51 protein-coding genes (2 of these 51 cut by a window edge) are annotated in these 57129 nt (G+C 66.5%); 21 read left to right on the top strand and 30 right to left on the bottom strand.

Features of this window, described 5'->3' with window-relative positions:
• The 5 genes from CEY05_RS20000 to CEY05_RS20020 all read right to left on the bottom strand — a co-directional run.
• Positions 1–514 carry the 5' portion of an MFS transporter gene (locus CEY05_RS20000; RefSeq protein WP_255407779.1) on the bottom strand. It extends 932 nt beyond the left edge of the window, so 514 of the gene's 1446 nt are visible here — the first part of the coding sequence; the start codon lies at positions 512–514; its stop codon lies off the left edge, out of view.
• A gap of 59 nt (positions 515–573) precedes the next feature.
• The gene (locus tag CEY05_RS20005; RefSeq protein WP_088597564.1) at positions 574–1200 is read right to left on the bottom strand and encodes a phosphatase PAP2 family protein; all 627 of its coding nucleotides are present in this window, start codon (positions 1198–1200) and stop codon (positions 574–576) included.
• 124 nt (positions 1201–1324) lie between these two features.
• A complete protein-coding gene (locus CEY05_RS20010; protein ID WP_088597563.1) occupies positions 1325–2080 on the bottom strand; it encodes a lytic transglycosylase domain-containing protein in 756 nt (251 codons plus the stop codon).
• Positions 2081–2238: 158 nt separating this feature from the next.
• Positions 2239–3684: a DUF1501 domain-containing protein gene (locus tag CEY05_RS20015; protein ID WP_369825976.1), complete on the bottom strand. Its 1446-nt coding sequence runs from the start codon at positions 3682–3684 to the stop codon at positions 2239–2241.
• On the bottom strand, positions 3684–5258 hold the full coding sequence (locus tag CEY05_RS20020; protein WP_088597742.1) for a DUF1800 family protein: 1575 nt from the start codon (positions 5256–5258) through the stop codon (positions 3684–3686). Before CEY05_RS20020 ends, CEY05_RS20015 begins: the two co-directional genes overlap by 1 nt.
• A 501-nt stretch (positions 5259–5759) precedes the next feature.
• On the opposite strand from CEY05_RS20020, the gene CEY05_RS20025 reads away from it, so the two are divergent.
• On the top strand, positions 5760–6239 hold the full coding sequence (locus CEY05_RS20025; RefSeq protein WP_088597561.1) for a hemerythrin domain-containing protein: 480 nt from the start codon (positions 5760–5762) through the stop codon (positions 6237–6239).
• A 20-nt stretch (positions 6240–6259) separates the two neighbouring features.
• Complete coding sequence (locus CEY05_RS20030) at positions 6260–6472, top strand: hypothetical protein (RefSeq protein ID WP_088597560.1); 213 nt, start codon at positions 6260–6262, stop codon at positions 6470–6472.
• Positions 6473–6555: 83 nt separating this feature from the next.
• Here the strand turns inward: CEY05_RS20030 and CEY05_RS20035 are convergent, their stop codons facing one another.
• The 4 genes from CEY05_RS20035 to CEY05_RS20050 all read right to left on the bottom strand — a co-directional run bounded on the left by CEY05_RS20035 (position 6556) and on the right by CEY05_RS20050 (position 11427).
• Positions 6556–7218, bottom strand: coding sequence for a DUF4142 domain-containing protein (locus CEY05_RS20035; RefSeq protein ID WP_088597559.1), 663 nt, complete (start codon positions 7216–7218; stop codon positions 6556–6558).
• Between the two features lie 130 nt (positions 7219–7348).
• Entirely contained in the window at positions 7349–8623 is a 1275-nt protein-coding gene (locus tag CEY05_RS20040) for an ATP-binding protein (RefSeq protein ID WP_158219360.1), read from the bottom strand.
• 108 nt (positions 8624–8731) lie between these two features.
• Entirely contained in the window at positions 8732–10516 is a 1785-nt protein-coding gene (locus CEY05_RS20045) for a chloride channel protein (protein WP_088597557.1), read from the bottom strand.
• Entirely contained in the window at positions 10513–11427 is a 915-nt protein-coding gene (locus CEY05_RS20050; RefSeq protein ID WP_088597556.1) for a LysR family transcriptional regulator, read from the bottom strand. Before CEY05_RS20050 ends, CEY05_RS20045 begins: the two co-directional genes overlap by 4 nt.
• A 145-nt stretch (positions 11428–11572) precedes the next feature.
• Between CEY05_RS20050 and CEY05_RS20055 the strand changes: the two genes are divergently transcribed.
• Complete coding sequence (locus CEY05_RS20055; protein ID WP_088597555.1) at positions 11573–11956, top strand: 2Fe-2S iron-sulfur cluster-binding protein; 384 nt, start codon at positions 11573–11575, stop codon at positions 11954–11956.
• 57 nt (positions 11957–12013) lie between these two features.
• Here the strand turns inward: CEY05_RS20055 and CEY05_RS20060 are convergent, their stop codons facing one another.
• Positions 12014–12937, bottom strand: coding sequence for a LysR family transcriptional regulator (locus CEY05_RS20060; RefSeq protein WP_088597554.1), 924 nt, complete (start codon positions 12935–12937; stop codon positions 12014–12016).
• 96 nt (positions 12938–13033) lie between these two features.
• On the opposite strand from CEY05_RS20060, the gene CEY05_RS20065 reads away from it, so the two are divergent.
• Positions 13034–15178 (top strand): FUSC family protein, encoded by a 2145-nt coding sequence (locus CEY05_RS20065; protein WP_143220524.1) that lies wholly within the window; start codon positions 13034–13036, stop codon positions 15176–15178.
• A 92-nt stretch (positions 15179–15270) separates the two neighbouring features.
• On the opposite strand, the gene CEY05_RS20070 is transcribed toward CEY05_RS20065, so the two are convergent.
• Both CEY05_RS20070 and CEY05_RS20075 read right to left on the bottom strand, forming a co-directional pair.
• Entirely contained in the window at positions 15271–15804 is a 534-nt protein-coding gene (locus CEY05_RS20070; protein ID WP_088597552.1) for a hypothetical protein, read from the bottom strand.
• 361 nt (positions 15805–16165) lie between these two features.
• Positions 16166–17338, bottom strand: coding sequence for an aminotransferase class V-fold PLP-dependent enzyme (locus tag CEY05_RS20075; protein ID WP_158219361.1), 1173 nt, complete (start codon positions 17336–17338; stop codon positions 16166–16168).
• A gap of 290 nt (positions 17339–17628) precedes the next feature.
• On the opposite strand from CEY05_RS20075, the gene CEY05_RS20080 reads away from it, so the two are divergent.
• The 3 genes from CEY05_RS20080 (at position 17629) to CEY05_RS20090 (ending at position 22483) form a co-directional block, all read left to right on the top strand.
• Positions 17629–19668 (top strand): NYN domain-containing protein, encoded by a 2040-nt coding sequence (locus tag CEY05_RS20080; RefSeq protein WP_369825977.1) that lies wholly within the window; start codon positions 17629–17631, stop codon positions 19666–19668.
• A gap of 79 nt (positions 19669–19747) precedes the next feature.
• Positions 19748–21724 (top strand): DUF945 family protein, encoded by a 1977-nt coding sequence (locus CEY05_RS20085; protein WP_158219362.1) that lies wholly within the window; start codon positions 19748–19750, stop codon positions 21722–21724.
• 195 nt (positions 21725–21919) lie between these two features.
• Positions 21920–22483: a Dps family protein gene (locus CEY05_RS20090; RefSeq protein WP_088597549.1), complete on the top strand. Its 564-nt coding sequence runs from the start codon at positions 21920–21922 to the stop codon at positions 22481–22483.
• A 162-nt stretch (positions 22484–22645) separates the two neighbouring features.
• On the opposite strand, the gene CEY05_RS20095 is transcribed toward CEY05_RS20090, so the two are convergent.
• The 3 genes from CEY05_RS20095 to CEY05_RS20105 all read right to left on the bottom strand — a co-directional run bounded on the left by CEY05_RS20095 (position 22646) and on the right by CEY05_RS20105 (position 25986).
• The gene (locus tag CEY05_RS20095; protein ID WP_088597548.1) at positions 22646–23923 is read right to left on the bottom strand and encodes an RNA polymerase sigma factor; all 1278 of its coding nucleotides are present in this window, start codon (positions 23921–23923) and stop codon (positions 22646–22648) included.
• A 167-nt stretch (positions 23924–24090) separates the two neighbouring features.
• Positions 24091–24447 (bottom strand): YciI family protein, encoded by a 357-nt coding sequence (locus CEY05_RS20100; protein ID WP_088597547.1) that lies wholly within the window; start codon positions 24445–24447, stop codon positions 24091–24093.
• A 192-nt stretch (positions 24448–24639) separates the two neighbouring features.
• Positions 24640–25986, bottom strand: coding sequence for a methyl-accepting chemotaxis protein (locus CEY05_RS20105; RefSeq protein WP_088597546.1), 1347 nt, complete (start codon positions 25984–25986; stop codon positions 24640–24642).
• Between the two features lie 434 nt (positions 25987–26420).
• Between CEY05_RS20105 and CEY05_RS20110 the strand changes: the two genes are divergently transcribed.
• Complete coding sequence (locus tag CEY05_RS20110; RefSeq protein ID WP_088597545.1) at positions 26421–26807, top strand: hypothetical protein; 387 nt, start codon at positions 26421–26423, stop codon at positions 26805–26807.
• A 127-nt stretch (positions 26808–26934) separates the two neighbouring features.
• On the opposite strand, the gene CEY05_RS20115 is transcribed toward CEY05_RS20110, so the two are convergent.
• Positions 26935–27831 carry a LysR family transcriptional regulator gene (locus tag CEY05_RS20115; RefSeq protein ID WP_088597544.1) on the bottom strand — a complete coding sequence of 299 codons (897 nt, stop codon included), beginning with the start codon at positions 27829–27831 and terminating at the stop codon, positions 26935–26937.
• A 195-nt stretch (positions 27832–28026) separates the two neighbouring features.
• Between CEY05_RS20115 and wrbA the strand changes: the two genes are divergently transcribed.
• Positions 28027–28626 (top strand): NAD(P)H:quinone oxidoreductase, encoded by a 600-nt coding sequence (gene wrbA / locus CEY05_RS20120; protein WP_088597543.1) that lies wholly within the window; start codon positions 28027–28029, stop codon positions 28624–28626.
• Positions 28627–28735: 109 nt separating this feature from the next.
• Here wrbA and CEY05_RS20125 read toward each other — a convergent pair whose 3' ends face one another.
• Positions 28736–29647: a ketopantoate reductase family protein gene (locus CEY05_RS20125; RefSeq protein ID WP_088597542.1), complete on the bottom strand. Its 912-nt coding sequence runs from the start codon at positions 29645–29647 to the stop codon at positions 28736–28738.
• Positions 29648–29719: 72 nt separating this feature from the next.
• Between CEY05_RS20125 and CEY05_RS20130 the strand changes: the two genes are divergently transcribed.
• The 10 genes from CEY05_RS20130 (at position 29720) to CEY05_RS20175 (ending at position 42021) form a co-directional block, all read left to right on the top strand.
• On the top strand, positions 29720–31045 hold the full coding sequence (locus tag CEY05_RS20130; RefSeq protein ID WP_088597541.1) for a DUF445 domain-containing protein: 1326 nt from the start codon (positions 29720–29722) through the stop codon (positions 31043–31045).
• 191 nt (positions 31046–31236) lie between these two features.
• Positions 31237–31800 (top strand): LemA family protein, encoded by a 564-nt coding sequence (locus tag CEY05_RS20135; RefSeq protein WP_088597540.1) that lies wholly within the window; start codon positions 31237–31239, stop codon positions 31798–31800.
• A complete protein-coding gene (locus tag CEY05_RS20140) occupies positions 31787–34039 on the top strand; it encodes a DUF2207 domain-containing protein (protein WP_088597539.1) in 2253 nt (750 codons plus the stop codon). Before CEY05_RS20135 ends, CEY05_RS20140 begins: the two co-directional genes overlap by 14 nt.
• Positions 34040–34221: 182 nt before the next feature.
• Positions 34222–35148 carry a PhzF family phenazine biosynthesis protein gene (locus tag CEY05_RS20145; protein ID WP_088597538.1) on the top strand — a complete coding sequence of 309 codons (927 nt, stop codon included), beginning with the start codon at positions 34222–34224 and terminating at the stop codon, positions 35146–35148.
• Positions 35149–35244: 96 nt separating this feature from the next.
• Positions 35245–35796, top strand: coding sequence for a sigma-70 family RNA polymerase sigma factor (locus CEY05_RS20150; protein WP_233161613.1), 552 nt, complete (start codon positions 35245–35247; stop codon positions 35794–35796).
• Complete coding sequence (locus CEY05_RS20155; RefSeq protein WP_158219363.1) at positions 35789–36883, top strand: FecR domain-containing protein; 1095 nt, start codon at positions 35789–35791, stop codon at positions 36881–36883. Before CEY05_RS20150 ends, CEY05_RS20155 begins: the two co-directional genes overlap by 8 nt.
• Before the next feature lie 99 nt (positions 36884–36982).
• Entirely contained in the window at positions 36983–39511 is a 2529-nt protein-coding gene (locus tag CEY05_RS20160) for a TonB-dependent siderophore receptor (RefSeq protein ID WP_143220526.1), read from the top strand.
• 26 nt (positions 39512–39537) lie between these two features.
• The gene (locus tag CEY05_RS20165) at positions 39538–40521 is read left to right on the top strand and encodes an alpha/beta hydrolase (RefSeq protein ID WP_233161614.1); all 984 of its coding nucleotides are present in this window, start codon (positions 39538–39540) and stop codon (positions 40519–40521) included.
• 89 nt (positions 40522–40610) lie between these two features.
• A complete protein-coding gene (locus CEY05_RS20170) occupies positions 40611–41120 on the top strand; it encodes a hypothetical protein (protein ID WP_088597534.1) in 510 nt (169 codons plus the stop codon).
• 22 nt (positions 41121–41142) lie between these two features.
• Positions 41143–42021, top strand: a complete 879-nt coding sequence (locus CEY05_RS20175; RefSeq protein ID WP_088607536.1) for a hypothetical protein — start codon at positions 41143–41145, stop codon at positions 42019–42021.
• A 37-nt stretch (positions 42022–42058) separates the two neighbouring features.
• Here CEY05_RS20175 and CEY05_RS20180 read toward each other — a convergent pair whose 3' ends face one another.
• The 11 genes from CEY05_RS20180 to CEY05_RS20230 form a co-directional block, all read right to left on the bottom strand.
• Positions 42059–43045, bottom strand: a complete 987-nt coding sequence (locus tag CEY05_RS20180; RefSeq protein WP_088597532.1) for a cupin domain-containing protein — start codon at positions 43043–43045, stop codon at positions 42059–42061.
• Positions 43029–43844 (bottom strand): ABC transporter permease, encoded by an 816-nt coding sequence (locus tag CEY05_RS20185; protein WP_088597531.1) that lies wholly within the window; start codon positions 43842–43844, stop codon positions 43029–43031. Before CEY05_RS20185 ends, CEY05_RS20180 begins: the two co-directional genes overlap by 17 nt.
• A gap of 2 nt (positions 43845–43846) precedes the next feature.
• The gene (locus CEY05_RS20190; RefSeq protein ID WP_088597530.1) at positions 43847–44653 is read right to left on the bottom strand and encodes an ABC transporter permease; all 807 of its coding nucleotides are present in this window, start codon (positions 44651–44653) and stop codon (positions 43847–43849) included.
• Positions 44650–45684: an ABC transporter substrate-binding protein gene (locus tag CEY05_RS20195; protein ID WP_198952841.1), complete on the bottom strand. Its 1035-nt coding sequence runs from the start codon at positions 45682–45684 to the stop codon at positions 44650–44652. Before CEY05_RS20195 ends, CEY05_RS20190 begins: the two co-directional genes overlap by 4 nt.
• A gap of 92 nt (positions 45685–45776) precedes the next feature.
• Positions 45777–46619, bottom strand: a complete 843-nt coding sequence (locus tag CEY05_RS20200) for a TauD/TfdA family dioxygenase (protein ID WP_088597528.1) — start codon at positions 46617–46619, stop codon at positions 45777–45779.
• A gap of 41 nt (positions 46620–46660) precedes the next feature.
• A complete protein-coding gene (locus CEY05_RS20205; protein WP_088597527.1) occupies positions 46661–47437 on the bottom strand; it encodes a class II aldolase/adducin family protein in 777 nt (258 codons plus the stop codon).
• The gene (locus CEY05_RS20210) at positions 47434–48408 is read right to left on the bottom strand and encodes an ABC transporter ATP-binding protein (RefSeq protein WP_233161615.1); all 975 of its coding nucleotides are present in this window, start codon (positions 48406–48408) and stop codon (positions 47434–47436) included. The genes CEY05_RS20205 and CEY05_RS20210 overlap by 4 nt, the downstream gene beginning before the upstream one ends.
• 74 nt (positions 48409–48482) lie before the next feature.
• Positions 48483–49820, bottom strand: coding sequence for a M20 family metallo-hydrolase (locus CEY05_RS20215; protein WP_088597526.1), 1338 nt, complete (start codon positions 49818–49820; stop codon positions 48483–48485).
• 100 nt (positions 49821–49920) lie between these two features.
• Positions 49921–50802, bottom strand: coding sequence for an alpha/beta fold hydrolase (locus tag CEY05_RS20220; protein WP_088597525.1), 882 nt, complete (start codon positions 50800–50802; stop codon positions 49921–49923).
• A gap of 60 nt (positions 50803–50862) precedes the next feature.
• Positions 50863–51996, bottom strand: coding sequence for a pyridoxal phosphate-dependent aminotransferase (locus tag CEY05_RS20225; protein WP_088597524.1), 1134 nt, complete (start codon positions 51994–51996; stop codon positions 50863–50865).
• 14 nt (positions 51997–52010) lie between these two features.
• The gene (locus tag CEY05_RS20230; RefSeq protein ID WP_088597523.1) at positions 52011–52796 is read right to left on the bottom strand and encodes an SDR family oxidoreductase; all 786 of its coding nucleotides are present in this window, start codon (positions 52794–52796) and stop codon (positions 52011–52013) included.
• A 335-nt stretch (positions 52797–53131) separates the two neighbouring features.
• Here CEY05_RS20230 and CEY05_RS20235 point away from each other — a divergent pair, with 335 nt between their 5' ends.
• Positions 53132–53845, top strand: coding sequence for a GntR family transcriptional regulator (locus tag CEY05_RS20235; RefSeq protein ID WP_088597522.1), 714 nt, complete (start codon positions 53132–53134; stop codon positions 53843–53845).
• A gap of 39 nt (positions 53846–53884) precedes the next feature.
• Here CEY05_RS20235 and CEY05_RS20240 read toward each other — a convergent pair whose 3' ends face one another.
• Together CEY05_RS20240 and CEY05_RS20245 are read right to left on the bottom strand one after the other, a co-directional pair.
• Positions 53885–55225 carry an amidase gene (locus CEY05_RS20240; protein ID WP_198952842.1) on the bottom strand — a complete coding sequence of 447 codons (1341 nt, stop codon included), beginning with the start codon at positions 55223–55225 and terminating at the stop codon, positions 53885–53887.
• 393 nt (positions 55226–55618) lie between these two features.
• Positions 55619–56299 (bottom strand): lipopolysaccharide kinase InaA family protein, encoded by a 681-nt coding sequence (locus CEY05_RS20245; protein WP_088597521.1) that lies wholly within the window; start codon positions 56297–56299, stop codon positions 55619–55621.
• Positions 56300–56753: 454 nt separating this feature from the next.
• On the opposite strand from CEY05_RS20245, the gene CEY05_RS20250 reads away from it, so the two are divergent.
• Positions 56754–57129: the 5' end (the start) of an SGNH/GDSL hydrolase family protein gene (locus CEY05_RS20250; RefSeq protein WP_233161616.1), read on the top strand. The gene runs 404 nt beyond the window's last position; the window shows 376 of its 780 coding nt (coding positions 1–376); it begins with the start codon at positions 56754–56756; its stop codon lies beyond the right edge, outside the window.

Here is a 57129-nt window from a genome sequence, read left to right on the forward strand (position 1 = left end):
CGCCCAGCAAGGGCCCGACCACGGGCCCCAGCAGCGAGGGGATGGTCAGGTAGTTGACCGCGCGCACGAAGTCGGCGCGTGCCACCGAACGGAAGATGATGATGCGGCCCACCGGCACCATCATGGCGCCGCCCACGCCCTGCACGAAACGCGCCAGCACGAAGGTGAACAGCGACGTGGAGGCCGCGCACAGCAGCGAGCCTGCGATGAACACGCCGATGGCGGTACGGAACACGGTACGCGAACCGAAGCGATCGGCCACCCAGCCGCAGATGGGGATGAACACCCCCAGGCCCACGACGTAGCTGGTGACCGCCAGCTTCAGGGTGATCGGGTCCTGGCCCAGGTCGCGCGCCAGTTCAGGCAGGGAGGTGACCAGCACCGTCGCGTCGACGTTCTCCATGAAAAGCGCGCAGGCGACGATCAGGGGAACGATGAAAGCGCCCAGGGCGAGTGGCATGGCTACAGTGGCAAGCGGCGGGGGGTTGAGGCGTAGGGTCGAGGTATGACCCAGGCCGTGATTATGACACCGTGCGGCGTCACCCCACCGATTTCAGTAAAGCGTCAGCGGCATCACCACGTCAGCGGTTTCCAGTTCAAGGCCGCGCGCGAGTAAGGCTGTTCGGAACCTGACAGTTTCAGCGCCATGACCACCACCAGATCATGCGTGCGCGCTTTCGGCACGACCACATAACTGGCCGCGGTGGACACCACGAAGCCCAGCGCCACCGCGCCCACCCGCAGGCCGCTGCGATGGTCCGGCCATTTCAGCAGCACCACGCTGGATGCGATGCCGCCGATCAGCAGGCCCAGGATGACTTCCGACGGCGAATGCGCATGCAGGTACAGGCGCGAGATGCCGATCAAGATGGCCAGCAGCGCGCCGACGGCCGTGCCCCAGCGGGCTCCGCGTTCCGAATGCACATTACCCAGGGCGTAACCCAGCACGGGATAAATGGCCGCGCTGACCATGGAATGGCCGCTGAAGCCCGTGAAGTCTATGGCTTCCCAGCCATAGCCCCAGCCCAGGAAGGCAAGCTTGGACACCAGCACGACCAGCGCCGCGATGGCGAAGGCGCAGGCCCACTTGATGACCGTGACACGCTCCGAGGCGACCAGGAACAGCGTCGCCAATACGGCAGCCGGCACCAGCAGACGCGATTCGCCGATGGCCGATAGAAAAACCCAAAAGGAAGACATGCCCTGCCCTGCAAAAAAGATTCAGCCGTCAGACCGAGCGGCACAACGGAAGTTCACATGCGGTCGAACCACACTCCGATCGTTCTTTGACGCTGGCAGGCTGCCCTTGTCCTGCCCAGCTTCGCTAATGCCCGTTCTTGTACCGCGCATACAGCGCGATGACGTCGCGCACATACTGGCGCGTTTCCGCATAGGGCGGCACGTCATCGTACTTGGCCACCGCCCCGGGTCCTGCATTGTAGGCGGCCAAGGCCAGGTCCAGGCGCCCGGGATAACGGTCCAGCAAACTGCGCAGGTGACGCGAGCCGGCGTTGACGTTGGTGGCCGGGTCCACCAGTGCCGCCTCGATGTCCTCCTGCTTCACCAGACTGGCCGCCGTGCCTGGCATCAACTGCATCAGGCCCAGTGCGCCACGCGGTGAGCGGGCGTCCTTGCGAAAGCCCGACTCCACGGCGATGACAGCGCCCAGCAAGGCACTGTCCACACCCGCATCGGCGGCGGCCTTGGAAATGATGCCGCGATAGCTTTCCATCCCCGGATGCGCCAGCAGATCGCGGATACGGGCATTCTCGCTTGCGCCCAGGTTCAGTCCCAAGTCCAGGCCCGGATCCCCCTCGGCCACGGGCGGCATTGCCAGCGCGACCGGTGCGAAGTCCGCTATCCGCAAGGGTGCCGCCCGCGCCTTCGCGCGGTTCTGGGCGCGCTGGTAGTACTTGGCATAGCCCTTGGGCACCACCATGGAGCGCGCGTTGCCGAAGGGATCCCGGTAGCGGTAGACGTCGCCCGCCACCGCGCTATCCGGCCACAGCGCCAATACCGCCGCGGTCAACAGCCCCGCCATGATCACTCGTCTTGCCAGGGATGGCCACAGTGTCATCATCGTCGTCGCATTCCATGGCCCGACGCACACACGCGGTCCCCGGGCAACGCGTCGCGCCGCCTGTATCCGCCCCCGGAAAACGCATCATGACCCAGCCCCGCTGCGCTTGTCTCTCAGGCCGATGGGGGAGCTTTGCCATCCCTCAAGGGGATAGATGACTACGCTTTGCTCGGATCCTGCATGAACCCCAGGTCGCGGCCGTCGAAGCGGCGCAGGTTCGGGAATACGTCGTCGAGCGTCCCGGCGCCGGCGCCGAACCAGGTTGCCAGCGTGGCGCCGAACTGATCCACCGCCACGTCCGGCAACATGCGGCCATGGTCGACGAAACCCGGCCCGTCCAATGCCAATTCGGGATGCTTGCCGTAGAACCGGCCACCGCGCACCGCCCCGCCCAGCACCAGGTGATGGCCCCCCCAACCGTGATCGGAACCATTGCCGTTGGACACCAGCGTGCGGCCGAACTCCGAGGCGCTGAAGGTGGTCACCTGGCCAGCCACGCCCATGGCGTCCAGCGCCTGCTGGAACTCGGCCATGGCGCCGCCCAGTTCGCGCAACAGGCCGGGATGCACGTCGTTCAGGCCATCGTGGTTGTCGTAGCCATTCTGCGTCACGAAGAACACCTGGCGGCGCATGCCCAAGGTGTCGCGCGCGGCGATCATGCGCGCCACGATCTTCAACTGCGCCGCCAATGGCGTGGCGAAAGCGCCGCCCACGCTATCGCGCGCCAAGGCGGTACGCAGGCGCGCGTCGGCGCGGATGGAACGCGCCACCAGGGCCGCATGCTGACGCTCGAACAGATGCTCGCCGGACTGCGTGATCAGCAGGCGCATGAGATCGGTGCACGTCGTCGAACCGTAGGTGTCCCGTTGCAGTAGTTCGATGGGGGTGGAGCCCGCCGGACTGACGCGGTAGGCGCTGACATGGCGTCCCGCCAGCAGCAGCGCGCTACCGCCCGCCGTCACGCCCGTGAAGGTGGCATTGGCATTGGCCGCGATGAAGAGGTCCGCCAGGCGGCCGCCCCAGCCGGACGTCGCGCCTTCCGGCGCCAATGCCTGCCAGTAGGCCTGCTGGTCGTTGTGCGAGAACAGCTTGGGCGGCAACGGCACGCGGGCGCCGACGTAGTCGCGCTTGGTGGTGGGCTGGGCCAGCGGGCCGACGTTCAACTGCACCGCCAACTGGCCCCGTTCGAACCACGGCAGCAGTGGCGCCAGACCAGGTGCCAAGGCGTAGGCCTGGTCGCCCGGCAAGGCATCCTTGGGCTTGAGCACGGTGGCGGCCAGCTTGTCACGCGCCAGCGCGATGTCGGCGCGGGCCTGGAAATAGCGGGCGTGGCGCGTGGCGTCGTAAGGGACGATGGTGTTGTAGGGGTCGTTGCCGCCGTACAGGAAGATGCAGACCAGGGCTTTGTAGTCGTCGACGGGCGCGGCCGCAGTGGCGGCGCCCGACTGCCCCGCCGTGGCCTGGCCCGCGGCTACCGCCGGCTGCGCCACCGCCGCGGCCGCCCCCACCGCGGCCATCTGCAGCGCCAATGGGGCGGCGGTGCCGCTCATGCCGAGCAGGGAAGCCCGCCGCAGGAACTCACGTCGCGTGGTTTTGCTGTTCATCATTTCTGCACCAGGTATTCCGGTGTCGCCGCGACCAGCATGATGGCGGCGCGTACGCGGTCCAGCTTGCGGGGCGCCGGGATCTCCGCCACCGCATCGGCGATGACGCGCGCGGTGGCCGGGTTGAACGCATCGCCCGCCAGCAGCAGGGTCACCCGCCGCAACAGCGCCTGCGTATCGTCGGCCAGCGCCACCTCGGCCGCGTAATCGGTCTGCACATCCTCCCAACCACGATCGACGTAGATCGCCAGGAAGTTCAGGTAGCCCGCCACGCTGGTCTCGTCCGTGATCTGGAATTCCGGCGCCACCAGCCCCAGCTGCGCGATGGCGGTATTGGGCGGCGTGAAGCGCGGGCGGAAGAAGTTGAACACCGACGGCGCCCGCAAAGGACTCTGTCCCAGGCGGATGGTGCTGTCGGTCGTATCCGGCATGGACCATTGCCCATTGCGCGAGGTGGCGCCGAAAGCCCGCGCCCACGCGGCGAAGCGCACGATGGGTTCCCGCACCTTGCCCCAGGTGGGCGCGTTCAGCTCGGGCGCGCGCGCTTCCGGATCCAGCAACACGGCCCGCAGTACCGCGCCCAGGTCGCCGCGCCGGCCCTTGCCGTTGTCGGCGAAGGCCGCCGCGACGCGGCCCACGTAAGCGGGGCTGGGATTGCTGGTGACCAGCCGCTGTATCAGCTGCGTGCCGATGAAGGGGCCGACGTTGGGATGGGCGCACAAGGTATCCAGGGCAATGCGCAAGGACTCCATCCCGCCGGTGCCCGGTGGAATCACCGTTCCCAGGAAACGCTTCTCCGACATCGAATGGTTGGCCGGATTCAAGGCCATGGGACGGCGCTGGCACTCCGGTTCCGTTTCCTGTCCCGCCAGGTCCCAGCCGGTGAACACTTTGGCCAGGCCCCGCACGTCGTCGTTGGTATAGGTCTCCACCGCCTTGCCGTCGCGCAGCTTCAGGCTGCCGTCGGGGTTGAGCTCGTACAGGCCGATGGTGAACAGCTGCATCACCTCGCGCGCGTAGTTTTCATCGGGCGAACGGCCGGTCTTGACGTCTTCCTTGCGGCTGCCACGATAGGTGAGCATGCAGCCCATGGCCAGGCTGCGCGTGACGCCTTCCAGCATGTCGCGGAAATTGCCCAGGCTGTGCGTGGACAACGTATCCATGAAGGACGCCGCGCCGAACATGGGCCAGGAAGCCGAAATGGACAGCACGTTGATGACGAAGATTTCGGAGAACGCGAAGGCGGCGCGGGTGCGCAACTGGTCGGGCGCCGCGATGAACTTGCGCCACAGCGTGGCTTCCAGGGGCGCATTGATGCCGTTGCCCTTATAGGCTTCGGTGTTCTTGCCCATCGCCACCAGCCAGTCGAAATGGGACTGCGAATGCGGCGCGGCCAGCTGCTCATCCACCCAGCGGGCGTAGCCCATGGCCACCACCCGGTCGATCTCGGCGGGCGTAGGTCCGAACGTAGCCTGCGCCAGGAAGCGCGAGGCCTGCCCGGCGGTTGGAGCGGGGCCAGGGCCTGGCGCAGGACCTGGGGCGTTAAGCGAAGGAGCGGTGGCGGTGGCTGGCATGCGGACCACCATAGCCATGCCATCGCGGGCTTACAACCGCTGCGTTTGGGGGAGAAGCGCGGTGAAGGATTAGGGCTTTGGACCTTTCCTCATCCCTATGCAGGAGGAAAATCCGCGGCGCACCCTTGTAATCCTGTCTTGCCTTCGCGGAGAGGGCGCCATTTTTTGCTGTGCGGCAACGTCAGCATTGAAAAAATCTGCTCATCCCCAGAAACATGCGATGGTTTCCCGCATGGTCATCATCCGAAAAAGGCCGCGCCTCATCCTTCGGGATGGTGGCGCCAGAGGGCCGTTTTTTGCAAAACTTCCCTCACCCAGCGGCTGACTATGCCCTGAAGCAGCCCTGGGGACTAGCCTTGGAAAAAGGCCTTCAGACTGGCACGGGCGGCGCACCACAACGGTGCCGCCGTTCGTTCCTTCCCCTTTATTTCGGCCAGGCACGCGACTTGCTCAAGTGCTGCGCCGCGCCATTGCGGCTACCCCGCGGATTAGGAGAATGTTATGGACAAGGCTGAAATCCCTCTCGCCCAACGCGACGCGCTGGGACTGATGCTGGATGATCATTTCAAGATCAAGCACCTTTTCAAGGCTTTCAGCCGTGAAAAGGACGCCGAGACCCGCGAGGCCATCGCCCATGAGGCGTGCCTGACGCTGACGGTCATCGCGCAAATCGAAGAAGAGCTTTTTTACCCCTACGTCCGGGCGCGTAACGAAGCGGCTTTCGGCTACCTGATCGACAAGGCCATGGTCGAGCACTCGTGCATCCGCAGCCTGATCGCGCAGATCCAGGGCATGACCTCGGATGACAGCATGTTCCACGCCAAGGTCGCGGTGCTGGGCGAATTGACCAGCCACCACGTCAACGGCGAAGAGGGCGAGCTGTATCCCAAGCTGATCGTGATGAATGAAGACTTGCGCGACATTGGCGCGCAAATGCAGCAACGCAAGGACGAAATAACCATCGAAGCGCACATTGCCTGAGATGGTGGGACTGAGGCACGATGAAAATACTGACTAAGGAAACCCAGCAATCGCGCGCCACGTTATGGCTGGCGCCGGTTACCCAAGGCGGGTTCCGATGGGAAGTGGAGGTCGTCGACACGGGTAAGACGACCGTGCCTCACGTTATCCAATCCGAGCACGTGTTTCGCACGCCGACGGACGCCGCGCTGGATGGCATCCGGGCGCTGGAATCGATGGAAGTCGTCCAGTAGGCGGGCAACGTGCCCAGGAAAACGCACCGCGACGCGGTGCGTTTTTTTATTGGGCGGCGCCGTCCAAACCGTGCGCGTGGGCCCTATTTGCCGGGTACCACGCTGGCGGGCGCCGCCGGGGAAGCGGGCGAGACAGGGGCGGGCGGCGCGGCCGGTTTCTGCGGATGATCGCCCAGCCAGCCGGCGGGATTGCTGTTGCGCACTGTCGTGCGTAGCTCCCTGCCCTTGTCCAGGTGCCCTTGCAAGGCCGGCAGGTTCTTCGCGGCGAAAGCCTTGACGTCCGCATCGCGGGCATTCCTCGCCGCGTCCGTGAACAGTTTGACGGCATCGCGGTGGGCGCTGACCGCCACTTTTTCCACATAGGCCCGGTCGAATCGATTGCGCTGGGAGTTCTGCAACTGGCGCAGCAGGGACTGCTGTGCCCGCGACGGCTCCGTGGGTAGTTGCGCGCCCTTGCTGTCGGCCAGGGCCTGCAGGTCGCGCGCCACCGCCGTGTGGTCGGTGATCATCATCTGGGCGAAACGCTTGACGTCGTCATTGCCGGACTGGTCCAGGGCAAGCTTGCTGGCTGCCATTTCGAACAGGCCGGCCTGCCCCGCCTGCAACAGAAAGCGCTGGTCGCGCCGGCTCAAGTCGGCCGCCTGGCTGTTGCAGGCGGCGCTGGCCGACAACACCAGGGTGGCGCACAGGGCGATGTTCCTGAGAAAAGTCGCGCTGGTCTGTCCGGTCCGTATGGAAATACTCATGACTGTCTCCTGACGATCATTGAGACGATCGCCGCTGCGATCGCTACCGATGCTCCCCCCGGAGGCGGGCGCAAAGCCATTTCCCCTGCCCTGGCTGACCACACGCAGTGGCCACGCTCAGTGGCCACATTCAGTGCCGGCTTTCCAGCATCTCCGCCACCTTGGCCGTCAACTCGCCGACTTCGAACGGCTTCATCAATATGGACATGCCGTGATCCAGCGCTTCACCACCGCCCACCACGGCATTGGCCGCATAGCCGGTCATGAACAGCACTTTCTGCGCCGGCTGCAATTCACGCGCGGCGTCGGCCAGCTGGCGGCCGTTCAAACCCGGCAGGCCGACGTCGGTCAACAGCAGATCGGGCATGACACCGCCGCGCAGCACCGTGATGGCGGCAATGGCATCGCCGGCCGCGATGGTGCGATAGCCCGCATCGGCCAATATCTGGGTCACCAGTTCGCGCACCATGTCGTCATCATCGACCACCAGCACCAGCGGATTGGCGCCGGAGGACGCCACGATCTGTCCTTCACCCTGGATGGCCTGCGGCAACTTCATCACCTGCGGCAGCAGGATACGCAGGCGCGTGCCCTCGCCATCGCCGCTACGCAAGGCGATGCTGCCATCGGACTGCTTGACGTAGCCGTAGATCATGGACAGCCCCAGGCCCGTTCCCTGGCCGATGGGCTTGGTCGTGAAGAAAGGATCGAAAGCGCGTTCGCTGACATCCGGCGTCATGCCGATGCCGGTGTCAGTGACGGTCAGGCAGGTATAGGCGCCGGGCAGCAGGTTTTCCTCCGCGGCGCTTTCTTCGGTCAGGATCTCTTGCGTGAGCGCCACCGTCAGCGTGCCGCCATCGGCCATGGCATCGCGCGCATTGGCGGTCATGCCCAGCAAGGCGCTTTCCAGCTGGCGCGCATCGCATAGCGTGGGCGCCAGATCGGTGGCCACTTCCAGGTTCAAGACGATGTCAGGGCCCACGGCCGCCCGCAACGTCGTCTCCATGGACCGCAACAGCGAGGCGACATCGACAGGTTTGGGATCCAGCGATTGGCGTTGCGCGAAAGCCAGCAGGCGATGCGTCAGCCCCGCGGCGCGGCGGCCGGCCGCCAGGCTGGCGTCGATGAGACGGCCCGCCTTGTCGGCCTCGCCGGTCGCCAGGCGCCGCTGCGCCAGTTGCAGGGAACCCAGCAACCCTTGCAGGATGTTGTTGAAGTCGTGCGCGAGGCCACCGGTCAAATGGCTCAGCGCGTCCAGTTTGCGCTGCCGGAACAGAGCGTCGAGCAGGGGTTGCTCGGGACGCTCGGACGCCTGCCCTGCAGCGGGGAGGTCGGGTTGATCGGTGTCGAAAGCGATGGAAGGCGGCCCCGGCACCAGCGTGTTTTGATCGGAAGGACCTGACATGGACATGCGATAAAACGTAGGCGATGGGCGCCATGCTCGCACTGCCACAGTGAAGACGACGTATCGCTCTGTTACTAGACGTTAACCGAAAGTTATATAAGCACAAATTCAGGCAAATAATTGCCGCGCCTGCTTCAACAGCTCGCTTTTGTTGAGCACGCCCACCAGACGCCGGGACTGCGCATCCGCCAGCACCGGGGTACGTTCGGCCGGCGATTCCACGACGGTCTGCCAGATGTCGAACAGGCGCTGGTCGGCATAGACCACGGGCAAATCGGCCACGTAGGTGGAAGTGCCGATAGCCGCTTCAGCCTCGGCCTGGTTCGCATTCACGCGCGCCACCACGTCCTGCAGCCACACCGCGCCCTTGAAATGCAGGTCGTCATCGACCACGAAGACGAAGCGGTTCTTGCCGGCCACGCCCACGGCCACCGCTTCGCGCAGCGGCGTGTCCTGCCCGACCGGATTGGGCAAGGGCCGCATGACCATGCCGGCGGTGGCATCCGCCAGGCGGGAACGGCGGTCGGAACGGGCCCGGTGGCGCGCGGTCACGGAGTACGCGCCGCTGTCGCCCAGCGCCATGGAGATGGCATAGGCCACCACCGTGGCCAGCATCAGGGGAAAGACGAAGGTCGATTCCTGCGTCATTTCGAAGACCATCAAGGTCGACATGAGCGGCGCCTGGGTGGTCGCCGCCAGGCCGGCGGCCATGCCGGCCACGCCCAGCAGCACGGTGCTGTCCGCCACGCCCAGCCATTGCGCCGCCAGCGGCGCGCACGCGGATCCGGCCAGCGCGCCTATCATCAGCGACGGCGTGAACATGCCGCCGATGGCGCCTGACCCGACCGTGGCCGCCGTGGCGAGTATCTTCAGCGCCAGCAAGATCAGCAAAGGCGAGGACAGGGCCTGCCCATCCAGCAGGCTGACCACAGGGGCGAAGCCGTTGCCCGTGACGTCCGGCGCCACCAGGGTGATCAGTCCCACGACCAGGCCGCCCAGGGCCATGCGCACCACCAGGGACCCGTGCAGGCGCGCGAACCCCGTGCGGGCCAGGCGCACCACCCGCAGGAAGATGGCGCCCGCCGCGCCCGCCGCCACGCCAACCAGCATGATGGCAAGCATGCCCGGGCCGGTGACATCGAAGGCGAAGGGTGGCAGGGCATAAAGCGGCGTGAAGTGGCCCATCACGCTGACCACCCACGTCGCCGCGGCCGCCGCGGTGAACAGAAAGCCCACGCGGCGCAATTCCAGGCCGCCGTAGGCGATCTCGGCGACGAAGATCGCCGCCGCCAGCGGGGTGTGATAGACCGCGGCCAGGCCGCCCGTGGCGGCCAGCGCCACTGCCAGGCGGAAGTCCTCGCCACGCAGCACGGAGAGACGCGTGTTGCCGCGGCCCGGGCCGGCACGGAAGGGATAGCACAGCCAGGACGCGGCCGTGGCCGACAACTGGACCATGGCGCCTTCCTTACCGATGGAGCCGCCCGACACGATGGAGAAAAACGAGGAGACGCAGCGCAGCAGGGACGGAATCACGGGAATGCGATCCGTCTTCCCGTCTATGGTTTCCAGGTATTCCGACACCGTGCCATCTGCCTGCTCGCGGCGCAGGGCCTGGGCCAGGATCAGTGCCGCGATCGCCGCGCCTATGACCGGACAGGCGACACGCACATACCAGGGCAGCGTCGCGAACACATGCGAGATATCGCCTTCGCGGCCGAACAGCCAGGTGGTGGCATGGTCCAGGCTGGTACGAAAGGACTGCGCCGCCAGCGCGCCCAGGGCGCCCATCGCGGCCGCCACCAGCAGCCCGCGCAAATAGCCCAGCGCGACGCGTTCGGTGGCGGCCACGCCGGCAAGATCGCTATCCGTGCGAAAGAAACGGGGGATTTTCATGGGGTCGCCCCATCGACGTTCCTGTTGGCGCGCTGCAGGGCCTCGCGCATGGCTTTCATCTGCGGCGACCACGCGGCGTTGCGTCGCGCCAGCACGGCGACTTCGCGGCGCAAGGGCAATTGCGGCCCGGCCGCCAGGGCCACCACGCCGCTGGCATCCTCCAGCAGGGCCGCGGGCGCCACCGTCAACCAGTCGCCGCCGGCCACCAGCTTCAATGCGCCGGCCGAGACGAAGTCGACTTCCAGCACGGGCGTGGGCGGCGTCAGGCCGTCGTTGGCATAGGCCGCGTCCAGGTGCTGGCGCAAGAGCGACGTGCGCTTGGGCAGGATCCAGCGTTGCTGCGCCAGCACTTCCAGGCTGACCGGCGCCCGCTTCAGCAGCGGATGGCCGCGCCTGGCGACGATGCGCAGATCATCGCGGCCGACCGCCTGCTGGCGCAAGGCAGCGGGCACGGCGCGCTCCATCGGCGCGACGACGACATCCAGCGCGCCCTGCTCCAGCAGATCATGCAACTCGTCGGCCACGCCCAGCGTCAACGTCACGCGCAGGCCCGGACGTTCGGGCAGCAGCACTTCCAGCGCGGGCAGCACGGCCGTGTCCATGGTGGCCGCGGTGGCGCCCACGCGCAGCAGGCCGACGTCGCCCGCGGACAAGGCCTGGGCATGCCGGATGGCGTCTTCGTACTGGTCCACCACCTTGCGCGCATGCTCGGCGAAAGCCAGGCCGGCGGCGGTCGGCCGCACGGCGCGCGCGCTGCGGTCGAACAGGGCCAGGCCGGTCTCGTCTTCCAGGCGCTTGAGCGATTTCGACAGCGCCGGCTGCGTCACCGCGCAGGCCGATGCAGCCCGGCCCAGATGGCCGTGCGCCACCACCGCGAGGAAATAGGAAAGATCACGCAGGGACGGATTCATGAATGATCGTCATATTGGAGATAACTTTCAGGAATGAAAGTGTACCGCAGGCGGAGCGCGGCCGGGCATTGCTGACCGCCAGCCGGCCGTCATTCCGTGTGCGGCACGGGCATGGCGGGGCCGGCGTCCGCCTAGAATGGCAGCCATGACTGCAAGCTCGCCTACGCCGGATGGAATCGCGCCGCCGCTCCCCACGGGCGCCGTCACCTATGCCATCGAGCTGGAAACCAGCGGGTGGAACTATGCGGCACGGGCGGACGAGACGCTGTTGCAAGCGGCGTTGCGCGCGGGCATCCGCCTGGCGAGTTCATGCCGCAATGGCACCTGCCGCGCCTGCATATGCCATCTGGAAGCCGGCGCCATCACGTATGTCGTGGAGCGCCCGGGCCTGAGCCGGGATGAAATCGAAGAGGGTTGGATCCTGCCTTGCGTGGCCCAGGCCCGCGCGGATCTGCGGCTGGCCGGCGACAGCGCCGAACGCGTCGTGGCAGATCCGCCGCGCCCGCTGCCCCTGGGACCGCGACGCTAAGCTTGCTGGCGGCAGCCGGTGGCGGCTTGCATCGACCCTGCGTCCGTTGCAGGCGCCTCATCCAGCCGTGGACGCAATACCGGCGACGTTCCAGGAAGCGAAGACGTCCACCAGATAGTCGAGGAACACGCGGACCTTGCGTTCCTGGGTGGCGCGCTGCGGAAACAAGGCATGCAGCTCGACGTCGGGCCAGCGCGTCCAGCCGGGCAGCACGCTTTCCAGCGCGCCGCTGGCCAGGTGGCGTCCGACCAGCATCTGCGAGGCCAGTACGATGCCGGCGCCATTGAGCGCCTGGCGGATCAGGGTGGCCGATTCGTTGGCCACCAGCACCGGCCGCAAGGTCAGATCGCTGATTTCGCCGCTGCCGATATGCCTTAACCGCCATTGCGCCAGGGGTGCATCGCCACCGCTGCTAAGCAGGTCGTGGCGGCGCAAGTCGCGCGGGTCCGCCGGCCGCCCGGTGCGCTCCAGGTAGGCGGGGCTGGCCACCAGCACGGCACGCGACAGGCCCAACTGGCGGGCGGCGTAAGTGGTGTCCGGCAAGGGGCCTATGCGTATCGCGATGTCGTAGCCATGCTCGACCAGGTCGAGGGCCTCGTTGTGATACGTCAACACCAGTTGCACGCGCGGATGGCTGGCGCGAAACGCGGCCAGCGTCGGCTCAAGCACCAGCAAGCCCAGGGCATAAGGTACCAGCACGCGCAGCGTGCCCTCGGCTTCCGTGCGCAGGCTGGCAACGGAGGCGCGCGCATCGGCCAACATCTGTTCGGCCTGCAGGCAGCGGGCATAGAACTCGCGTCCCGCGTCGGTGCTGCGCACTTTGCGTGTGGTGCGGTAGAGCAGTTGTACGCCAAGGCCTTCCTCCAGCGCCTTGACCTGTCGGCTGACGCTGGTCAAGGGCATGTCCAGCAAGGCCGCCGCGCCGGAGAAGCTGCCTGCCTCGACGACACGCAGGAAAACTTGTACGTGTTCGAACTTCATGCGCGTGCGCCGTCCGCTTTATACCGTTTAGAGCAAGAGAAATTCCCGATTTCGGCAGTTTATTCCATTCCACCACCCCTTTAGACTGCCTTGATCATGGCCAGTCCTACCAGCACCTCCCCCCCCGCGCCGCGCCGCCTGCTCGCCCTGCCGTCCTTCATCGACGGGCCCGCGCTGGGCTTTGCCATCCGCACCACGGTGGCGTCGTTGCTGGCGTTCTACCTGGCGCTGCAGATGCAGATGGACAATCCCAAGTGGGCGGCCATGACGGTCTGGATCGTGGCCCAGGGTTCGCGCGGGATGAGCCTGTCCAAGGGACGCTACCGCGCCATCGGCACCCTGGCCGGTGCGGCGGTGGCGCTGGCGCTGGTGGGCACGATGGCGCAAGCGCCCTGGCTGTTCCTGGCGTGCCTGGCGGTGTGGCTGGGCCTCTGCACTGCCCTGGCCACGGGGCTGCGCAACTTCAGTTCGTATGGCGCGGTGCTGGCGGGCTACACCGCCGTCATCATTGCCATGGACAGCGTGGGGCAGCCCGGGGAAGTCTTCGATATCGCGGTGGCGCGCGTCTGCTACATCCTGCTGGGCGTGATCGTGGAGGGCGTGCTGGCGGCGGTATGGGAGCCGGACCGAGGCCTGGCCGACATCCGCCGCCGGCTCGATGACTACCTGCGCAAGGCCGCGGAGCTGACCCGCCGCATGATGAGCGGCGAAGCGCCAGGCCATGCGCCGCAGCGCCTGTTCGTGGCCGGCCTGGACATGGACACCGCGGTGCAATTCGCCGCCGCCGGTTCGCTGGAGGTGCGTCGCCGGATGGGCCACGTGCGTGCCGCCACGGTGGCCACCATGGCACAGCTGGTCGCCGCCCACGCGCTGGCCGAGGACCGGCGTGCCGACGGCCAGGCCGGCGCGCCGCCTGAGCTATTGCAACTGGTGGGCGATATCGCCGCGCAGCCGGCCGGGCGGGCGGCGGCCGCGCGCGAGCAGGCGCGCCTGGCCGTCGCGGTGCAGGCGCAGCGGATGGCGGACTGGGATGGCGGCGCGGACTGGCGCGGCCGTCTGGCGGACGCCAAGCGCCTGGCACTTCTGCGCGCGCTGGAAACGGCCACGCAGGCACGCGAAGCCGTGTGGCAGGCCCATCCCGCCCGTACCCGCGAACGTTATGCCACGCATCTGGACAGCGCCGCCGCCGTGCGCAACGGCATCCGCGCCGCGCTTGCGATGATGTTGGCCGCCGGCTTCTGGATCGGCACGGCGTGGCCGTCGGGCCCGGGCTTCGTCACCATCACGGGGGTGGTGTGCGCGTTGTTCTCCACCCGGCCCAATCCGGTCGCCGGCGGCATCGGCTTCCTGCAGGGCACGGCGCTGGCGGCCGTGGTGGCCATTCTGTGGGTGCTGCTGGTGATGCCGCTGGCGCATGACTACGCCAGTTTCGCCCTGCCCCTGGCGCTGGTACTGGTGGGCGCGGGGCTGGCGATGCGGCGGCCCGCGACGGCGGCCATCGGCGCGTCGTTTTCCATTTTCCTGTGGGATCTGCTGTCACCGGGCAATGGCACCTACGCCTATGTACCGGGGCAGTTGAACGGGGCGATCACGCTGATGGTGGGTATTGCCTGCGGCGTGGTGGCCTTTACGCTGCTGTTTCCGACCGACCGCCGCGCTGCCCTGGCGCGCCTGCATGCCGCGATCCGCCGGGATCTTGCCGGTTTGGGGCAAGGGGCGGGGCAGATGCTTGAGCCGCTGCGCCGGGCGCCCTCCCCGGCGCGGCTGCATAGCAAGACGGCCGATCGTATCCGCCAGCAGATGGCACAGGGCATACAGGTGCCGCCTGCGCAAATGGCGCGGGACCTGGATGGCATTCTGGGAGCATTGGCGATCGGCGATGCCGTTATCCGCTTGCGCCATCAGGGCGGCGAGGGCAGCGGGCATCCGACGGCGCTGACGGCACGCGAACGCGACACGCTGCTGCGGCGTCTGCGGAGGCAGGACTTCAGGGGTGTCGCGCGCCTGGCCACGCGGCTGGCCGACCGCCTGGCACGGCGGGTGGCGATGGCAACGCCACCGGCCCGGGATTCCCAGGAAATGGCTGGAACTGCAGAAACCGTAATGGAAAAGGCCGCCATCAAGGCGGCCAATGTGCGAACAGCTCAGCTGAGGACGATACTGCTGCTGCGCGAGATCGCGGCCACCATCGCCATGCACCATGACTTCCTGGCGGGCACGCCATTTCAAGCGGTGGCGTGAGCCGTTGATGCCTGAAGGCGGCCACGGCCAGCCGGAAACACGGGGCGTGGACGTGGGCCGAGCCAAACATGGCCCGGCAGGACAGCCGTCGATCAGCTGACCGAGTAGCCCCGGCCCGTCATGCACGCGGACATGGCACGGTTATACGAGTCGACCTGGACGTTGTTGGAATATTGGGTAACCGCGCCGGGGTTGAAGCCGCTCTGGTTCATCGCCCAATTCTGGCACTCGCCGCGATCCCGGTTCTGCTGCGCCTCCGACTGCCCGCGCGCGGGATAGGCGATCAGGTCGCCAGTCGAACGGGCGGCTGGGGGCGCGTATTCAGACTGCGCAACGGGAGGCGCGGCATACACCGGCGGGGCTGCGTAGACGGGAGGTGCGGCGTAGACCGGCGCGCTATAAACCGGCGCCGAATAGACGGGGGCAGCATAGGTGGGCTGGTTGGCGGCGATCAGGGCGCCGGCCGCGACCAGGCCCAAGGCACCGGCCACCCACCAACCGTCGGAACCACCACCGTGGTAGCCGTGGTAACCGCCGCCATAATAGCCGCGAGCCAGGACGGGGCTGCTTGCCGACGCCAGCATCAAGGTGGCAACGGCCAAAGTCGTAAGCGTGAGCTTTTTCATAGTCATACTCCGGACATCCGAGAAACGGATGCACTAGCCTTCACTGTACCGAGTTATCGCCGCCCGAAGGGCGAAAAAAGATGGAAGGTTAAAGCAGATGGTTTCAGTCCATTTCTCCCAGGCCGGAAAGCCACGCTTAAACCACGATCAGTCGCAAATTTGGCAGCATCGCAGCCTTTTTTTCAGCGCACGTTCAGCGAGTGGTCATGACATGCCTTGAGTCCTGATCGCCCCCCGGCCCTGCCGGGGCCGGGGCCGGAGGCGGGGGGGACGGGCGGAACGGACGCCGCGCGGCGCCTCGTGCCGTCGCGTACAGAGACGAGGCAGGATGAGTGCCGGGCGATGGTCCCGGCAATCTTCGCTAGGCCGGCATATCGCGCACGGTGCGCAACAGGGTCTCGATTTCGGCATCCGTGTTGTAGAAATGCGCGGCCACCCGGACGTGGCCTTCGCGGGCGGCGGTAACGACGCCGGCGCGCAGCAGCGCCTGGCGACACGTTGCGGCGTCGTGGCGCGGATGACGGAATACGACGATGCCGGAAGCGAAGTCGCCCCGATCCGCCCCGCCCTGCACGTGGCAGCCGGCGTCCAGCAGGCCACGGGCCAGATGTCCGGCATGGCGCAATACCGCGCCTTCGACGCGCGCCGGCCCGGCGGCGCGCAGCAAGGCCAGGCTGGCGCGTGCCCCCACGATGCCGTGGAAACCCAGGATCCCGGTCTCGAAACGCGCAGCGCCCGCGCGTGGCTCGTAACGGTGATCGAAGTAGGAGTCGCGCGGCGTCAGGCTGCGCGGCCCGGCGGCGGACAGGCTGAGCCGTTCGGCCAGGCGGTCGCCGACGTAAAGCCACGCCACCCCTTGCGGCGCAAGCATCCACTTGTACGCGTGCACCACCAGCGCATCGATGGGCAGGTCGGCCACATTCATCCGCAAGGCGCCCACCCCCTGCACCCCATCGACCACCAGCAGAATGCCGCGCTGGCGGCAAGCCGCGCCCAGCCGCGCCAGATCCACACGGCAACCGCTGCTGAATTGCACCCAGGACACGCACATCACGCGAGTAGCGGCGCCGCAAGCGGCCAGCAAAGCGTCCACATCGACGCGGCCGTCCACGCAGGCCACCGTCCGCACTCGCACCCCGCGCCCCTGCAGCGTCATCCAGGGCAGGACGACCGAGGGGAAATCGATGGCGGGCACCACCACCTCGTCACCCGCCTGCCAGGGCAGCCCCGCCGCGATCAGGCTGATGGCGGCGGACGCATTGGCCGCATACGCCACTCGATCGGGTGACGCGCCAATATAGGCGGCGAACTCGGCCCGCGTGGCGTCGGCGATGTCATGCAGGCCGGCATGGGCCAGCGATCCGCGCCGGCCTTGCTCGGCCAGGCTATCGGCCACCGCCCGGGCCGTCAGGCGCGGCGTGGGCCCCAGGCTGGCGTGGTCCAGGTAGGCCAGATCGTCGCAGACGGGGAAATGGGCGCGCCACGCGGAGCCATCCAGGGGCTCGTTCGTCGCGGGGAAGGCGTCGGGTGGCATGGTGGTATCCGGCATGTTCAAGGGGCTAGGAGTCAGCATGGGATGAGGCGGCAGCGCGAACCGCGGCGGCATGCCACGCGCACGCGACAGTCCGCTAGAGCAGGACGATGATAGCGCCCCCCGTCCCCGTGCCAGAGTCAAGGGCAAAAATCCGGAGCTGACGCCTGGGGCGACGCCAAACACCGACTTAAGCGACAATAGGCGATCGGCGGACCTCAGGCCGCGGCCATACCGGCCGTGCTCGCGGCCACCCTGGAGAAAATATAGTGGCATCCCACGAAAACGTCAGCATGGCGCTGTTCTGCGACTTCGAGAACGTCGCACTCGGCGTGCGCGACGCCAATTACGAAAAGCTCGATATCCGGCTGGTGCTGGAAAAGCTGCTGCTCAAGGGCAGCATCGTGATCAAGAAGGCTTACTGCGACTGGGACCGCTACAAAGGCTTCAAAGCAGCCATGCACGAGGCCAATTTCGAATTGATCGAGATTCCCCACGTGCGCCAGTCCGGCAAGAATTCCGCTGACATCCGCCTGGTGGTCGATGCACTGGACCTCTGCTATACCAAGTCCCACCTGGACACCTTCGTCATCATCAGCGGCGATTCCGACTTCTCGCCCCTGGTGTCCAAGCTGCGCGAAAACGCCAAATACGTCATCGGCGTGGGCGTGAAGCAGTCCACCTCGGACCTGCTGATCGCCAACTGCGACGAATTCATTTTCTACGACGACCTGGTCCGCGAAACCCAGCGCTCGGCGGCACGCCGCGACGGCCGCGATAACAATGCGACGCCGCGCCGCTCGCCTGAAGACGAACGGCGTCGCAAGGAAGAAGTCGATGCGCGCCGCAGCAAGGCCATCGAATTGGCCACGGAGACCTTCGATGCGCTGGTGGCCGAACGCGGCGACAGCGGCAAGATCTGGGCGTCCGCGCTGAAGGACGCCATCAAGCGCCGCAAGCCGGATTTCAACGAGTCCTATTACGGCTTCCGCGCCTTCGGCAACCTGCTGGAGGAAGCGCGGGCGCGCGGCCTGCTGGAAATCGGCCGCGACGAGAAGTCGGGCACGTTCGTGTATCGCACTGCCGGGACCGGCGAGGGAGCCGGTGGCGAGTCCGATGCCCAGCCACCGCGCCAGGATGGGCGCAGAAGCGGGCGTGAACGCGGCACGGGTGATGCCCGGCGCGACGACACGCGCAACGATCGCGGGAGTGCCGCTCGCGGCCAGCGCGGCTCGGAGCAGGATCAGGATGACGTCCGCAACGAGGGCGACGCCGATGAACAGGGCACGAGCGTCGATGCCGGTCGTGCGGACACGGCACGCGAAGGGCAGCGTTCGCGTGGCCGGGGCCGTGGCGAGCGTGGCCGACGCTCGGGGCGGCAGGCGGATGTCTCCGCGCCGCAACTGCCTGCCGGCGACGGGGATAGCGCCAATGCCGCTGCCGCTGCCGGTGCCAGTTCCAGCGACAACTACAACGACAACGGCTACATCTACAGTACCGACAGCGACAGCGACTACGTTGGCCAGAATGAAGCGTTGCAGTCTGCCGACGCGCCGACGGACACGACGCCCGCGAGCGACCCGGCGCCCGTGGCGCAAGAGACCGAGGCCAAGGATAATCGTAAGCGTCACCCTGTCCCCGCGCGCACGGCCAAGGCCGCCGCGAAGAAGGCCGCGCAGGAAGCGGCAAGGCAGAGTGGCTCGGGGAATCCCTTCGTTTCATCGCCCTTCACGCCGCCGCCGTTTACTTCATCGTCCGCCCCTTTGCCGTTCTCTGGGTCTTCATCATCGTCGTCCTCATCGCCCTTCAGGGACGATGCGCCCTGGGACGATGCGCGTGCGGATTCCGGTGTCGCGGCGGATCACGCCCAGCCAGGCACTGCGGGTAACGCGGAAGCTGGCGACGCAGGCCAGGAACCAGCCATGAAGACCAGTTCGAATCGGCGCGGCACGGGCCGCCGCTCACCGGCGGGGAAGAAAGCAGCCGGTCGCGCGACCGATACGGCTGGCAGCGACAGCGTGCGCAACGATGGGCCGGCCATCGATGCCGTGGCCACCGCTGCGGCTGGCACGCGTGGATCTGCCGCCAAGGCAGCGGGCACGGATGCCGCGCAGGCGGGCGATGCGGTCGACAACGGTGCTACCCGCAGAGCCCCTGCCAACCGCCGGTCGCCACGCAAGACCGCGCCTGCGTCGGCGGCGTCCACGGCCACGGATCAGGCGCCCCCCTCGGACCCGGCCACGTCGCCCACCGACACGCCTGCCGCCGCCAAGCGCGCACCGCGCAAGACCGCGACGCGCGCTCGCCGTCCCCGCAAGGACGACGAGGCATAGCCTACCCTGACCTCTACCGCGGGCCCACCGGCCCGCGGTAGAACCCTCGCCTGCTTCAGCCTCGCCCATGACGAAAACCATGAAAAGAACGTCCGGCCTGTTGATCTTCCTGCTGCTGTTGGGCGCCGGCTGGACGGAAATTTCCTGGTACATCGGCAAACGCGCGCAACACGCCAGTGTGCTGTGGGTCGAGGACGCCAACCAGCGCTTGCGCGAATCCCTGCCCGGCATTCCGCTGGTCATCGAGACCGAAAGCTATGACCGCGGCCTGTTCTCCTCCCACGCGCGCTATGTGCTGCAATGGCGCCCCGTCACTGCCCCCGGCGTGCTGTTGCCACCGAGTGGCAGCTATGCCCTGGCCTGGGCCGACGTCGATATCGAACACGGCCCCTACCCGCGCCGGCCCGTGACGTCACTGGACGGTAAACCGGGAGCGTTCGGCGGCTCGCTGGGCACCGCCAGCCGCATCGCCATCCACGTCAAGGGCGCCCCGGCCCTTTCTGCCGCGCTCAATCTGCCGCAACCGATCGCCTTGGGTGCCATCGATGCCCGCGTCGATTATCACGGCGACGCCGATGTCCAATGGCGCATGCCGCCCTGGCGCGCCGTCGCCAACGGCAGCCATGTGTCCTGGCATGGCGCGACGGGCGCCGGCCGCGTGCAAGGCGATGGCACTTTGCGCCTGTCGGCGTCGTCCGACGGATTGACCATGGGAGCCTCCGAAGCGGCAGCGAAGGACACCGCCGTGGACGCCACTGAGGACGCCAAAAAGGACGCCACCAAGGATGCAGCCAGGCGCGCGGCCACGGACGCCGCCACGGCCACTACCGCGATCACCGGGCTGGCGCTGACGGTAGACCTGAGCCCTGGCGCTTACGTACTGACGCCGGGCACGGTCAGCCTGGATATCAAGCGCTGGCGCGACACCTATCAGGACGATCACGGCCAGGCCCACCCCTGGGAAGCGCGCGACCTGCACTGGCAGAGCAAGGTGGTATCGGATGAGACAGGCCTGGACCTGGCCATCGACTACCGCCTGGGTGACTTGCGCGCCGGCCAGGGCAAGGACAGGCAGGCCGGCAAGAAAAATGACGGCCAGGGAGACCGCGCGGGACAAAGTCGCGGACAAAGCCTGGGGGAAAGCCTGGGACAAGGCTCCGGCCAGGTGCGCCTGTCGCATCTGGACGGCGCGACGCTGACGCGGGTATGGCAGGATGCACGCCTGCTGGCCAGCGCATTGATCCTGGGCCGGGTCCAGTCGACCACGGTCAGCGCGATAGTCACGGACTTGTCACGCGCCGGCGTGGCGCTGATCGAGCATCAGCCGCGCCTGGCGCTACAGGCCGTCACGTGGCAATCGCCACGGGGCGACAAGGCCACGCTGGACACGGCGCTACAGATGGGACCGGCGCCCCAACGCGTGTTGAACATCGATCCCTTGTGGGCAGTACTGGACATGGTGCGCGATTTCGATCTGAAGGCGCGGGTGCCCGCCGCCATGCTGCGGGACTTTCCAGGTTTGAATCGACTGACGCAAGGGACGGGTATCTTCGTCAAGGATGGCGCGGACCTGGTGGCCGCGTTGCAGACCGACGAGGACCGTGCTTCGATCAATGGCAAAGCCATGCCGACGCAGCAATGGCTGGCGCGCTATGCCGGCCCAAGGCCGCACACCATTCCCCTGCCGCAGATCGAGCAGCCGCCCGGCCCGCCGCTGCTGGGCCTGCCCGGCGACATGCTGCAGCCGGACCTGCTGACCCCGAACATGCTGCCGCCGGGATGGGTGCCACTCAACGGGCCTTCGCCTGCCATCCCTGCCCCGCCACCACCGTCGTCCCTCGTGCCGCCGCCTGAGCTCCCGCCCGGCGTGTCCGGCCGTGACAGCAGCGTGGGAGGCGATGCCCACGCGGAGAGCGGCGACGCCACGGACTATCTGCAAGATGCCGCGGCGGATGCGGTGGGCGATATGCCTGACACCACCGTGACGACGGATGCGATGGAAGCGCCGGACGCGGCCGTCGATGCCGCCATCGACGTCGCGCGTCCGGCGCGTTGATGGCTTGTTGATCTGGATCATGGCGGCCGCGCCAGCGGCCACATAACGCTATCGTGCTATTCCCTGGGGCAGCATGACAAGCTAGACTGCGACATGGCTCCTGGTTCGCGAGCGCTTGCAAAAGGCTACGAACCGGATGGCACGTCCGCCATGCTTCGTATTTTCGTCATCCCTTTGTCAGACTCAGGTGACCCCATGAAAAAACCCGCCAACTCGAGCAAGTCAGCAAGCAAGAAGTCCAGCCTGGTCAAGCGCCGCCTCGCGCCGCTCGCCACGCCGTCCGATCTCACGGCAAACGCCACCCGCGACCTGAGCGGTGCGTTGAATCAACTGCTGGCCGATGTCTTCGCGCTGTATCTGAAGACCAAGAATTTCCATTGGCATGTCAGCGGTCCGCACTTCCGCGACTACCATCTGCTGCTGGACGACCAGAGCGCCGAGATCTTCGCCATGACCGATCCCATCGCTGAACGCGTCCGCAAGCTGGGGGGTACCACGCTGCGTTCCATCGGCAACATTGCGCGCAGCCAGCGCATCCTGGATAACGATGCGGACTATGTGCAGCCGCTCGACATGCTGGCCGAGCTGCAGGAAGACAACAAGCAGCTGACCGCCTCCATGCGCATCGCCCACGACCTGTGCGACGAGCATGGCGACATCGCCAGCGCCAGCCTGCTGGAGAACTGGATCGACGAAACCGAACAGCGCACCTGGTTCCTGTTCGAAACCAGCCGCCGCGGCGATTCGACCGGTCATTGATGCACTGACGTTGATGCGCCTGCGTTGATGCGCTTGGCATGCAGTGAAGGCGCCCCTTCGGGGGCGCCTTTTCACGTCTGCCGCCCGTTGGTACGGGGAGCGTTGAGGGGGCGGAGCCCCCTCAACGCAATTACGATATGCCGCTCTACTCCAAATCGGGAGTCACTGCTGCGCACGTTTCAGCAGTTGCTCGCGTTCGCGGGCGTTGTCGGTCAGGGCGGCGGCGTCCTTGAAGGACTGGCGTGCTTCGTTGTCGCGGCCCAGCTTCATCAGCAGATCGCCACGCACGGCATGCAGCCAGGGATAGTCGCTCAAGGCGACCGTCAGCGCATCCACTTCCTGCAAGGCGACGGCCGGCCCTTGCGCCATGCCCAGCGCCACGGCGCGGTTCAGCCGCACGACCGGGCCCGGCGCGACCCGGTCCAGCACGTCATACCAGCCCACGATCGCAGCCCAGTCCGTATCCTCGACACGCCGCGCCCGCGCATGGCAGGCCGCCAAGGCCGCTTGTATCGTATAAGCACCGACGCCTGCCTGTGACGCCAACGTCAGCGCACTGTCCAGCGCAGCCAGTCCCCGCGTAATGGCGACGGCGTCCCATCGATCGCGGTCCTGGTCCGCCAACAGCACCATGCGTCCTTGCGCGTCGGCCCGTGCCGGCAGGCGCGACGCCTGCAATTCCATCAACGCCAGCAGGCCCATGGTTTCGCTATCGGTCAGCGCCAGGCGCGCCAGCAGACGGCCCACGCGCAGGGCCTCTTCGCACAAGGCCGGCCGCGCCCAATCTTCCCCCGAAGTCGCCGCGTAGCCTTCGTTGAAGATCAGATAGATCACCTCCAGCACCGCATCCAGGCGCTGCGCGCGCTCGGCCGCGCCGGGCACCTCGAAAGGCAGCCTGGCCTGCGCCAGGCTACGCTTGGCCCGCACGATGCGCTGCGCGATGGTGGCCTCGGAAGCAAGGAAAGCTCGCGCGATCTCGGTGGTGCTCAGGCCGCCCACCAGACGCAAGGTCAGCGTCACCCGCACGTCGCGCGACAGCGCCGGGTGACACGCGACGAACATGAGGCGCAGGACGTCGTCACCGATGTCGTCCTGACGCGCCGCGTCCAGGGCCGGCACGAAGTCCGGTTCGACGCGCGCCCCCAGGGCATCGAGGTCGGCGCCCAGCTGCTCCTGCTTGCGCGCATGCAGCGTGTCCTGCCGCAGACGGTCGAGCGCGCGATTCTTGGCGGTGGTCATCAGCCAGGCTCCCGGGTTGTCGGGCACACCCTGGCGCGGCCAATGCTCCAGGGCGGCTACCAGGGCGTCCTGCGCCAGGTCCTCGGCCAGGCTGACGTCGCGCACCACGCGCGCCACGCCGGCGATGACCTTGGCGGCCTCGTCGCGCCAGACCGCCTCGATGGCGGCAGCCGCCCGCGCCGATGAGGATACGCCCCTCATGTTGCGCGCCCCGCTTGCAGGACACGGCCAACCCAGCCACGGGTCGAGCTATCGGCTCGGCCGCCGCACGACGCGCCCTTGCCCAGGCGCCCATAGTCACGACGAACGAAACCGTCCAAGTTCGACATTGCCCGCGCCGATACCGACGCGCCGCGCGTCATTCCGGGCTACTCATAGCAAGGCGCGACGCGGCGCACCTCGACGGTGGCCCATTGCGCCGCCGGGCACTCCGCGGCGATCCGCAGCGCTTCCTCGCGCGACTCGCAGTCCAGCAGGAAGAAGCCGCCGATCATTTCCTTGGCTTCCGTGAACGGGCCATCGATCAGGCGGCTGCGTCCTTCGCGCACCTGCACCCGCACGCCTTCGGTGTCGGTAGCCAGGGACTCGCAGGCCAGCAGCTTGCCGCGCGCCTGCAACTGGCCGGCGAACTCGCCCATGCGGGCATAGGCCTCCCGCCCTTCCTCGGCACTACGGGTGGCGCGCTGGCCAGGCGGTTCGACGATGAGCAGCAGATAACTTGCCATGGGAGTCTCCTCGAAGTGAAGGCGCGATGCGACGCCGCGACTCCCGCAGTCTAAACGCAGCGGGCGGCACCACAAAGCGTGATGCCGCCCGCTGCGTTCGGCGCGCCAGCCATGCACGCCCGCCCTGTTTCATGACGATGACATTCCTGGCCCCGAGCCATGCGTCCAGGCCATGCACGCGGTACGAGACGCTCAATGCGCCAGGCGTGCCGGCGCGCCCGCGCCGTTCATCTGCGTCAGATCCTCCGTGACGCCGCCCAGGGTGCTGGACTGGGTCAGCGACACATCGACCACCTCGGCCATGATCTCCGTCACTCGGCGCGACGATTCGACGATATCGTCCATGGTGCTGCCGGCCGAATGCACCAGCGACGCACCGCGTTCGATCTGCTGCACCGACGTGGTGATCAGGCTCTTGATTTCCTTGGCCGCCGCCGCGCTGTTCTGCGCCAGGCTGCGCACTTCCGCCGCCACTACCGCGAAGCCCTTGCCATGGCCGCCGGCGCGGGCCGCCTCCACCGCGGCATTGAGCGCCAGGATATTGGTCTGGAACGCAATGCCATCCATCACGCCGATGATGTCGGCGATACGCCGCGAGCTGTCGGAAATCGCCCCCATGGTCGACACCACGTCCTTGACGGTCCGCCCTCCCGCCTCGGCCACCTGACAGGCCGCCTGCGCCAGTTCGTTGGCCTGCGACGCGCGGCCCGCGTTCTCCGACAGCCCCTGCACCGCAATCCGCAACTTCTGCGCGGCCAGCACGCGGCGCGTGATGTCGGTGGCGTACTTCACCACCTTGAAAGGCCGGCCCTCGGCGTCGAAGATGGGGTTGTAGCTGGCCTCGATCCACACTTCGCGCCCGCCCTTGCCGACACGCCGGTATTGCCCGGCGTCGTAGATGCCGCTACCCAGGCGCCGCCAGAATTCGGCATAGGTCGCTGTCTTGCGGTTTTCCGGCGGCATGAACATGGCGTGATGACGGCCGATGATTTCCGCCTCGTCATAGCCCATGGCGCCGAGAAACAGCGCGTTGGCCCCCAGGATGGTCCCGTCCAGATCGAATTCCGCGATCGCCTGCACCTTGCTGATGGCGGCCAGTTGCCCAGCGCTGTCGTCGCTGCGGCGCTGCTCGTCCGTGACGTCGGTGGCGTACTTCACCACCTTGACGGGGCTGCCGTCGGGCGCCAGGATGGGGTTGTAGCTGGCCTGCAACCAGACCTCGCGGCCGTCGCGGCGTATGCGCCGGTACCTGCCGCTGTCGTACTGGCCCGACTGCAGCTTCTGCCAGAAGCGCGCGTAATCGGCAGAATCGTGTTCGGCCGGATCGACGAACATGCGGTGGTGCTGGCCAACCACTTCGTCCAGCGTGTAGCCGAAGGTCTCCAGGAACTTGTCGTTCGCCATCTGGACATAGCCATCCAGATCGAACTCGATCACGGCTTGCGTCTTGTCGATGGCGGCGAGCTTGCCCGCCAGCTCGGCCTTGCTCAGCCTGCTCTGCTCAGAAGCGGGTTGACGATTCCAGGCAAAAAGTCTCATCACGAATTTCCTCCCAAACTGGGCTGGGTTGTGGAGCGGAGAGGACAGCAAAAGTGCTCGGGCATGCCTTGCTGCAAGCCTTTGAACGGCTGAAGAAACAATCCGTTGTGTTCAGTAAGATAATCGTTTCAAGCTCTTGCTTGGTCAAGCAATAAAACAGGTTTTTTGCCCTATCTCGTGCAATCCATTACTTGTTCGCAAACAAAAACTGTCATGTTGGGGAAAAAGCCCTCATCCATGGGTTTTATTGAGAGGTTGCGACGCTGGCGCTGGCGTTAATCTTTTGCGATTGTGTCGCCGCCAAGCAGCAGAATTGGCCAGCGGCAGATGTTATCTACAGTATTTTGTCGACTATTTGGACAGGGTCACGGCCCGCGCCTCGGTACAAGACCGCAGTGGTGCGCACCGTTCTCCCCTGATCAGGAATCTGGCCCATGCTTCTTTCGCTCCGATCCATCCAAGCCTGCCGGCTCGCCTCCAGCGCGATGCTGGGCCTGCTGGCCTTGGCGCAAAGCCACGGCGCCAGCGCACAGAACCTGGCGGCCTTGCGCCAGCAATCCATCACCAGCAACACGCAGCAATGCCTGACGCTGCTCAAGCAGACGCCGCGGCTGGATCCCTACGCGCCCAAGAGCGACACGGCCCGCGCCACGTATTGCGACTGCGTCGCGCGCACGTACACCGCGGCCATGCCGGACACCTTGCTGATCGCGCTGGCCAGCGGCAAATTGCAGGACAAGCCGGGCGACGCCGCGGCCCGCGCGCGCGCCGCCGCGGTGCACCTGGATATCGCGCGCAGGCAATGCGTGGGCAAGCAGTAAACGCAGGTTTACAAGCTGAGCGTCAGCGGCGTTTGCGCTGCAGCTTGCAAGCCTGTTGCCATCCTCCGGCGGCTTCCAACTCACGCCATTCAATTCACGCCCTGCTTCGCTGATCCAGAAACCAGTTTCAATTCACGCCCTGCTTCAGCTGATCCAGGAACCAGCGTCCCGCCGGCCCCGGCGGCGTCTCCTTGCGGTACACGCCATGCATGGACAGGCGTGATAGCAGCGGCGGCAAGCCCTCCAGATCCAGCCGCACCAGCTCGCCGCTGGCCAGGTCCGCCTGCACCATGGGCGCCGGCATATGCCCCCAGCCGAAACCGGCACGCAGGAAGGAATGCTTGGCGCCCAGGTCGGCCAGGCGCCACACCTGGGGCGAAAATACGCCGAAGCTCTGGCCTTCGCTCAGTGAAGACCGATCCGTCAGGATCAACTGGACATGCTGCTCCACATCGCCTCTGCTGATCGGCCCGGCCAGCGCCGCCAAGGGATGGCTCGGCGCGACGACGGTCACCAGCGGCACATCCAGCAGGTATTCGGAATCCAGCCCGGCCGGCACCAGGGGCAGGGTTCCCATCACCGCCAGCCGGCAGGTGCCGTCGATGACCGGCTTGACCACGGCCCCCAGCGCCTCCACGTAAAGACGCAAGGGCGTGTGGGGAAACGCGGCGCGGAAGGAGCCCACCGCGACGGTCAGGGTGGCCATCGGGTACATCACGTCCACGCTCACGGACAGCTCCGGTTCCAACCCTTCCGCGATGGCCCGGGCGCGCGACTTGAAACCTTCCATGCCGCGCACCACGCCGCAGGCTTCGCCCAGCAAGGCGCTGCCGGCTTCGGTCAGGCGCGGGTAACGGCCGGACCGGTCGAACAGCACCACGCCCAGTTGGCCTTCCAGGTTTGCCAGGGTCTGGCTGACCACGGACTGGGCGCGCCGCAAACGGCGGCCGGCGGCCGAAAAGCTGCCTTCCTCGGCGGCCGCGAGGAAGGTACGAAGTTGATCTAGCGATACACCATCCAGCATCTATCGTTCCTTTCGATGGATTCCATCGGAATATATAGGCTTCTCCTGTAGGACGGATAGCCCTACGCTGACAACATTGCTTATCGACGCCTACCGATTACATCCGGCCGCCGCCCCCCTTTTGGCATCCGTCGCGGCGTTCGTCTTCCCGTCTACGGCGCTTAGCGCCACGCATCAGCAAAGGAGTTCCCCCTCATGGCCAAGGTCCTCGTCCTGTATTACTCGTCCTACGGACACATCGAGAAGATGGCGGAAGCCGTCGCCGAAGGCGCCCGCGGCGCCGGTGCGCAGGTCGACATCAAGCGAGTGCCGGAGACCGTGCCGGAAGAAATCGCCCGTGGCGCCCATTTCAAGCTGGACCAGGCCGCGCCCGTGGCCACCGTGGCGGACCTGGAACACTACGACGCCATCATCGTCGGCACGGGCACGCGCTTCGGCCGCATGTCCTCGCAGATGGCGTCCTTCCTGGACCAGGCCGGCGGCCTGTGGATGCGCGGCGCGCTCAATGGCAAGGTTGGCGCTGCCTTTGCGTCGACCGCTTCGCAGCACGGCGGCCAGGAGACCACGTTGTTCTCCATCATCACCAATCTGCTGCATTTCGGTTTGACGATCGTCGGCTTGCCCTATAGCTTCCAGGGCCAGTTGACCCTGAGCGAAGTCACCGGCGGGTCGCCCTATGGCGCTACCACGCTGGCTGGCGGCGACGGTTCGCGCCAGCCCAGCGCGAATGAACTGGATGGCGCGCGTCATCAAGGTGCGCTGGTAGCGCAGACGGCCGCGAAGCTGTTTGGTTGATTTACGGCCGCGCCGGCGGCATCGGTTTGAACGACCAAGGTAATAAAAAGGAATTCCTGAAGGAATTCCTTTTTTTCTTTCCCTGTCCTGCGCAGGAGCCGCCCTATCGTTATCGTGCTTCGTCACCCGGGGCAGGAGGGGTTTCCAATAACTTCACCATGGTGTGCAGCAGGCTATTCACCGGTGTCGCAATGCCGTGAGCCTGGCCGCGGCGTGCGACATAGCCGTTCAGGTAATCGATTTCCGTCAGCTTGCCGCGCATCATGTCCTGCGCCGTCGATGAATACTGCCCCGGCATGGACCTGGCGATCTGCTCGATGGCGGCCCAGCTGTCGCCGGGCACCGTGATGCCATCGGCCCGCGCCACCGCCAGGCACTCCTCCATCACCGCCCGCATGGCCTCGTCCACGCCGGTACCGCGCACCAACTGGCCATAAGGCTGCCGCGCAATCGCCGACAAGGCGTTGTACGCGCAGTTGACCAGCAGCTTGGCCCACAACGCCCCCATCACATTGTCGGAAACCCGGGTCGGCACCTTGGCCGCTTCCAGCACTTCGGCCACGGCGGCACTGCCCGCCGACTCGCCGATGACCAGTTCACCGCGCCCGTGATGCTTTACATGGCCCGGCCCCGCCATCTCCGTCGCCACGTACACCACCGCCGGCACCACCGTCTGCGGCAGCACCGCGCGCAGACGCTCCGCGTTATCGACCCCGTTCTGCAGGCTCAGCACCAGCGTGCCGGGCGCCAGGTGGGGCAACAACGCGCGCCCCGCCGCCTCGGTGTCGGCCGACTTCACGCAGAACAGCACCAGGTCGGCGCCGCTCGCGCCATCGGCCTCGGTGGTCGCGATGACCGGGATATGCTCCTGGAACGCCTGCGCTTCCAGATAGAGCCCCTGCTGGCGCATCGCTTCGACGTGGCTGGCGCGGCCTATCAAGGTCACGGTGTGGCCGGCGCGCGCGAGCATGCCGCCGAAATAACATCCGACGGCGCCGGCCCCCATCACTGCTGTCTTCATACTGAATTCTCCAGATATCACATGGACCGTTCCGAACACACGCGATCATAGGCGACGCCCAGCGATATTAGAATGGACCCGATCCGCGATCCACGCATCGCCATTTCAGGAGCAACATTGCCGACCGACCCACGCCGGGCGTCCCTGCGCCGCATGAAGAATCTGGCCCTGGCCTCGCTGGCCGTCACCCTGGCCGGATTCGCACTAAGTGTCGCGATGGGCGCGCAAGGCGCGTGGTCCTGGGTGCGCGCGTTCTGCGAGGCTGCCACCATCGGCGCGCTGGCCGACTGGTTCGCGGTGGTCGCCCTGTTCCGCCGTCCCCTGGGCCTGCCCATCCCGCACACCGCCATCATCCCCGCCAACAAGGCGCGCATCGCCGACAACCTGGCGGTGTTCGTGCGCGATCACTTTCTCGATCCCGGCAGCCTGCTGGAAAAGATCCGCATCTTCGATCCGGCCGCCCGCCTGGGCCAGTGGCTGGCCGATCCGCGCCAGGCGCGCGTCGTGGCCGGGTCGGCGCGGACATGGGCGGTGCATGCCTTGAACCTGCTGGACGAACAGGCCGTGCACGGCGCCATCCAGGCTTTCGTGGTGCGCAAGCTGCGCGAATGGAATGCCGCGGCAACCTTGGGTGAGGTCCTTACCGTCCTCAGCCGCGACGGCCGCCATCACGTGCTGCTGGACGAAGCGCTGCAACGCCTGGCCCGCTATCTGCACGACCCGCAAGTGCAGGACCGCGCCGCCGACCTGATGGTGAAATACGCGCGCAAGGAATGGCCGCGCATCGCCAAGGCCATCAACCTGGTGAAATCGGTCGACGACATCGCCGACAGCCTGGCCGACCGCCTGGCGCGCGCCGTCCTGGATGAGCTGCACGACGTGCTGGCGCAGCCCGACCATCCGCTGCGGCGCGACTACGAAGCATGGGTGGGCGACTACGTGCGCAAGCTGCGCGACGACGCCGACGTGCAGGCGCGCGTGGAAGAACTGAAGCAGCGCATCATCGATCATCCGCAATTGCAGGAGTACGTGCGCGGCATCTGGCGTGAGGTGCATGAGAGCCTGAAGCGCGACCTGTTCAACGAAGACTCGGTACTGGCGCGCCACCTGGAGCAGACCCTGATGTCGCTAGGCCGCAATCTGGGCGAGGATCCCGAACTGCGCCGGGCCATCAACCAGCACGTGCTGTCCGGCGCCGAACGGCTGGCCTCGACGCTCCGTATCGGCGTGACGGAACACATCGCGCAGACGGTGAAAGGCTGGGACGAACGGCATCTGGTCGATGAGCTGGAACTGAGCATGGGCCGTGACCTGCAATACATCCGCTTCAACGGCATGCTGGTGGGCGGCGTCATCGGGCTGCTGCTGCACGCGGGCGTGATGCTGGCGGGCCGCTGAGCCAGCTTGGCTCAGCAAGATGTATCAATATCTAGCACCACGTTAACGACGATTAGCGCCCCTGTTGGCGTCCGCGCGATGGCGCGTTCCTGGGAGTAACAACCAGAAACCTCACTGCCGAGCGGAACGTTTCTCCTGGTAACCCCGATTGGTACCATCGGGCGGCCTGGGGAAACAAGAGAGGGAACGCCATGTCCGCTGCCACGTGGACCATCGTCGCGGCCGTCGTCGTCGTGATTCTGCTGCTTTATGTTGTCGTCACCTATAACGCGCTGGTCCGCCTGCGCAATATGACCCGCGAGGCCTGGAGCGGCATTTCGGTACAGCTGCGCCGCCGCAACGACCTGATTCCCAATCTGGTGGAAACGGTGAAGGCCTATGCCACGCATGAAAAAAGCGTGTTCGAGGACATCGCCACGCATCGGGCCACCAGCATCGCCGCCACCAGCGTGCCCGCGCAGTCCCGCGCCGAACAGGTACTGGGCCCGGCCCTGGGCCGCCTGATGGCCGTGGCCGAGGCCTATCCCGACTTGAAGGCGGACGCCAACTTCCGCAATCTGCAGGACAACCTGAGCGGCATCGAAGACCAGTTGCAGATGGCGCGCCGCTATTACAACGGCGCCGCGCGCGAGCAGAACATCCGCGTCGAGTCCTTCCCCGCCAACGTGGTGGCCAAGAGCTTCGGCTTCCATCAAGAGCCCTATTTCGAACTGGACAATCCGGCCGACGCCGCGGTACCCCATGTCTCATTCTGACGACCGTCGAAGCGGCGGCCTGCCCGGCAAGCTGTCACGCCATCTTCCCCGCTTTGCCCGCCGCGCCCGCCCGCTGACCACGCCCACCGGCGTGGAAACGCCGCGCCGGCGCCGCCTGCTGCCGTGGCAGGAACGGCGCGAAGCCGGCAACGAGGATGCGCCGCGCCGCGCGCCGCTGTCCGCGCCCATACGCACGGTGCTGGGAATCATCGCCAGTGTGGTCGCCACCGTGATGGCCGCGCTGCTGCTGGCCACGCCGGCATCCGCGCAATATGCCAGCGGTTCCAGCGACTCGTCGCTTTCCAGCACGCGGGGCGACCTGGCTACCTACGCCTACAAGGGACGCGAATTCATCGCGGTGTTCGAATCCAATATCGACGTGCAGCGCGACGGCGACCTGGTGGTGACCGAACGCATCCTGGTCAATGCCCAGGGCCGCCAGATCCAGCACGGCATCCTGCGTGATTTCCCCACCCTGTACCGCGGCAGGAATGGCCTGCGCGTACAGGTCGGCTTCGAGGTGCTGGAAGTGCGGCGCGACGACAAGCTGGAGCCCTACGCACTGGAGAAGCTGTCCAACGGCGTACGCATCCGCATCGGCAGCGGCGGCCAATACCTGGCGCCGGGCGCCCACGTCTTCCAGATCCGTTATCGCACCACGCGCCAGCTGGGCTTCTATCACGATTACGACGAACTGTTCTGGAACGTCACCGGCAATGGCTGGACGCTGCCCATCGCCCGCGCGGTGGCCCGCATCCATCTGCCGCAGGACACGGACATCGGCCAGACCCTGTTCTATACCGGCCCGCAGGGGTCGCGCGACCAGAACGCGCGGGTGGCCCAGCGCGGCGCCGACTTCGTCACCTTCGAAAGCACCGCGCCCCTGGCCGAGCAGGAGGGCCTGACGGTGGCGGTGCGCTGGCCCAAGGGCATCGTGCAGCCGCCCTCGCCCTGGCTCAATGCGTATTACCAGTTCCGCGACAACCAGGCGCTGCTGGTGGCCGTCGCGGGCTTCTTGCTGATCGTGGCGTACTACGTCGGGGCCTGGCGCCGCACACGCCGCAAGAGCCGGCCCAATATCGTGCCGCGGTACGAGCCCGTCGACGGCATATCGGCGCCCGGGGTGCGCTACCTGGCGCGCATGGGCAATGACAGCAAGATCTTCGTGATCGGCATCATCGAGTTGATTTCCCTGCGCACGCTGCGCATCGAACGCGATGACAGCAAGCGCGGTTCGAACAATGAGACGCGCTTCTTCCTGCTGGAGCCCGACGCCGAAGGCAAGCGCGGCCTGGAGCGCAGCGTCCTGCTGCCCACGATGCTGCGCAAGATGTTCGGCGAGACCAGGAGTTTCTATCGCAGCCAGGCCGGTTCCAGCCGTCTGCGCGATGCCAAGGCCGACCTCGACAGTTCGCTGCACAACCTGTATTCCCAGTACATCGCCGACAACGGCAAGCTGGCGCGCCGGGGCGTGTGGTGGTGGCTGCTGTACGCCGTGGTGAGCATTGCCATGCTGGGCCTGCAGGGGGGCGGGGTCGGCGGCACCATCATGGCGCTGCCGTTCCTGGTGGTGGGAGTGGGCACCCTGACCGCGGTGTATGCGATGTTGCGTGACAAGGGGTTCAGTTGGGGCGTGCTGTTTCTCTGCTTGATGTTCGGCTTGCCCTTCCTGGCGGGAGGCGCCGGCGTGCTGCTGGCCGAGAACGTGAACACGCCCTGGCGTGCCCTGTCCGTGGCGCTGCCGGTCTTGCTGCTGCCCGTGGTGATCCGCGGCTTCCGCTTCCTGCGCAACTACACGGAGGACGGCCACGAGATCATGGACAGCCTCAACGGCTTCAAGCAATACCTGACCCTGGCCGAGCAGCCGCGCCTGGAGGCCCTGGCCACGGTCGAAGAAAAGCTGCGCGTCTACGAACGGTATCTGCCCTATGCGATGGCGCTGGATGTGGGCGACAAGTGGGCGAAGGCCTTCGCCGGGCTGTCCGCCACGGTGGCTGGCCTGGCGGCGGTGCAGGCCATGCAAAGCATGTATGGCGGCTACGACTTCTACGACAGCCATCCGGACCGCGCCTTGAGCAGCATTACTTCCGACGTGGCGCCGCGGCCGGTGGTTTCTTCCTCCGGGGGGTCGCCTGGCTCCAGCGGCAGCTGGTCGGGCAGCGATTCGTCGTCGAGCTCGTCGTCCGACAGCGGCTCGTCCGGGGACGGCGGCGGGGGCGGCGGCGGCTCTGGATGGTGATGGCCGGCGACGATCCTTGCGCTTCCCTCTTCCGGCATCGCCCATCTGTTATGCACAAGAAGCCCTGAACTGTATCTGTCCCGATATGCAGTCCAGGCGCAACATGGCCCGATTTTGTTCCCGAACAGTACGGGGCGGCGGCTTACAGGACGTCCGCGCCCGGATTCGGATTGGAGTCTTCCATGCTGCGCCGCTACGTCACCGTCGATGTGTTCACCGACCGGCTCTTTGCCGGCAATCCGGTGGCTGTCGTGCTCGATGCGCAGGGTCTGTCCACCCGCCAGATGCAGGCCCTCGCCAATGAGTTCGGTTATTCCGAGTCCACCTTCGTCCTGCCGCCGAACGATCCCGGCCATACCGCGCAGGTACGCATCTTCACGCCCGACCGCGAAATCCCCTTTGCCGGCCATCCCAATCTGGGCACGGCCTACGCGCTGGCCGATGACATGACGGCGCGCGGCATTCCCGTGCCCGACATCTTCACGTTCGAGGAACTGGCCGGCAAGGTGACCATCGAGCTATGGCGCCAGGACGGCCACGTGGTGGGCGCCGAATTGCGCGCGCCCGAAGCGCTGTCGTGCCGCGCGCAGATCCGCGCCGCGCAGGCGGCGGCCTGCCTGTCCTTGAAGGAGGCGGACATCCGCATCGACGCGCATGCGCCGCGGGTGGTGTCGGTGGGCCTGCCCTTCCTGGTGGTGCAGTTGGCCACGCGCGACGCGTTGGCGCGCGCCCGGCCCGATCGCGGCGCCTATGCGCGCATGCTCCCCCTGGATGGAGCCCATTCCATTTATGCCTACGCCCTGGACGGCGCGCGCGACGCGCCCGACGTACACGCGCGCATGTTCACCGGCCGCATGACGGAAGATCCTGCGACAGGCAGTGCCACCGGCGCCATGACCTGCCTGCTGGCACGCCTGCGCGGCCTGGAAGACCTGGACCTGCTGGTGGCACAAGGCGACGACTGCCGGCGGCCCAGCCGCCTGCATGCACGGGCGCTTGCCCAAGACGGTGCCTGGTATGCCCACGTGGGCGGCCACTGCGTCTCGGCCCTCAGCGGCACCCTGGCGCTGGATGGAGAAGTGGACCAGACGCCGCTGGCAATGGCGTAAGGGCAGGCGGGCCGCCCGCGCGGTCCGGGCAGCAGCGTCGCGTGTTTATAATTGAGGATCATTCGTATTCTCAATTTCAATTTTCCGCAGCCTGTGTTGGAACCCGCCGAACCCATTTCCACTTCCGAGGCCCTTGCCGGCGCCGGTCCCGCGGCCGTGGCCACGCTTTACCGGGAGCACCACGGCTGGCTTCTCAACCTGCTGCGGCGCAAGCTGCACGGCCATCATGCAGACGCGCTGGACCTGGTGCAGGACACCTTCGAGCGCCTGTTGCGCCAGCCCCGTTGGGTGCGCCCGGAACGTCCGCGCGGCTACCTGACCGCCATTGCCACGCGCCTGCTGATCGACCGCCACCGCCGCCGTGAACTGGAACAGGCCTATCTGCAAAGCCTGGCCCTGCAGCCGGAGAGCAGCGCGCCCGCGCCGGAGACCATGCTGTTGGTCATCGAGCAGCTGGGCCATGTCTGCCGCATCCTCGACCGCATGCCCGCACGGATGAACCGCGTCTTCCTGCTCGCGCGTATCGACGGGCTGCCTTATACGGACATCGCCCGTGAATTGAAGATCAGCGTGAACGTGGTGCAGAAGGATTTGATCCAGGCCTGGCAGCGTCTGTATCTGGCTTTCGATGGCGCGGCTCATGTTTGAGCGGTCCGTGGTGAACGCTGGATCGGCGGGTAGCAAACGCGCCAGCAATCCAGACAATCCCGGCCAGACCCGACGCGTCATCGCCGAGGCAGCCGAATGGCTGGTGCGCCTGCAAGCCGATGCCGATGCCGGTGCCGGTGCCGGTGCGGCTGCCGACGCCGAGCTACTGGCCGCATGGCAACGCTGGCACGACGCCGACCCGCAGCATGCCGCCGTCTGGCGCCGCTATGCCGACCTGCAGAGGCTGGTCCCCGCCGTCGGCCGTAACGGCGCGGGCAGCACCCTGCCACCCGCCGCACAGGCCTTGAAAGCCGTCGCCAGCCGGCGCGGGCGGCGCCAGGCGCTCAAGCTGCTATGCGGCGGCGGCGTCGCCGTGGCCATCGGCGGCGTGACATGGCGCTACGCCGCCACCGAAGGCTGGCTGGCCCAGACTCGCACCGCCGTGGGCGAACAGCGTGCCATGACGCTGGCCGATGGCACGCGCCTGCTGCTGAACACGCGCACCGCCATCGACGTCCACGACCGGCGCGGTGGCGACACCAGCGGCGGCGGCAACGGCGCCCGCACCGACGTCACCTTGCATGCCGGCGAAATCCTGGTCGACAACCGCCAGGGCGGCGATGGCGCGGGTCTGCGCCTGCACACCCGGCACGGCTATGTCGAACCCTACAGCGCCAGGCTGCTGCTGCGCCAATTGCCCGAATGCAATCCGCCGGAGACGCTGGTGGCCGTGCAGGAAGGCACGGCGCGCCTGCTGGCCGGCGGCCGCCTGGACGCCGCCCTGCACGCGGGCGAAGCGCGGCGTTTCGACGCCGCTGGCTTCCAGCCCACGCAAGCTTGGCGCGAACGCGACCTGGCGTGGACGCAAGGCGTGCTGATCGCCGACGACATGCGGCTGGACGATCTGCTGCGGCAACTGGCGCGCTACCGCCATGGCTTCCTCGACTGCGACGACGACGCGGCAGCACGCCGGGTAACGGGAACCTTCCGCATCCACGACACCGATCGCGTGCTGGAAGCGCTGGCGCATCACCTGGGGCTGCGGCTGCGATATCGCACCCGCTACTGGGTCATGTTGGAAACCTGAAATGAAACCAATTGCAACTTCCAGGCAGATTGCCCCGCGCCCTTCGTCATGACCGGGTGTAGGCCTGCACCACAGGCCCAATTCCCAACGAAGACCGCCATGCTTTCCTCTCCCGTTCCCCGCCGGCCGCACACCCTCCGCCGCAGGCCCCACGCCGTTCGCCGGCGTCCTCTCGCCCTGGCCATGACCCTGGCCTTCAGCGGCTTCATCGGCGCGCCCGCCGCCCTGTTCGCCACCAACGCCGTGGCCCAGACCACGCCGCCCGCGGCCCAGGGCCCGGCCGCCATGCCGGCCGGCCAGACCGTGCGCATCCACCTGCCCGCCCTGCCCCTGCGCGAAGCCCTGCTGCGCTTCGGCCAGCAAGCCGGCATCACCATCATCGGCACGCCCGACCTGGCCGACGACCGCCACGCCCCCGCGCTGGACGGCCAGTATCCAGTCGAAGACGGCCTGAGCCGCCTGCTCGCCGGCAGCGGCCTGCGCGCGCGCCCCAATGCCAATGGCGAAGGCTATCGGCTCGAACCTGTGCCGCACTCGCCCGGTGTCGCCACCCTGCCCTCGGTCGCCGTCTCGGGCGCCGGCGTGCGGGACATCGGTACCTTGTCCCTGGACAACCAGACCGCCACCAAGACCAGCACGTCCATCCTGGAAACGCCGCAATCGATATCGGTGGTCAACCGCGAAATGATGGACATGCTGGGCGCCACCAACACCGCCGACGCCCTGCGCTACAGCGCGGGCGTGAACATCGGTGGCTACGGCACCGACAGCCGTGTCGACGAAATCTCCGTGCGCGGCTTCCGCACCGGCAGCTTCGCCAACAACAACTACCTGGATGGCCTGCGTCCGCCGGGCAGCAGCAGCGGCGCCACCGCCTCGGCCACCCAGTTCGACGGCTACGGCCTGGAGCGCGTCGAAGTACTGCGCGGCCCCTCGTCCGTGCTGTACGGCCAGATCGCGCCGGGCGGCCTGATCAATTCGGTCAGCAAGCATCCCACCGACTATGCGCGCGGTGAAGTCGGCGTGTCGACCGACAACAACGGCCTGGCGCGCTTCAACGGCGACATCAGCGGGCCGCTGGATGAAGAGGGCAAATGGCTCTACCGCGTCGTCGGCACGGCATATCACAGCAACACGCAAGTCGACCACGTCGACCTGAACCGCGTCATGATCGCCCCCAGCCTGACGTGGCGGCCATCGTGGCAGACCACCGTGACGCTGCTGGCCAGCTACCAGCAGGATCGCGGCGGCAGCACCTATCAATTCCTGCCAGCGCACGGTACTTACTACGGCACGCAGTATGGCCATTTCGGTTCCAACCGCTTCCTGGGCGAACCCGGCTTCAATCGCTATGACCGCACCCAATCGTCCATAGGCTACGAATTCAGCCATGCGTTCAATGACAGCGTGAAGTTCAACCAGAAGCTGCGTTACATGCGCGTGGACACCGACAACCGCGGCGTGACCCGCTCGGGCGACCTGCTGGCGGACGGCCGCACGCTGCCGCGCACGGCGTCGGCCAACGAGATCCGCTCCGAAGGCTTCACGGTCGACAACAACGTGCAGTACGACTTCGACCTGGGTCCGGTACGCAATACGCTGCTGACGGGCGTGGATTACCGCACGCAGACCATACGGGTGGCGTCGGCCAGCGGCAAGGCCGGTTCACTGGACGTGTTCAACCCCGTCTACGGCGGCCCGGTGACCCTGGGCGCCATGACGCCTTCGCGCCGCTCCGACAGCAACCAGACCGGCCTGTACATGCAGGACCAACTGCGCTGGGACCGCTGGACCGCCACCTTCGGCCTGCGCCATGACTGGTCGGAGGACAATTCGCTGGTGCGCAGCACCGGCGTCAAGACCGGCTACAACGACGATGCCAATACCTGGCGCGCGGGCCTGGTCTATCTGTTCGACAACGGACTGGCGCCTTACATCAGCTACGCGACGTCCTTCGAACCGAACAACGGCGTCGGCTATGGCGGCACGCCCTTCAAGCCCACCGAAGGCAAGCAGATCGAGGCCGGCATCAAGTTCCAGCCCACCGGCAGCCGCAGCATGGTGACGCTGTCCGCCTATGAGATCCGCCAGCAGAACATCACGACACCGGATCCCGATCCCACCCACTTGTGCGATGGCAGCCTGTGCAGCGTGCAGACCGGTGAAGCGCGGGTGCGCGGGCTCGAGCTGGAAGGCAACCTGGCGCTGACGGACCGCTTGACCTTGATCGCATCGGGCACGCTGATGAATAGCGAGGTCACCAAGAGCAACAGCACCGATTTGGGCAACCAGTTGCCGCGCGTGCCCAAGCGCACGGCCAATCTGTGGCTGGACTACCGCCTGCCGAACTCGATCGCGCCGGGCCTGAGCGTGGGCGCGGGCGTGCGCCACACCAGCGGTCTGTATGGCGACACCGCCAATCAATATCACATGGCCGCCGTGAACCTGTGGGATGCGGCGATCCGCTACGACCTGGGCGAAGTGAGCCCGTCGCTGAAGGGACTGCGCTTCTCCTTGAACGCCACCAACCTGGCGGACAAGGAATACCTGGCGAGTTGCTCGGGCGTGTCCAGCTGCTACTACGGCGCGCGCCGTTCCGTGACGGCGAATTTGAACTACGCCTGGTAAGCGGCGATCTGATGAGGAGTGATTGCATGTATCGAATTTCAAGCGCGGCGATGATCGTCGCCCTGGTGTTTTCCACGGGCGCCATGGCGGCGGCGCCAGCGAACGGCGCCGGCGCACCGGCCCCCAACGGCGCCAGCCGGGGCAACGAGCCCGTCGGTCCGACCGTGGCGGATCGGGAATCGGCGTATTACCGGTTCGAGAAGCACCGCCTGGATTCCGCCGACGGCAAACGCCATTACCGTATCGAAATCGCCGTGCCGAAACAGCCGGCACCGAAGGGCGGCTACACCGCGCTCTACATGCTGGACGGCAACGCGGCCATGGCGACCCTGACCGATGCCGACCTCAAGGCCATGGGCGGCGCGCGGCCGCCGGTGCTGGTGGCCATCGGCTACGACGTCGCCACGCGCAATGACGTGGTGTCGCGCGCCTACGACTACACGCCGCCCGTGCGCGACGAACAGGGCCAACTCGTTGCGCAGCCGCAGGATCGCGGCCGGGTGGGCGGCGGGGCCGATGTGTTCCTGGACTTCATCGATAAACAGGTGCGTCCGCTGGCGCGGCAGCGGGCGACGATCGCGACCCGGCGAGAAATGCTGTGGGGCCACTCCTACGGCGGCTTGTTCACGTTGCATGTACTTTTCACGCAACCGCACAGCTTCGGCACCTATGTGGCCGGGGACCCCTCGGCCTGGTGGCACGACGGTGCCCTGGTGAAGGAATGGCGCGCCTTCGACCCGGCGCGCGCGAAGGGCCTGCGTGTTGCCATCCTGGCGGGGACCAGACCGCGCACGGACGGCCGCGCGAATCCCAACCTGCCCCCGGTGGCGAAGGACGGCAACAGTCCCGACCCGCGGGCCGTGGTGGCGGAAATGTCCGACAAGCTGCGCGCCGCGTCCGCCGACGCCACTTACGAGACGTTTCCCCAGTTCGGCCACGGCGAGATGATCCGTGCGTCACTGGCGCGGGCACTGCAGATCGCCTCCGGCGCTGCGTCGATCCAGCCTTGAGGGAACGGAAGGCACGCTAAAGCGCCCCTCCACGGTGTACGCTAGACGTCTCTCTGCCGCCCTCCCGGGCGGCGCTTCGGAGTGCTGCCATGTACACCTCTGCCCTTCCCCGTTCCCTCCTGCGCGCGGGCGCGATTACCTTGCTGGCCGCGCTCGCCGGTTGCGCCAATCCGGATAGCGCCAAGCCCGGCACCTTGCTGTCCGATATGGAAAAGCAATATGGCACGCCGGACTCGCAGTGCCCAGCGCCGGGCGGCGGCCAGCGCGTGGTCTGGTCCCAGCAGCCCGAGGGCAGCTATGCGTGGGGCGCCGACATCGACGCCAATGGCCGCGTCGTCCGCGTAGGCCAGGTCCTGCGGACAGACTTCTTCAGCAGCATCCAGCCGGGATGGACACCGGACCAGGTCCGCTGCGTGTTCGGCCCGCCAGCGAAAGTGCGCACCGCCGGACTGGGCGATATGAACGAGATAGTCTGGACCTACCGCTATGTCGAGGCGCAGCACTGGCACATGAACTTTTACGTGTACATGGGCGCCCAGGGCAATGCGGTCACGCATTACCATTCAGGACCGGACGACCGCTACCAACGTAGCGAATGATTCACTCACAACGGATATGGACATGCCTCACCCCAGTGCCGCGGTATCGGGCTCGCGCTCTGCTCGTTTCCTGTTAGCCACCAGCGCCCTGGGCGTACTGCTCGCCACGTCCGCCGGCAACGCCGCGGCGGCTGGCGAAAACACGGCGCATGAGGCGGCGAACACCCCGGCGCAGCCTGGCAATGCCATCCCCGTGGCCCAGGCGCCGGGCCTGGCCCGCTACTTCGAGCAAGTGTATGGCCACGCCTACGACGCCAGACGGGCTTGCTGGCCCACCCGCGTCGAGGACAGCGATACCTGCATGAAGGTGGACAGCCTGCGCCGCGTCACTGCCGGTGGCGAGGACCGCTATTACGCCGTGCTGACGGGCTCCCCGCCCTCCGAGGAAACCGGCCATGTGACGCCCGGCTTCGTTGGCGCCTTCGTCCTGCGCGTCACGGAGGGCGCGCCGGAACCCCTGGCCGCGATCAAGGCAGACAGCCAGGGCAGCTTCGGCAACCCGCCGACGAAATGGCGCCTGGCTGCCATCGGCCCGGGCGGTTACCTGGGCTGGATCAACTCGGCCGGCTATACCGCGCAGGGCTACACCACCTCGCAGTACATCATCCTGGCCCCTTACGGCAAAGGCATCGGCAATCTGGCGCAGGCCGTCGACGAAGGCTATTCCAACGGCGGGGCCTGCGACGACAATGACCCGGCCTGCAAGGAAACGGACGTCGACACGCAGCTGCAGATCGACGACAGCGATCCCAACGTACGGGTCTATCCCTTGAAGATCACCGTCGATACCCGCGTCAAGGGCCAGGCGCCGGTCCATGCCGTTTACACCCTGCCCTTCGACATGAAGAAGTGGGCGTGGACCACGCCGGCCGACTGGCCGTTCAACAAGCTGGACCGGTAGGGCGAGACTTCCCGCGCCGGCGTGGGCGGACGCGACGCTATCCGCCCAGGAACTCGAATCCCATCGTGCGGGCTTCGTAGTAAAGGCCGCCGTCCTGGACGATGAGGAAATCGGCGCGGTGCTGGCCATCGTTGTGATGGGAATGGGGTGCGCCCGCGGGCGTGACCAGGGTGGCCCACTCGGACCAGGGACAGTCTTGGCCATCGACGCGCGAATGGCAGTCGGCGCCGGCGACGATCAGGGTCAGGGCCGCCGAGTTGTGCCGATGGGGCGACTGCGCGCAACCTGGCGGCAGGGTATTCAGGGAAAGTGTCAGGGCGGGCATCAGGTTGCGCCTGGCCTGCATGGCCACGCTGGAGAACACCACGGCCAGCCCTGACGTCCCCGCATCGGGCACACTGCGATGAATCCGCTCGATTTCCACGGAGATGTCCGAGGCTTTGAAGTGCACCGCCGCATCGTCGGGTCGCGCCGCGCGCAAGCCGTGATAAGCCAACATGGGTTCGTCGGTGACCAGCCACAAGACTGCCGCGTCCGGCCCGTCGACCCGCAGCGTCGCCGCGCCCGCCGGCAGGTAGAAGACATCACCCTGTGAGAAATCGACAGGACTTCCAGCAACGGCCTTCCCACGGCCCGCAATGACGTACCAGATCGAACCGCTGGCCGCGAAGTCCGCGGCCAGGCTCGTGCCTGGCGCGATGCGTGCATACCGCGCCAGCATGAACGGCGTGGTGGCCGGCCAGGGACATCCCAGTTGCGCCGATTGGTCGCAAGGAAAGTATCCCGTCGCGGTGCCATCCGCCAGTGCGGCGGCCGCGGGGTCGGTGAAAACGCGCGCCGGCACCGGATCGAGATGAATGTTGAACGCGTTCGCCGAATTGAAGTAGCGGGCCCGCGCCTGGGCCTCATTCGCCGGCTGCGCCGCGCGTCCCGCCGGCAACGCCGCCATGCCGACGGGCCCATCGTCGAAGTGGTGCCGGCCTTCACCACCGTCGCCCAGGCCACCCTCAGCGCCAGAACACATAGCGTTTTTCCAACAGGTTCACCGTGCCGAAGAACACCAGGCTGATGGCCGACGCCACGAAGATGGCGGCCCAGACCTGGACGAAATCGATCTGCAGCACCGCCTGGAATATCGTCCAGCCCAGGCCACCCATGGCGCCCAGCATCTCCGTGACGATGGCGACGATCATGGCGCGGACGGTCGATACGCGCATGCCCGCCGCCGTCAGCGGAATCGCCGCCGGCAGACGCAGGCGCCAGAGTATGGCCGCGCGGTCCGCGCCGAAACTGCGCATCAGATCCACCGCGCGCGGATCGACGCGATCCAGCCCGGACAGCGCATGGAGAAATACCGTGAAGCCCACCGCCAGCGCCACCATCACGATCTTGCTCTCCGGCCCCATGCCGAACCACAGCAGGATCAAGGGCGCATAGGCCACCACCGGTACCGAATTCAGTGCGGTCGCCACGGGCAATACGCTGCGCCGCACCGCCGGCAACATGGTCAGGACGATAGCCAGCAGCACGCCCGCCAGCGATCCGATGCCGAAGCCCACGACAGCCTCCATCACCGTCATGCCGGCGGCCTTGAGCAGCAACACGTGCTGTTCGCCTATGGCTTGCAGGATGCGGGTGACGCTCGGCAGCACATAAGCGGGCAGATCCAGCCCACGCGCCGCGGCTTCCCACAGTGCGAACACGCCCAGCAAGCCAAGCACGGCACGCCGCACTGCGCGCGATGGCAAAGGCAAGGAAGAAAGCGACGATGACGCGGAAGACGGCGCAGGCGCAGAGGAAGGCGCAGCCGAAAACAGGTTCATTTTCACAGTTCGCTTCTCCAGAACACGGTCTTGTGTTCGGCCCAGGCCACCAGGCCATAGAACGACGTCCCCAGCAGGCCGGCCATCAGGATCGCCGCCCACAGCGCCACGAACTGTTCGTTGTACATGGCCTGCAGCAACAGCACGCCCAGCCCCGTGGTGTCGCCGAACCATTCCCCGGCGATGGCCCCCAGCAGGCTCAAGGTGCAGGCCAGCCGCAAGGCGACGAAGATCTGCGGCAGCGCCGCCGGCAGCTGCAGCTTGAACAACAACGCCACGCGCGTGGCGCCGAAGCTGCGCAACAGATCCACCTGCCGCTTATCCACGGCTTCCAGGCCCGTCAGCGTATTCACCGTCACCGGAAAGAATGTGAGATAGAAGGCAATCAGGGCCTTGGCCAGGATGGTGTTGCCGAACCACAGCACCACCACCGCGCCGAAGGCGATGACGGGGATGGTCTGCGAGATGACGAACAAGGGGAAGACCGTCTCGCGCAGCAGGCGGGAACGATGGAACAGCACGCCGTTCATCACGCCGACCAGCGCGCCGGCCGCGTAGCCCAGCAGTGTTTCCGTCAAGGTCCGCACGAAGCCCGAGAAATAGGCGTCCGGCAGCGCCGCGATGGCACTCAGGATGACGGACAGGCGCGGCAGGTAATAGGGCTTGATGCCGGCGGCCACCACCACGCCTTCCCACACAGCCGCGATGACGGCGATGGTGATGACGCCGCGCAGCACCACCGCGCCAGCGCCGCCGCGGCGCACGCCCCCACCCGCGGTTGCCGTCCCTGTTGCGCTTGCGCCGCTCATGGCAGGCGGTCCGCCACCGGGATGGCCTTGAGGAAGCTGGCATCGAAAGCCTTGGCCACATCGACGGGCTTGCTCACCACGCCGTTCTTGACCAGGAAGTCCTCCGCTGCCTGGATGGCAGTGGGGTCGATCCAGAACAAGCCATCGGTCTTGGCCTTGCCCTCCGTCATCAGCCGATAAGCTTCTGTCAGCATGAATTCCTGATGCGTGCGATCCAGCGTAGGCGCCACCTTCATCACCGCGTCCACGGCATCCTTGGGATGCTTCATGGCTTCGCGCCAGCCGCGGATGGATGCACGCAGGAAGCCCTTGACCAGCTCCGGCTGTTCCTGCGCCGTCTTGCGCGACACGATCAACGTATCACGCGGGAAGGTGATGCCGTAGTCCTCGGCCTTGAACAGGCGCAACTTGTCCTCGCCCACGCGTTGCCGGATGGTGTAAAGCTCGTTGTACCAGGTGGCGGTGATGACATCCACGTCGCCGTTGACGAAGGGCGTAACGCTGACCTGCTGGGGCTGGATGTCCACCTTCGAACGGTCGATGCCCTTGTTGGCCAGCATGCCGAACAGCACATAGTTGGCGCCCGTGAACCAGGCCGTCACCTTCTTGCCCTGGAAGTCTTCCAGCGTCTTGACCGGGCCGTCCTTGCGCGCCACGAAGACAAAGGGCGTGATCTGGTGGGCCACGCCCACCGACACGATGGGCATGCCCTTGTCGATCGCGGCCAGCACGCTATCCGTGCCGCCGGACAGGCCGAAGGTATCGGCGCCCGTGGCAACCAGGTTCTCCGTCAGCAGATTGGGGCCGCCTGGATTGATGGTCAGATCGATGCCTTCGTCCTTGTAGTAGCCCTGCGCCAGCGCGTAATAGAAGCCGGCGAACTGCGTCTGTGGCAGCCATTTCAAGCGCAGCGAGGCTTTGACCAGGTCCTTGGCCATGGCGGGCGCAGGCAGCGTGGCCACCGCCGCGCCGAAAGTCGCGGCCCAGGCCATCAGGGTCAGCAGGCGTCGTTTATTCCGGATAGCAGTCATTTTCGATTCCCCTTGGTTCGATCGTTTGCGTCGATGAATTGCTTCGGTTCTTTGGTTCGTTTCTTTGCTTCAGCCGCAGGCCACCCGCGGATTCAAAACGGCCTCGTACCCGCAACCGTGGTGCGATGCATGACACGGCGATATTTCTGGTCGTCATAAGGCGTGGCGCAATGCATGGTGCAGCGGTTGTCCCAGATGACCAGGTCACCTTGTTGCCACCGGTGCCGGTAGACGAACGCGTCGCTGATGGCGTGCCGGTTCAGCTCGGCCAGCAAGGCATCGCCCTCGGCACAAGGCAGGCCGTCGATCTGCTTGACGATGTCCTGGCCGACATACAGGGATAGCCGGCCGGTCACGGGATGGGTCCGCACCACGGGATGCACGACGTCCGGCGTACGGGCTTTCTGCTCGTCGGTGAGCGGCGTGCGATCGGCGAAGGCCTTGCCGTAGTACCCGGCGTAAGAGTGCGTGGCGGTCAGGTCGCGAATGCGCGCCTGCGTGGCCGGCGGCAGCCCTTCGTAGGCCAGGTGCATGCTGGCAAACAGCGTGTCGGCCCCTTCGGGCGGCACTTCCACCGAATACAGCAGCGATCCCATGCTGGGCTCGGCCACATACGAAAGATCCGAATGCCAGTTCCAGCCTTCCTTGTGATTGCCGATGGGCTTGCCGTTCTCCGCCACATTGGACAGCACGTAGATTTCCGGCAGACCGGTGGTGAGGAACTGCTTCAGTACATGGGTCATCAACGACCCGAAGCGACGGCTGATGTCGACATGGCGCTGATTGCTCAGTGCCTGGCCACGCACCAGGATCAACGAGTGACGTTCCAGGTCCTGGACCAGTTGATCGACCGCCACGTCACTGGCGGGATCGGCAAGATCCAGGTCCAGCACTTCGATGCCGAAACCAGGATGCAGGGAGCGAGTCTTGAGCATGCTTACACCTTCGTACGTCAGGGTTCGTGGTTTATCGTGGGTCAGGTCTTGTAGGAGGAATCGACGCGATCCAGCTGGCGCAGCAACCCGGGCCACTCGCGTTCGCCGGCCACCAGGATGTCGCCCTTCTGCTCCCAGAACTGACGCGCGGCCTTCTCGCAGACGGCTTCATCCGGTTGCAGGATGGGGCCGGCGCCACCGGCGGCGGCAGCCTGCATGGCCAACTGGATGCGGGCGGCCCGCTCGAAGTAATAGAGCAGCATGAACGCCTCGCCCGGCGTGCGCCCCAGCGTCAATACGCCGTGGTTGCGCATCAGCATGACGCGATGCTCGCCCAGGTCGGCGACCAGGCGCGCCTGCTCGTCCAGGTCGATGGCCACGCCCTCGTAGTCATGGAAGGCCTGGCGGCGGTAGAAACGCATGGCGAACTGCGACAGCGGCAGCAGGCCGTGGCGCTGGGCCGACACGGCGATGCTGGCATCCGAGTGGGTGTGCAGGACGCAGGCGGCGTCGGCCTTGGCCTGGTGGATGGCGCCATGAATGACGAAGGCGGCGGCATTCACTTCATAGGGACTGTCGCTGAGCTTGCGGCCCTGCAGATCGATGCGTACCAGGCTGGAAGCGGTCACCTCCTCGAACAGCAGTCCGTAGGGATTGATCAGGAATTGATCGTGCGTGCCAGGCACCCGTAGCGAGATGTGGTTGTAGATCAGGTCGTCCAACTTCAGATTGGCGACCAGCCGGTAGCACGCGGCCAGGGACACGCGCGCGTCCCATTCGGATGGCGCCATGCCGGCGGGACAAGCGGTGGACATCATGCGTGCCCTCCAGTGGCATCGCTGGCGCGGAAGGACTTCATGCTTTCTTCCTCGATGGCTTCGAGAAGGGTGCGCTTGAGCGCGATGAACTCCGGCGCCGTGACGATGTCCGCGCGGCGGGGGCGCGGCAGGTCGACCTTCTGTTGCAGCTTGACCCGGCCCGGTCTTGCCGTCATCACCAATACCCGGTCGCCCAGGAACAAGGCTTCATCGACATCATGCGTGATGAACAGGATGGTGCGGCGATGCTTCTGCCAGACCTCCAGCAGCCAGCGCTGCATCATGCTGCGGGTCAGCGCGTCAAGGGCGCCGAAGGGCTCGTCCAGCAGCATCAGGTCGCGCTTGAACATGAAGGTGCGCATCAGCGCCACGCGTTGCCGCATGCCGCCCGACAGTTGATGCGGATACTGGTTCTCGAAACCGGCCAGGCCGAACTCAGGCAGCATTTCCAGCGCTGCGCGGCGGGCATCGGCGCGGCGCGCGCCTTCCATTTCCACCGCCAGGATGGCATTGTCGATGACCGTGCGCCAGGGCAGCAGCAGGTCGCGCTGCGGCATGAAGGAGACCTTGCCCAGCAAGTCGGCGGCGCGGCAGGGTTTGTCGAGAAACCGCAGGCTGCCGCCCGCATCGGGTTCTTCCAGGCCGGCGACGATATTGAACAGCGTGCTCTTGCCGCAACCGCTGGGACCGACCACGGTAACGAACTCGCCGGGGGCAATGTCGACGCCCAGGCCGTTGAGTGCCTGCGTGGCGCCGAATGTCTTGGAAATGCCGGCCAGGCTGAGCAGGGCCCCCGCCCCGCGACCATAGCCGAGGTCCGCGGCGGCGTCGCGCTGCGTGGAGACTGCCCCCGCCGCGTGGCGGTCCTGAGCCGCCAAACCGGCGCTGGGCGCATCCGTGGCTGCCGAACTCCGGGCCACGCCTGATGCTCCCGCGGTTGCGGGGGCAGTCCGGGTCGAAGCGAACATCATCGTATCTCCTTGCGCGACGGCGCCAAGGGGGCGCGTGGCCGCCGTGGATCCAGGTCGAAAAAAACGGGTGAGGCTCATGGCTGGCCCTCCAGGGTGGCCAGCTCGGCCAGGACATCCGCCAGCACGCAGGCGCCGGCGTACAGATCGGCGGGTTCGGTGAATTCCGCTTCGTTATGCGTGATGCCGTCATGGCTGGGGACGAACAGCATGGCCGACGGACAGATCGGATGCAGATAGCGGGCGTCGTGTCCGGCAGCGGATATCAGGTCGCGATACGGCAGATCCAGGCGTTCCGCGGCGCTGCGCAGACGGGCCTGCATGGCCAAGGGAAAGGTCAGCGAGTCCGCGGCGGACAGTCGCGTGACATCGACCTCGCAAGGACCGGCCGCCGCCGCGCACGTGGGCGCCACCAAGGCCGACAGGTGTTGCAGCTCCGCGCTGTCCGGATGGCGCAGATCGATGGAAAACAAGACCTGGCTGGCCACCACCGATGGCGCGCTGGGCGTGACGTCGAAACGCCCGACCGTGAACTTCACGATATCGGCATCGTCATGCATGGCACGGGCCAGATCCTGCACCATGGCGGTGGCCGCCAATAGTGCATCGCGCCGCTCGGCGCGCGTCGAGGTGCCGGCATGCGCGGCTTCACCGCGCACGGTGACGCGGAAGGTATGTTTGCCCTGGATGCCGCTGACGATGCCGACCGGGCAATGCGCCCGCTCCAGCTCGGGGCCCTGCTCGATGTGGGCTTCGACGTAAGCATAGGGGATCGTGCCGCCTGCCGTGGACTCCTCGCTACCGCCCGAGCCCGCATGGGCCGCGCCGTTCACATGGGCCGCGGTACCAGTGTGCTGGATGATGCCCATCGTTCTCATGGCAATATCCGGCAAGGCGGCGGCTGTCGTCGCCAACGCGGCTTCGACGGAAATGCCCGCCTTGTCCTGCACCGGCAGGATATCCGCCAAGGCGCGCGCGCCGCCGTACACGGCCGCGCCCATCATGCCCGGCGCGAAGCGAGAGCCCTCCTCGTTCATCCAGGCGACGATTTCCACCGGGCGCCGCGGTGCGATGCCTGCTTCCTGCATCGCCTGCACGGCTTCCAGCGCGGCGATCACGCCGTAGACACCGTCGTAGCGGCCACCGGTGGGCTGGCTATCCAGATGCGAGCCCGACAGCAAGGGCGCGCCCTCCCCGGCTTCCCAGCGCAGGAAGAAGTTGCCGGCGGCGTCGCGGCTGGCATGCAGGCCCAGCGCTACGCCCCACTCGGCCATCAAGGCCTGTGCCGCGGCGTCTTCGGCCGACAGGGCCGCACGGTCGACACCGCCCTTTGCCGTGGCGCCGATCCGGGCCATCGCCATCAGGCGGTTCATCAAGCGCTCCTGGCTGACCAGGCGGGAAGGCGATTGGTTCATGAGGATGACGGCTTTCCTGTTCAAGCGAGCTACAAAATTTCATGGGACGACAATGCCTGCTCGGCATTGGCATTGGCAGAGCCACTGCCAAACCACACACTTACTCCGTCTTCATGATCTCCGCCGGCGCGGAACGCGGGTCGCGCGGCAGCCATTTCCCCTGTTCCACCGTGGCCAGGAAATCGCCGACGAACTGATTGAACAGACCGGGTTCCTCGATGTTCAAGGTATGTCCTGCCTTGGGCAGCACCAGCAATCCGCTGGCAGGCACGGTCCGTTTCAGGAACAGCCCCGGCTGCAGGCAATGGTCGTCCTCGTCGCCGACGATCACCAGCGTCGGCACGGCCATCCGCTTGAGCTCGTCCTCCAGGTCATAGATCGACGGCCGGCGCGCCTGCACGCCACGCATGGTGTTGGCCGAGCCGATGGCGTCGTGCTGGCCCAGTTGCTCGGCAAACTCGGCCCAGCCCCGCGGATCCTTCAACTGGAAGGCAATGCGCGACGCCGCCGTCGAATAGACCTTGGCGAAAGCCGGCGCCCCCATCTCTTCGAACTTGCGCGCGACCTCCAGCGAAACGCCGCGGAAGTAGTCTTCGTACTGCTTCTCCGCGCCATAGCCTGCCCCGGCCACCACCAGCGACAAGGCCCGCGCGGCATGGCGCAGACCGAAATGCAGCGTGGCGAAACCGCCCATGGACAAACCCACTACGTGCGCACGCTCGATACCCAGGCCATCCAGGACATCCGCCATATCGTTGACGGCGATCTCCTGCGAGTAGCGTTCGACATCGGCCGGCACCTGCGACGGCAGGTAGCCACGCGCGCTATAGGTGATGCAGCGATAGCGCCGCGCGAAATACCGCAACTGGGGCTCCCAGCTGCGCCAGTCGCCGCCGAACTCGTGCACGAACAGGATGGGTGTGCCGCTGCCGCATTCTTCGTAATGCAGCGTGACGCCGTCGCGGGTGGTGATGGTGGGCATGGTGTCGTATCCTCGTACCGCAAATGGAGTGAACCGGACTGCTGAACCAGGCGTGCCGGACTAGAACAGCGCCACCGGTTGCGGATTCTTGCGTGCGTGCTCCACCATGGCCGGCAGCAGCTCGCAGCAGCGGTCGGCCCAGGCTTCAGGCACGGTCAGGCTGATCTTGACGAAGCGGTCGCCGAAGCGCTTGGTGTGATAGGTGCCTTGGCGGATCATCACCCCTTCGGTCTGATAAGCCGCCACCAGCGCTTCCGGCCGCACGCCGGCATCACCGGTCTCGACGATCAGCAGATTGGCCTGCGAGGGATAGACCGGCAGATGCAGGCCGTCGACACGCGCCACCGCATCGGCCAGCACGGCCTGGTTGCGGCGCAGGCGCTGCCTGATCGTGGGAAACCATTCAGCCTTGGTCTTCAGCCCGGCGATGGCCGCGCGCTGCGACAGCACATTGCTGCCCAGGTTGTTGGGCGGCGCACTGGCCAGCCGCTCGATGATGTCGGGGTTGGAAATCACCGCGCCCAGGCGCATGCCGGCCAGCCCCAGCCACTTGGAAAAGCTGTAGGTCATCACCGTCTTTTCCGGGTAGAAGCGCAAGGCGGGCGTGAAGTCGTCGGCGAACTGCGAATACGTGGCGTCGTGGATCAGGTATGCGCCCACCGAACGGGCAATCTCGGCGATCTCGCGGATCTCCGCTTCGGTATGGCAGGTGCCCAGCGGATTATTGGGATCGACCAGATAGATCACGCCGGTGTTCGGTCCCACGGCGGCGCGCAATTGCGCGGCCGTCAGCTTGTACCCTTGCGCGGCGTCGTAGATCGGCAGTTCGATGACGTTGGCGCCGGCCTGGCGCGCGAACGCCATGGGCCAGGCCCAGCTGGGATCGGTGGTGACGAAGTCCTTGCCAGGCTCGCAGATGTTGCGGCAGACGTTGTAAAGGGCTTCCACCGCCCCGTCCGTGACGAAGGCGCAGGCGTCCGGCACGCCGGCGTCGCGCACGATCAACTGGCGCAATTCCTCGAAGCCGGCGGGCGGCGCGTACGCGTGATAGTCGCCCCGGGTCAGCGCGTCTGTCACAGCCGCGATGACGGAAGGGTGCGGCTCGAAGTGGTTGGTGTTCTGGCCCAGCCACATCAGGCCCGGCGTATTGCACAGGCGGTCGAAGTAGGCGTTGCGTTGTTCAAAGCTGCGCATGGCGGTCCCGGCGGTCAGATGATGGAGCGGCGCGATGCGATACCGCCGTCGATGGTCACGATGGTGCCGGTGATGTAGGCCGAGCGCTCGGACGCCAGGTACACGATGAGGTCGGCCACTTCCTCCGGACTGGCCGGCCGCTTGGCGGGATACTTGTCGAACAATTCTTCCCAGCGGGCCTCGTCGCCGTACCAGTCCACCGCGCGCCGCTTCATCAGCTTGACCATGCGGTCGGTGGCGACCGGGCCGGGATTGACGCCCACCACGCGGATGCCGTCATCCAGGCTGCGGCCACCGACGCCACGGGTGAACGCCATCATGGCGGCATTGCCGGTGGTGCCGACGATGTAGTTGGCATCCCAGTTTTCGCCGGAATTGCCGATGTCGTTGACGATGACGCCATGCCCGCGCGCCTTCATGTGGGCGTATATCTCGCGCGTCAGGGTGACGTAGGAGAAGATCTTCATGTCCAGGCTGGCGCGCCAGTCCTGGTCCGACAACTGGTCCATCGGGCCCGGCGTGGAATCCGCCGCGTTGTTCACCAGTATGTCGGCGTCGCCGCAGGCGGCCGCCAGCGCCAGGACATTGGCGGTGACCGAGAGGTCCATGGCATGGGTCACCACCTCGACGCCGTACTGCGCGGTCAACACCGTCTTGGCCTCGGCCAGGCCTTCGGCCGAACGCGCTGCCAGATACAGCCGGGCCACGCCTTCGCGGGCAAAGCTATGCGCCGTTGCCAGGCCTATGCCTTTCGAAGCGCCGGTGATCAGTGCCGACTTGCCGTTCAAACCGAGATCCATCGCTACCTATCCTTGACTTGGGTTCGGGGCCGGATTCCATGTATGCAAGATTCGAATCCGTATTGCCTGACATCGACATTCCAAAGTGAAATTGCGGTCATCCGGTCAGGCGTACAGGATCAGCAAAAGCAACATCCATGCCAGGTCGATTCCCCATGAGCCGCATATTCATTGGCTTTTGCGTGCCCCAATGCTGGGCGTAACGTGGTGCATACGTGCTGTGTTTTTGTGCATACAAGAAGCTTTATCTTGCATACATTAAAAGTTAAAATGGCGGCGAATTTGTTTTCATCGTGGTAGACCTGCTGCAAACGGCAAGTGCAACGTTCATTGAAATGACGAACCTTCCTGTGTCCTCCGTCCCGCTTTCATCCCCTCCCGGCGCCGAGTCCGCTGCGGCGGCCAGCCGCTCCGCCCAGGTCCAGCAGATCCTGGAAAGCGAGATCCTTGCCGGCACGCTGGCGCCCGGCGCAAAGCTGGACGAAGTGGAGCTGGCGGAACGCTTCCAGGTTTCGCGCACCCCAGTGCGCGAGGCGCTGCGCCATCTGGCGTCGGCGGGCCTGATCCAGATACGCACGCGTCAGCCGGCTCTGGTGGTGGCCTTGTCGGCCGCGCGCCTGATCGAGATGTTCCAGGTCATGGCGGAATTGGAGGGTCTGTGCGCTCGCCTGGCCGCGCGCCGCATCAATGCCGCGCAACTGGCGCAACTGAGCCGCTACCAGGAGGAACTGGTGGCGCTGGCGGGAACCGACGAGGTAGAAGCTTTCTATGAAGTCAACCGGCGCTTCCACGAGTTGATCTACGAAGCTTCACAGAATGCCTTCCTGGCCGAGCAGACGCGCACGCTGCGCAACCGCATCGGCCTGTATCGCAAGATGGTGACGCAGAAGCCCAGCCGGCGCGCCGATACGCTGACCGAGCACGCAGCGGTGCTGCGCGCGCTGGCCACCGGCGACGAGGAAGGCGCCGGCGCGGCCATGCGTGGCCACGTAAATCTGCTGGGAGAAAAGCTGCTGGACTTCATCGCGCTGTTTCCACGCGCGGATTGATGGGCAGCGGCGCCAGCGCCGCGTGGTCTCGCCTGTGCCTCAGCGCTGCGGCGCCAGCAGCCCTTCCGCCCACTTGGCGATGCGCAGCAAGGGAAAGTCATGCCCGTAAGGCGCGACCAGTTGAATCGCCAAGGGCAAGCCACGCACCGACCACCCCGCCGGCACCGACAGCGCCGGAAATCCCAACATGGTCCATGGGGCGCAGAATGACGCATCGCCCGTGTAGTCCAGGCCTTCCGGCGCTTCACCGGTGGCGGCCACGGTCAACACCGCATCGTAGTTCGCCAGCCTGTCGCTGAACTCCGCCCGCAGGCGCCGCTGCGCGCGGCGCGCGGCGATATAGTCTTCGCCGGACACGGCCGCGCCGTCACGCACCAGTCCTTTCAAAGGGTCGCTGGCGCCCTCCGGATGGCGTTGCACCAGATCGGCGTAAATGCCGTGCGCCTCGTGGAACATGATGCGCGTGAGGACGGTCTCGGTCTCCTGGCCCAAGGCCGGCAGGACCACGTCGTCGATGGTGGCGCCCGCCTCACGCAGACGGCGCACGGCGGCGTCCAGCACCGCGTTCTGTTCCGCATCGACGCGATTCCAGTACGGTGCGCGCACCAGCGCCAGGCGCGGCGCCGCCGCGGGCGCCGGCAAGCCCGTGGCGACATCGACCGCCATCGCGGCCAGGTCGCCGCCGTCGGCGAATACATAACCGGGATCGCCCAGCCACTTCAAGGCGTAGGCCACGTCATCGACGTGCCGCGCCATCAGGCCTACGTGGTCCAGCGAGGCCGACAAGGGATGTACGCCCTCGCGCGGCACCACGCCGAAGCTGGGCTTGAACCCGACGATGCCGCAATACGCCGCAGGGCGGACTACCGACCCCATGGTCTGCGTACCCAGCGCCAGCGGCACGATGCCGGCCCCGACGGCCGCCGCCGACCCGCTCGATGAGCCGCCGGGCGTGTGCCGCGGATTCCAGGGGTTGGTGGTCGAACCGGGATGGCGAAAGGCGAATTCCGTGGTGACCGTCTTGCCGAAGACCGTACCGCCCAGCCGCTTGATGGTAGCGACGACGGCCGCGTCTTCCATGGGCACATGATCCGGGAACATCGCCGAACCGTTGGTCGTGCGCAGCCCCGCCGTTGCGATGATGTCTTTCACGCCCACCGGGATGCCGCCCAGCGGACCGCTGCCGGTCGTCATGTCAGCCAGCGCCACGCGCGTGACGAAAGACCTGAGCCAGGGCTCGCAACGGTCGGCCCGGTCCGCGCAGGCCGCGAGATAGGCCGCGGGAGTCAGCGTGCCGGCGGCGTAGCCGCGCAGGGCTTGCAGCAGGCCAGGGATGGAAGACAGGGAGGGCGAGTCTTGCGGCGTCGTGGAGGCAACCAAGATGAAAACTCCTGAGAAGTTTTCCCGGCAGCATGACGCGGCGGCGGACGACGCGCGCAACCCGCCGGGAATCCGTGATCGATGCTGGCATTCGATGCAATATGCATGCCATCGCGCCGCATGCGACCAGGCATCGCCACGGCCGCGCCGCGATTTGTCGCGTCAATTCAATGGATTAGCCTGCGCACGGACAAGCACCGGCGTCATGCGTCGCCGGCACACGCGGCTTGCGTCCGCGCGCCCCGCACCGAAGCCGTGCATCGCGTGGTGCGTTGCGCACCATCGGCGCCGGGCAGGCCATCGGACGCCGCCCGCGGTGTGTGACACGGCCACGGGCGCACACGGCTGCGGGCGCACGCGATCACAGGGTCACGAAGTCACGGAGTCACGGGGTCACGGAGTCAGCGGCGGCAAGACCGGCAGCTTGATGCCGTGGGCGCGGTACTCATCGTAGAACAGCTGCAGCTCGTCCTGCGTCATGCCCACGCTCAGGAGCGACTTCAACAGCCGTCGCACATCCGGCTGCGCCGCTTGCGCGACGGTCAGGCGGGTGCGGCTGAGTTCCCAGTCGACGATCGCCACGGCCGGCTGCGTGCCGGACATATTGACGAAGACCTCCTTGGGATACAGGTGGCCATGCTTGCGGTGCGCACGATGCAGTGAAATCAGCGCGCCGGCGACCTTGCGCAAGGCCTCCGCGCGCTGCTCACAGGACCAGCGCTTTTCGACGTAGGCCTGTTCCAGGCTGACATATCCCTGAAGGTCACGCGTCACCAGGATCGATTCCCACCCTTCCTTGCCCTTCTGCATGTCGAAGAAGACCAGGGGTGCGGTAGGCACGCCTATGCTTTGGCAGAAACGCATGCTCTGCCATTCTCGCAACAGCGTAGGACGTCCGGTCGGATAGCGGACGCTGCGGAACAGGTGATTGCGCTGACGCTTGACGTAGTAGCACTCACCCGATTGTGGCAGCACCACGCGCTGGACGCCGCTGAAACCGCCGCGTCGATTATTGGGCTCTTCCACCCATTCGCCGCTCACCGACCACCAGAAACTCGACTCTTGCGGACGCATCGTCCGACCCTCTGAAAAATTGATGTGACAGCCAGATTACAAACTTGGGATGCATCCGTAAAATTTTCGTCACGTCAGCGCGACTTTGTGCCGAAATTACAACAGCTTTGTCTGCAGGAAGTAACACCCCATATTTTCGTTTGGAGGCGTCCCGGACTTGCTTCATGATGAAGGTATTCCCGACGCTGGGGGCAGGCCGCTTACCCAGTACGGCGCATCACGTGGACCCACGAGGGCCGCGGATCGTCTCCGGGATACCGGGGCTGTTGCCGCAGAGCAGTAGTCGCGCCCAGCACCAGGCAAGTTCATCCGGCGGCCTTATTACGCTATTCGGGTTTTGATGAACGTCTTGCGCCTCGCCGCACCCCAGTGCCTACGCACGCAGTCCCGCCGCTCCCAGTCCAACCGCACACATTCCAGCCGCACGCTCAGCGGCCTTTCGTTTTGCAGTCTTTTGCTATGCGGTGCGCTTGGCGCTTTCTCCGCGGGTGTCCAGGCCCAGCAGGCCCAAGCTCAGGAGCAGGGCCAGGCTTCCCCTGCAAGCCCTGCTGCCCGCGCTCCCTCTGTCATCCTGGCGCCTGCCACGCCGGCCACCAAACCGGCCCTGACGGCGCCGGTGGACGTTAATGCCGCCGCCGCCGTCGATAATCGCTGGGACGCCAGCCTGGCCGCCTTCGCCGCGGCCGACAAGGAACATCCGCCCAAACCGGGCGGCGTGCTGTTCGTGGGCAGTTCCTCCATTCGGCTGTGGAGCAATCTGGAAAGCGACTTCAGCGCGCTGCCGGTGGTCGTGAAACGCGGCTTCGGCGGATCGCGCATGATGGACTGTA

Source organism: Achromobacter sp. HZ34 (genome assembly GCF_002209485.1).
Taxonomy (GTDB): domain Bacteria; phylum Pseudomonadota; class Gammaproteobacteria; order Burkholderiales; family Burkholderiaceae_B; genus Bordetella_C.

Excerpts from the sequence above, each read along its gene's own strand:
- CEY05_RS20060 (WP_088597554.1), bottom strand. The coding sequence starts at position 12,937 with ATGAAGTTCGAACACGTACAAGTTTTCCTGCGTGTCGTCGAGGCAGGC.
- CEY05_RS20110 (WP_088597545.1), top strand. The coding sequence starts at position 26,421 with ATGCTTCTTTCGCTCCGATCCATCCAAGCCTGCCGGCTCGCCTCCAGC.
- CEY05_RS20160 (WP_143220526.1), top strand. The coding sequence starts at position 36,983 with ATGCTTTCCTCTCCCGTTCCCCGCCGGCCGCACACCCTCCGCCGCAGG.
- CEY05_RS20205 (WP_088597527.1), bottom strand. The coding sequence starts at position 47,437 with ATGATGTCCACCGCTTGTCCCGCCGGCATGGCGCCATCCGAATGGGAC.
- CEY05_RS20090 (WP_088597549.1), top strand. The coding sequence starts at position 21,920 with ATGAAAAAACCCGCCAACTCGAGCAAGTCAGCAAGCAAGAAGTCCAGC.
- CEY05_RS20230 (WP_088597523.1), bottom strand. The coding sequence starts at position 52,796 with ATGGATCTCGGTTTGAACGGCAAGTCGGCACTGATCACCGGCGCTTCG.
- wrbA (WP_088597543.1), top strand. The coding sequence starts at position 28,027 with ATGGCCAAGGTCCTCGTCCTGTATTACTCGTCCTACGGACACATCGAG.
- CEY05_RS20040 (WP_158219360.1), bottom strand. The coding sequence starts at position 8,623 with ATGTCAGGTCCTTCCGATCAAAACACGCTGGTGCCGGGGCCGCCTTCC.
- CEY05_RS20075 (WP_158219361.1), bottom strand. The coding sequence starts at position 17,338 with ATGCCACCCGACGCCTTCCCCGCGACGAACGAGCCCCTGGATGGCTCC.
- CEY05_RS20070 (WP_088597552.1), bottom strand. The coding sequence starts at position 15,804 with ATGAAAAAGCTCACGCTTACGACTTTGGCCGTTGCCACCTTGATGCTG.
- CEY05_RS20170 (WP_088597534.1), top strand. The coding sequence starts at position 40,611 with ATGTACACCTCTGCCCTTCCCCGTTCCCTCCTGCGCGCGGGCGCGATT.
- CEY05_RS20185 (WP_088597531.1), bottom strand. The coding sequence starts at position 43,844 with ATGAACCTGTTTTCGGCTGCGCCTTCCTCTGCGCCTGCGCCGTCTTCC.
- CEY05_RS20045 (WP_088597557.1), bottom strand. The coding sequence starts at position 10,516 with ATGAAAATCCCCCGTTTCTTTCGCACGGATAGCGATCTTGCCGGCGTG.
- CEY05_RS20105 (WP_088597546.1), bottom strand. The coding sequence starts at position 25,986 with ATGAGACTTTTTGCCTGGAATCGTCAACCCGCTTCTGAGCAGAGCAGG.
- CEY05_RS20115 (WP_088597544.1), bottom strand. The coding sequence starts at position 27,831 with ATGCTGGATGGTGTATCGCTAGATCAACTTCGTACCTTCCTCGCGGCC.
- CEY05_RS20055 (WP_088597555.1), top strand. The coding sequence starts at position 11,573 with ATGACTGCAAGCTCGCCTACGCCGGATGGAATCGCGCCGCCGCTCCCC.
- CEY05_RS20195 (WP_198952841.1), bottom strand. The coding sequence starts at position 45,684 with ATGACTGCTATCCGGAATAAACGACGCCTGCTGACCCTGATGGCCTGG.
- CEY05_RS20035 (WP_088597559.1), bottom strand. The coding sequence starts at position 7,218 with ATGAGTATTTCCATACGGACCGGACAGACCAGCGCGACTTTTCTCAGG.
- CEY05_RS20015 (WP_369825976.1), bottom strand. The coding sequence starts at position 3,684 with ATGAACAGCAAAACCACGCGACGTGAGTTCCTGCGGCGGGCTTCCCTG.
- CEY05_RS20225 (WP_088597524.1), bottom strand. The coding sequence starts at position 51,996 with ATGCGCAGCTTTGAACAACGCAACGCCTACTTCGACCGCCTGTGCAAT.
- CEY05_RS20050 (WP_088597556.1), bottom strand. The coding sequence starts at position 11,427 with ATGAATCCGTCCCTGCGTGATCTTTCCTATTTCCTCGCGGTGGTGGCG.
- CEY05_RS20215 (WP_088597526.1), bottom strand. The coding sequence starts at position 49,820 with ATGAACCAATCGCCTTCCCGCCTGGTCAGCCAGGAGCGCTTGATGAAC.
- CEY05_RS20010 (WP_088597563.1), bottom strand. The coding sequence starts at position 2,080 with ATGATGACACTGTGGCCATCCCTGGCAAGACGAGTGATCATGGCGGGG.
- CEY05_RS20005 (WP_088597564.1), bottom strand. The coding sequence starts at position 1,200 with ATGTCTTCCTTTTGGGTTTTTCTATCGGCCATCGGCGAATCGCGTCTG.
- CEY05_RS20165 (WP_233161614.1), top strand. The coding sequence starts at position 39,538 with ATGTATCGAATTTCAAGCGCGGCGATGATCGTCGCCCTGGTGTTTTCC.
- CEY05_RS20080 (WP_369825977.1), top strand. The coding sequence starts at position 17,629 with ATGGCGCTGTTCTGCGACTTCGAGAACGTCGCACTCGGCGTGCGCGAC.
- CEY05_RS20095 (WP_088597548.1), bottom strand. The coding sequence starts at position 23,923 with ATGAGGGGCGTATCCTCATCGGCGCGGGCGGCTGCCGCCATCGAGGCG.
- CEY05_RS20175 (WP_088607536.1), top strand. The coding sequence starts at position 41,143 with ATGCCTCACCCCAGTGCCGCGGTATCGGGCTCGCGCTCTGCTCGTTTC.
- CEY05_RS20200 (WP_088597528.1), bottom strand. The coding sequence starts at position 46,619 with ATGCTCAAGACTCGCTCCCTGCATCCTGGTTTCGGCATCGAAGTGCTG.
- CEY05_RS20130 (WP_088597541.1), top strand. The coding sequence starts at position 29,720 with ATGGACCCGATCCGCGATCCACGCATCGCCATTTCAGGAGCAACATTG.
- CEY05_RS20135 (WP_088597540.1), top strand. The coding sequence starts at position 31,237 with ATGTCCGCTGCCACGTGGACCATCGTCGCGGCCGTCGTCGTCGTGATT.
- CEY05_RS20030 (WP_088597560.1), top strand. The coding sequence starts at position 6,260 with ATGAAAATACTGACTAAGGAAACCCAGCAATCGCGCGCCACGTTATGG.
- CEY05_RS20245 (WP_088597521.1), bottom strand. The coding sequence starts at position 56,299 with ATGCGTCCGCAAGAGTCGAGTTTCTGGTGGTCGGTGAGCGGCGAATGG.
- CEY05_RS20155 (WP_158219363.1), top strand. The coding sequence starts at position 35,789 with ATGTTTGAGCGGTCCGTGGTGAACGCTGGATCGGCGGGTAGCAAACGC.
- CEY05_RS20145 (WP_088597538.1), top strand. The coding sequence starts at position 34,222 with ATGCTGCGCCGCTACGTCACCGTCGATGTGTTCACCGACCGGCTCTTT.
- CEY05_RS20190 (WP_088597530.1), bottom strand. The coding sequence starts at position 44,653 with ATGAGCGGCGCAAGCGCAACAGGGACGGCAACCGCGGGTGGGGGCGTG.
- CEY05_RS20125 (WP_088597542.1), bottom strand. The coding sequence starts at position 29,647 with ATGAAGACAGCAGTGATGGGGGCCGGCGCCGTCGGATGTTATTTCGGC.
- CEY05_RS20220 (WP_088597525.1), bottom strand. The coding sequence starts at position 50,802 with ATGCCCACCATCACCACCCGCGACGGCGTCACGCTGCATTACGAAGAA.
- CEY05_RS20180 (WP_088597532.1), bottom strand. The coding sequence starts at position 43,045 with ATGTGTTCTGGCGCTGAGGGTGGCCTGGGCGACGGTGGTGAAGGCCGG.
- CEY05_RS20065 (WP_143220524.1), top strand. The coding sequence starts at position 13,034 with ATGGCCAGTCCTACCAGCACCTCCCCCCCCGCGCCGCGCCGCCTGCTC.
- CEY05_RS20235 (WP_088597522.1), top strand. The coding sequence starts at position 53,132 with ATGACGAACCTTCCTGTGTCCTCCGTCCCGCTTTCATCCCCTCCCGGC.
- CEY05_RS20140 (WP_088597539.1), top strand. The coding sequence starts at position 31,787 with ATGTCTCATTCTGACGACCGTCGAAGCGGCGGCCTGCCCGGCAAGCTG.
- CEY05_RS20025 (WP_088597561.1), top strand. The coding sequence starts at position 5,760 with ATGGACAAGGCTGAAATCCCTCTCGCCCAACGCGACGCGCTGGGACTG.
- CEY05_RS20020 (WP_088597742.1), bottom strand. The coding sequence starts at position 5,258 with ATGCCAGCCACCGCCACCGCTCCTTCGCTTAACGCCCCAGGTCCTGCG.
- CEY05_RS20100 (WP_088597547.1), bottom strand. The coding sequence starts at position 24,447 with ATGGCAAGTTATCTGCTGCTCATCGTCGAACCGCCTGGCCAGCGCGCC.
- CEY05_RS20210 (WP_233161615.1), bottom strand. The coding sequence starts at position 48,408 with ATGATGTTCGCTTCGACCCGGACTGCCCCCGCAACCGCGGGAGCATCA.
- CEY05_RS20085 (WP_158219362.1), top strand. The coding sequence starts at position 19,748 with ATGAAAAGAACGTCCGGCCTGTTGATCTTCCTGCTGCTGTTGGGCGCC.